This is a genomic window from Synechococcus sp. BA-124 BA4 (genome assembly GCF_034931165.1).
The window spans coordinates 1-41,188 of the sequence record NZ_JAYGIA010000003.1 but is presented as its reverse complement, the minus strand read 5'-3'; the positions used below and the strand labels follow the sequence as shown (position 1 = coordinate 41,188).

The 41,188-nt window shown below is 68.4% G+C and carries 43 protein-coding genes and 1 tRNA gene; 26 read left to right on the top strand and 18 right to left on the bottom strand.

Annotated elements, in window-relative coordinates:
• The 4 genes from VB734_RS00660 to folD all read right to left on the bottom strand — a co-directional run.
• A partial coding sequence (locus VB734_RS00660) for an AAA family ATPase (RefSeq protein ID WP_323242858.1) occupies window positions 1–708 on the bottom strand: 708 nt, incomplete at its 3' end.
• On the bottom strand, window positions 684–1,199 hold the full coding sequence (locus VB734_RS00655; RefSeq protein WP_197164608.1) for a divergent PAP2 family protein: 516 nt from the start codon (window positions 1,197–1,199) through the stop codon (window positions 684–686). The genes VB734_RS00655 and VB734_RS00660, both read right to left, overlap by 25 nt.
• Window positions 1,196–2,098: a geranylgeranyl diphosphate synthase CrtE gene (crtE, locus tag VB734_RS00650; RefSeq protein ID WP_322781510.1), complete on the bottom strand. Its 903-nt coding sequence runs from the start codon at window positions 2,096–2,098 to the stop codon at window positions 1,196–1,198. Before crtE ends, VB734_RS00655 begins: the two co-directional genes overlap by 4 nt.
• A 52-nt stretch (window positions 2,099–2,150) precedes the next feature.
• Window positions 2,151–3,053, bottom strand: a complete 903-nt coding sequence (folD, locus tag VB734_RS00645) for a bifunctional methylenetetrahydrofolate dehydrogenase/methenyltetrahydrofolate cyclohydrolase FolD (protein WP_322781511.1) — start codon at window positions 3,051–3,053, stop codon at window positions 2,151–2,153.
• An 82-nt stretch (window positions 3,054–3,135) separates the two neighbouring features.
• Here folD and VB734_RS00640 point away from each other — a divergent pair, with 82 nt between their 5' ends.
• A complete protein-coding gene (locus VB734_RS00640; protein WP_323242857.1) occupies window positions 3,136–5,223 on the top strand; it encodes an HDIG domain-containing metalloprotein in 2,088 nt (695 codons plus the stop codon).
• An 11-nt stretch (window positions 5,224–5,234) separates the two neighbouring features.
• Here VB734_RS00640 and VB734_RS00635 read toward each other — a convergent pair whose 3' ends face one another.
• Complete coding sequence (locus VB734_RS00635) at window positions 5,235–5,456, bottom strand: chlorophyll a/b-binding protein (protein ID WP_322781513.1); 222 nt, start codon at window positions 5,454–5,456, stop codon at window positions 5,235–5,237.
• Between the two features lie 174 nt (window positions 5,457–5,630).
• On the opposite strand from VB734_RS00635, the gene VB734_RS00630 reads away from it, so the two are divergent.
• Window positions 5,631–6,776, top strand: a complete 1,146-nt coding sequence (locus tag VB734_RS00630; protein WP_197164618.1) for a sirohydrochlorin chelatase — start codon at window positions 5,631–5,633, stop codon at window positions 6,774–6,776.
• 316 nt (window positions 6,777–7,092) lie between these two features.
• Complete coding sequence (locus VB734_RS00625; RefSeq protein WP_197166935.1) at window positions 7,093–7,326, top strand: DUF2811 domain-containing protein; 234 nt, start codon at window positions 7,093–7,095, stop codon at window positions 7,324–7,326.
• A 178-nt stretch (window positions 7,327–7,504) separates the two neighbouring features.
• On the opposite strand, the gene VB734_RS00620 is transcribed toward VB734_RS00625, so the two are convergent.
• The 6 genes from VB734_RS00620 to VB734_RS00595 all read right to left on the bottom strand — a co-directional run bounded on the left by VB734_RS00620 (window position 7,505) and on the right by VB734_RS00595 (window position 12,037).
• On the bottom strand, window positions 7,505–9,184 hold the full coding sequence (locus VB734_RS00620) for a GMC family oxidoreductase (RefSeq protein WP_322781514.1): 1,680 nt from the start codon (window positions 9,182–9,184) through the stop codon (window positions 7,505–7,507).
• A 106-nt stretch (window positions 9,185–9,290) separates the two neighbouring features.
• Window positions 9,291–9,367: transfer RNA gene (locus tag VB734_RS00615), tRNA-Met, on the bottom strand.
• A gap of 51 nt (window positions 9,368–9,418) precedes the next feature.
• Window positions 9,419–10,402 (bottom strand): asparaginase, encoded by a 984-nt coding sequence (locus VB734_RS00610; RefSeq protein WP_197164622.1) that lies wholly within the window; start codon window positions 10,400–10,402, stop codon window positions 9,419–9,421.
• A gap of 31 nt (window positions 10,403–10,433) precedes the next feature.
• Window positions 10,434–10,937: a CGLD27 family protein gene (locus VB734_RS00605; RefSeq protein ID WP_197164624.1), complete on the bottom strand. Its 504-nt coding sequence runs from the start codon at window positions 10,935–10,937 to the stop codon at window positions 10,434–10,436.
• Window positions 10,938–11,001: 64 nt separating this feature from the next.
• Window positions 11,002–11,409 carry a ribosome silencing factor gene (gene rsfS / locus VB734_RS00600; protein ID WP_197164632.1) on the bottom strand — a complete coding sequence of 136 codons (408 nt, stop codon included), beginning with the start codon at window positions 11,407–11,409 and terminating at the stop codon, window positions 11,002–11,004.
• On the bottom strand, window positions 11,402–12,037 hold the full coding sequence (locus VB734_RS00595; RefSeq protein ID WP_197164634.1) for a DUF3318 domain-containing protein: 636 nt from the start codon (window positions 12,035–12,037) through the stop codon (window positions 11,402–11,404). The genes rsfS and VB734_RS00595 overlap by 8 nt, the downstream gene beginning before the upstream one ends.
• 117 nt (window positions 12,038–12,154) lie before the next feature.
• Here VB734_RS00595 and carB point away from each other — a divergent pair, with 117 nt between their 5' ends.
• Together carB and VB734_RS00585 are read left to right on the top strand one after the other, a co-directional pair.
• The gene (gene carB / locus VB734_RS00590; protein WP_322781515.1) at window positions 12,155–15,475 is read left to right on the top strand and encodes a carbamoyl-phosphate synthase large subunit; all 3,321 of its coding nucleotides are present in this window, start codon (window positions 12,155–12,157) and stop codon (window positions 15,473–15,475) included.
• 28 nt (window positions 15,476–15,503) lie between these two features.
• Entirely contained in the window at window positions 15,504–16,229 is a 726-nt protein-coding gene (locus VB734_RS00585; RefSeq protein ID WP_322781516.1) for a DUF3386 domain-containing protein, read from the top strand.
• A gap of 9 nt (window positions 16,230–16,238) precedes the next feature.
• On the opposite strand, the gene VB734_RS00580 is transcribed toward VB734_RS00585, so the two are convergent.
• Genes VB734_RS00580 through VB734_RS00570 form a run of 3 tightly spaced genes read right to left on the bottom strand, consistent with a single transcriptional unit; the run spans window position 16,239 to window position 18,664 of the window.
• Window positions 16,239–16,469: a DUF6447 family protein gene (locus VB734_RS00580; protein WP_006170799.1), complete on the bottom strand. Its 231-nt coding sequence runs from the start codon at window positions 16,467–16,469 to the stop codon at window positions 16,239–16,241.
• Window positions 16,470–16,496: 27 nt separating this feature from the next.
• The gene (locus VB734_RS00575; protein ID WP_156776544.1) at window positions 16,497–16,865 is read right to left on the bottom strand and encodes a hypothetical protein; all 369 of its coding nucleotides are present in this window, start codon (window positions 16,863–16,865) and stop codon (window positions 16,497–16,499) included.
• A gap of 59 nt (window positions 16,866–16,924) precedes the next feature.
• A complete protein-coding gene (locus VB734_RS00570; RefSeq protein WP_197164646.1) occupies window positions 16,925–18,664 on the bottom strand; it encodes an ABC transporter ATP-binding protein in 1,740 nt (579 codons plus the stop codon).
• A 38-nt stretch (window positions 18,665–18,702) separates the two neighbouring features.
• Here VB734_RS00570 and VB734_RS00565 point away from each other — a divergent pair, with 38 nt between their 5' ends.
• Both VB734_RS00565 and tpiA read left to right on the top strand, forming a co-directional pair.
• Complete coding sequence (locus tag VB734_RS00565) at window positions 18,703–18,888, top strand: RNA-binding S4 domain-containing protein (RefSeq protein ID WP_197164648.1); 186 nt, start codon at window positions 18,703–18,705, stop codon at window positions 18,886–18,888.
• Between the two features lie 32 nt (window positions 18,889–18,920).
• A complete protein-coding gene (tpiA, locus tag VB734_RS00560; RefSeq protein WP_197164650.1) occupies window positions 18,921–19,661 on the top strand; it encodes a triose-phosphate isomerase in 741 nt (246 codons plus the stop codon).
• A 15-nt stretch (window positions 19,662–19,676) separates the two neighbouring features.
• Here tpiA and VB734_RS00555 read toward each other — a convergent pair whose 3' ends face one another.
• Window positions 19,677–21,203, bottom strand: coding sequence for an FAD-linked oxidase C-terminal domain-containing protein (locus VB734_RS00555; protein ID WP_197164652.1), 1,527 nt, complete (start codon window positions 21,201–21,203; stop codon window positions 19,677–19,679).
• A 275-nt stretch (window positions 21,204–21,478) separates the two neighbouring features.
• Between VB734_RS00555 and hemL the strand changes: the two genes are divergently transcribed.
• The 7 genes from hemL to VB734_RS00520 are packed head-to-tail and all read left to right on the top strand — an operon-like array spanning window position 21,479 to window position 28,499.
• The gene (hemL, locus tag VB734_RS00550) at window positions 21,479–22,795 is read left to right on the top strand and encodes a glutamate-1-semialdehyde 2,1-aminomutase (protein ID WP_197164654.1); all 1,317 of its coding nucleotides are present in this window, start codon (window positions 21,479–21,481) and stop codon (window positions 22,793–22,795) included.
• Entirely contained in the window at window positions 22,795–24,012 is a 1,218-nt protein-coding gene (locus tag VB734_RS00545; protein ID WP_322781518.1) for an ABC transporter substrate-binding protein, read from the top strand. Before hemL ends, VB734_RS00545 begins: the two co-directional genes overlap by 1 nt.
• 7 nt (window positions 24,013–24,019) lie before the next feature.
• Complete coding sequence (locus VB734_RS00540; RefSeq protein WP_322781519.1) at window positions 24,020–24,952, top strand: branched-chain amino acid ABC transporter permease; 933 nt, start codon at window positions 24,020–24,022, stop codon at window positions 24,950–24,952.
• Entirely contained in the window at window positions 24,949–25,830 is an 882-nt protein-coding gene (locus VB734_RS00535) for a branched-chain amino acid ABC transporter permease (protein WP_322781520.1), read from the top strand. The genes VB734_RS00540 and VB734_RS00535 overlap by 4 nt, the downstream gene beginning before the upstream one ends.
• Window positions 25,830–26,627 carry an ABC transporter ATP-binding protein gene (locus VB734_RS00530; RefSeq protein ID WP_322781521.1) on the top strand — a complete coding sequence of 266 codons (798 nt, stop codon included), beginning with the start codon at window positions 25,830–25,832 and terminating at the stop codon, window positions 26,625–26,627. Before VB734_RS00535 ends, VB734_RS00530 begins: the two co-directional genes overlap by 1 nt.
• Window positions 26,624–27,370, top strand: a complete 747-nt coding sequence (locus tag VB734_RS00525; protein ID WP_197164662.1) for an ABC transporter ATP-binding protein — start codon at window positions 26,624–26,626, stop codon at window positions 27,368–27,370. The genes VB734_RS00530 and VB734_RS00525 overlap by 4 nt, the downstream gene beginning before the upstream one ends.
• Entirely contained in the window at window positions 27,363–28,499 is a 1,137-nt protein-coding gene (locus VB734_RS00520; RefSeq protein WP_197164664.1) for a calcium:proton antiporter, read from the top strand. The genes VB734_RS00525 and VB734_RS00520 overlap by 8 nt, the downstream gene beginning before the upstream one ends.
• Before the next feature lie 9 nt (window positions 28,500–28,508).
• Here VB734_RS00520 and VB734_RS00515 read toward each other — a convergent pair whose 3' ends face one another.
• Together VB734_RS00515 and VB734_RS00510 are read right to left on the bottom strand one after the other, a co-directional pair.
• Window positions 28,509–28,949, bottom strand: coding sequence for an RrF2 family transcriptional regulator (locus VB734_RS00515; RefSeq protein WP_197164666.1), 441 nt, complete (start codon window positions 28,947–28,949; stop codon window positions 28,509–28,511).
• Between the two features lie 24 nt (window positions 28,950–28,973).
• The gene (locus tag VB734_RS00510; protein ID WP_322781522.1) at window positions 28,974–30,539 is read right to left on the bottom strand and encodes a UbiD family decarboxylase; all 1,566 of its coding nucleotides are present in this window, start codon (window positions 30,537–30,539) and stop codon (window positions 28,974–28,976) included.
• Between the two features lie 53 nt (window positions 30,540–30,592).
• On the opposite strand from VB734_RS00510, the gene VB734_RS00505 reads away from it, so the two are divergent.
• The 5 genes from VB734_RS00505 to sds all read left to right on the top strand — a co-directional run bounded on the left by VB734_RS00505 (window position 30,593) and on the right by sds (window position 35,182).
• Window positions 30,593–31,348 carry a 2-phosphosulfolactate phosphatase family protein gene (locus VB734_RS00505; protein WP_322781523.1) on the top strand — a complete coding sequence of 252 codons (756 nt, stop codon included), beginning with the start codon at window positions 30,593–30,595 and terminating at the stop codon, window positions 31,346–31,348.
• Window positions 31,349–31,429: 81 nt separating this feature from the next.
• Window positions 31,430–32,248 (top strand): carbon-nitrogen hydrolase family protein, encoded by an 819-nt coding sequence (locus tag VB734_RS00500; protein WP_322781524.1) that lies wholly within the window; start codon window positions 31,430–31,432, stop codon window positions 32,246–32,248.
• Between the two features lie 35 nt (window positions 32,249–32,283).
• The gene (locus tag VB734_RS00495) at window positions 32,284–33,357 is read left to right on the top strand and encodes an N-acetylmuramoyl-L-alanine amidase (protein WP_322782663.1); all 1,074 of its coding nucleotides are present in this window, start codon (window positions 32,284–32,286) and stop codon (window positions 33,355–33,357) included.
• Window positions 33,357–34,187 carry a glutamate racemase gene (murI, locus tag VB734_RS00490; RefSeq protein ID WP_197164674.1) on the top strand — a complete coding sequence of 277 codons (831 nt, stop codon included), beginning with the start codon at window positions 33,357–33,359 and terminating at the stop codon, window positions 34,185–34,187. The genes VB734_RS00495 and murI overlap by 1 nt, the downstream gene beginning before the upstream one ends.
• A 23-nt stretch (window positions 34,188–34,210) precedes the next feature.
• A complete protein-coding gene (sds, locus tag VB734_RS00485; protein ID WP_197164676.1) occupies window positions 34,211–35,182 on the top strand; it encodes a solanesyl diphosphate synthase in 972 nt (323 codons plus the stop codon).
• A 10-nt stretch (window positions 35,183–35,192) separates the two neighbouring features.
• Here sds and VB734_RS00480 read toward each other — a convergent pair whose 3' ends face one another.
• A complete protein-coding gene (locus VB734_RS00480; protein ID WP_197164678.1) occupies window positions 35,193–35,624 on the bottom strand; it encodes a DoxX family protein in 432 nt (143 codons plus the stop codon).
• Window positions 35,625–35,711: 87 nt separating this feature from the next.
• Here VB734_RS00480 and VB734_RS00475 point away from each other — a divergent pair, with 87 nt between their 5' ends.
• The 7 genes from VB734_RS00475 to VB734_RS00445 all read left to right on the top strand — a co-directional run.
• Complete coding sequence (locus VB734_RS00475; RefSeq protein ID WP_197164680.1) at window positions 35,712–36,092, top strand: MliC family protein; 381 nt, start codon at window positions 35,712–35,714, stop codon at window positions 36,090–36,092.
• Window positions 36,092–37,063, top strand: coding sequence for a helix-turn-helix transcriptional regulator (locus VB734_RS00470; RefSeq protein WP_322781525.1), 972 nt, complete (start codon window positions 36,092–36,094; stop codon window positions 37,061–37,063). Before VB734_RS00475 ends, VB734_RS00470 begins: the two co-directional genes overlap by 1 nt.
• Before the next feature lie 69 nt (window positions 37,064–37,132).
• Window positions 37,133–37,789: a class I SAM-dependent methyltransferase gene (locus VB734_RS00465; protein WP_197164684.1), complete on the top strand. Its 657-nt coding sequence runs from the start codon at window positions 37,133–37,135 to the stop codon at window positions 37,787–37,789.
• 177 nt (window positions 37,790–37,966) lie between these two features.
• The gene (locus VB734_RS00460) at window positions 37,967–38,752 is read left to right on the top strand and encodes a hypothetical protein (protein ID WP_322781526.1); all 786 of its coding nucleotides are present in this window, start codon (window positions 37,967–37,969) and stop codon (window positions 38,750–38,752) included.
• A 59-nt stretch (window positions 38,753–38,811) separates the two neighbouring features.
• Window positions 38,812–39,726 carry a DMT family transporter gene (locus VB734_RS00455; protein ID WP_322781527.1) on the top strand — a complete coding sequence of 305 codons (915 nt, stop codon included), beginning with the start codon at window positions 38,812–38,814 and terminating at the stop codon, window positions 39,724–39,726.
• A gap of 1 nt (window position 39,727) precedes the next feature.
• Entirely contained in the window at window positions 39,728–40,516 is a 789-nt protein-coding gene (locus tag VB734_RS00450; RefSeq protein ID WP_322781528.1) for an META domain-containing protein, read from the top strand.
• Window positions 40,513–41,188: retropepsin-like aspartic protease (locus VB734_RS00445; RefSeq protein ID WP_323242856.1), on the top strand; the 676-nt coding region annotated here is incomplete at its 3' end. The genes VB734_RS00450 and VB734_RS00445, both read left to right, overlap by 4 nt.

Here is a 41,188-nt window from a genome sequence, read left to right as displayed (position 1 = left end):
CTCCAGCACAGCCACAGTCCCCTGGGGCGTCCGGCGGTGGGGCCCCACCGGGGGCAGACGGCAGGGAAACTGCTCCTGGCGCAGGGCGGTGGCCAGGCGCAGCACGGGGCCCTGGTGGCGAACCACCTCAGTGAGATCGGCGCGGCAGGAGCGCTGCAGCGCGAACACCGGGCTGAGCGCTTCCCCCACCGGCGGCAGCTGGGCCGGATCGCCAACGAACACCAGCCGGGTGCCGTAGGGGTGGGCCCCCTGCAGGCTGAAGCGCAGCAGACTGGGATCCACCATCGAGGCCTCGTCGATCAGCACCAGCCCGAGGTGCTCCAGGGCCAGCGCGGTCTGATCGGTTTCTTCGCAGACCTCCCGCCCCGCCAAGCGGCGCAGCTTCAGGCGCAGAAGCCGATGCAGGGTGGAGGGGTGCCAGGTGGGGCGCAGACCCGCCAGCTCCAGAGCGCCCCGCAGAACTCCGACGGCCTTGTGGGTCGGGGCCACCGCGGTCCAGCAGAGCCCCCTGGCTTCGGCCGCGGCCAGGAAGACCATCGACAGGAACGTCTTGCCTGTGCCGGCATAGCCGCTGAGCACGAAGGGCTCATCCCTGACGGGTCGCGCCAGCCATGCCGTGAAGGTGTCCACCGCACGGCTCTGGGACGGGGTGAGCTCCGGGGGGCCGCCGGGCGCGCTGTCGCTCAGGCCAGAGGCAGCCAACCCCACCCCTGGGCAATCTGCAGCGGCGATCCAGCCAGGGCCAGCCCCGTCAGGGCGATCGCCGGGCCGATCAGACTGCCGGCCAGCACCTCCGAGCGGGTGTGGCCGAGGCTCTCCTTGAGCCGGTCAGGCGGCCCGGGGTTCCAGAGGGAGGCGGGCAGAGCGTTGAGGCGGGCAGCCTGGAGGCCCGCGGCCCGGCGCACCCCGCTGGCGTCGTACATGACGATGAAGGCGATGGTGCAGGCGAAAGCGAAGAGGGGATCGGCAAATCCCAGTTCCCAGCCGATGCCGGCGCAGGCCCCGGTGATCAGAGCCGAGTGGCTGGAGGGCATGCCCCCGGTTTCGAACAACACCGCAGGCCGCCAGCGGCCATGCTCTACCAGCTCCACCAGCAACTTGCCGAGCTGGGCCAGACCGCAGGCGATCAGAGCCCAGGCCAGCACACCGTTGTCGAGCAACTGAATCAGGGGACCATCCGAGAGGGGAGAACCGATCATCGATCCCGGCTCGTGATGTAGTCGGCCAGCGCCAGGAGAGGACGGGCGCTGGCCTCCCAGGGCTGGAGGGCGGCCTTGGCCTCGGCCACCAGGGCATCAGCCCGTTGCCTCGATTCCTGCAGACCCAGCAGCTTGGGATAGGTGGTCTTGTCGGCAGCGAGATCCTTGCCTGCGGTCTTGCCCAGCACCTCACTGCTGGCCGTCACATCCAGGATGTCGTCGATGATCTGAAAGGCCAGGCCGATGCCCCTGGAATAGGTGCGCAGGCCCTGGAGCAGGGGCTCGCTGGCTCCGGCGATCATGGCCCCGGTGAGCACGCAGGCCTGCAGCAGAGCACCGGTCTTGTGCAGATGGATGTACTCCAGGGTGGCGAGGTCCACGTCCTTGCCTTCCGACTCCAGATCGACCACCTGGCCACCCACCAGCCCGGGAGCTCCGGCAGCAAGGGACAGCTCCCCGACCACCTGGAGCAGGCGTTCCGCCGGCACGCCGGGGCTGCGCAGGGCCACCATCTCGAAGGCTCTGGTGAGCAGGGCATCCCCGGCCAGAATCGCCTGGGCATCGCCGAACACCTTGTGGTTGGTGGGACGTCCGCGGCGCAGGTCGTCATTGTCCATGGCGGGGAGATCGTCGTGGATCAACGACATGGTGTGGATCATCTCCAGCGCCACCGCCGTGGGCAGGGCCAGAGCCACCTCTCCGCCGGCCAGTTCACAGGCCGCCAGGCAGAGGATCGGGCGCAGGCGCTTTCCACCCGCCAGCAGCGAATAGCGCATCGCCTCGCGCAGGGACTCGGGCCGCTCGGGACCGAGTGAGGCCTCGAGGGCCTGCTCCACCTGAAGCCGGGCCGACTCCAGGTAGGCGGCGAAATCAAAGTCCGTGCTCACCGCCACGGCCATGGGTACCAGCGCGCTGGCGGGGATTCTCTCAGGCCATCGGCCCAGCGGTGGCTCAGGCCAGCAGATCCGCCAGGGGATGGTCCACACGACCCGGGCCTGGATCCCCCTCCTGCGTCCGCTTCCACCAGCTCACCACGGTGTTCACCAGCAGCATCGTGACTGTCATCGGCCCGACACCACCAGGCACCGGCGTGATGGCGCTGGCCAGCGGCTCCACCTCCTCGAACCGCACATCACCGCAGAGGCTCCCGTTCAGGCGGTGAATGCCCACATCCACCACCACCGCTCCAGGGCTCACATGCTCGGCGCCCACCAGGCGCGGCCGACCGGCAGCCACCACCAGGATCTCCGCCTGCCGGGTGAGGGCCGCCAGCTCACGGGTGCGGGAGTGGGCCACGCTCACCGTGGCATCGGCGGCCTGCAGCATCAGAGCCATCGGCTGGCCCACAAGGATGCTGCGGCCGACCACCACGGCCCGGCGGCCGGCGGGATCGATCCCATGGCGGGCCAGCAGAGCCATCACTCCGGCCGGTGTGCAGCTGCGCGGCCCCGGCTCGCCCTTGAGCAGCCGACCGAGGTTGAGGGTATGCAGCCCATCGGCGTCCTTGGCCGGATCAACCGCCGCCAGCAGCGGAGCTTCATCCAGCCCGGCCGGCAGGGGCAGTTGCAGGAGGATGCCATCCACCGCCGGGTCCCGGTTGAGTGCCGTGATCAGAGCCAGCAGCTCCTCCGGAGTGGAGTCGGCGCCCCGGTGCTCCACCAGGCTGTGGATGCCCACCCGGTCGCAGGCCCTGGCCTTGTTGGCCACGTAAACCCCACTGGCGGGATCATCCCCCACCCGAAGCACCGCCAGACCCGGAGGGCGGCCGGCCCGCTCCAACCGCTCGCTGATGACGGCGCGCAGGCGGGTCTCCAGCTCCGCCGCGAGCTGGCGGCCGTCGAGGCGAAGGGCCATCGGTTCATGGTTGCGGACAGCTCCAGCATGCAGCGGAGCGCGTGCAGGCGCCCTGGCTAGCGTTTGGCTTCAAGCAACGGTGATGGTGCTGCGACGGGGTCGCCTCAAGAACATCTGGCGTCGGCTGCTGCGGCAGGAAAGCCCATGCCAGGCCCTCTGCTCCTGGCGACGCCTCGACTGGGCCGCGATTCTTCTGGCCTGTGCGCTGGTGGCCATGATTTCCAGCTGGCCGTGGCTGGTGGAGCCGAGTCTGCGGCCGGGGATCGCCGCGCCGATCAGCGTCACCGCCCCTGAGGACGCCACCGTCATCAACAGCGAAGCCCTGGAGCAACGCCGTTCCCAGCTGGGGACCCGCACCCATGTGCAGGTCGTGGATCTGGAGGCCAACCAGATGCTGCAGGAGCGGCTGGAGCGTCAGCTGCAGGAACTGGACCAGGTGTCGCGCAGCAGCCAGACCAGGGTGGGACCGCTCAACCTCAGCCCCCAGGAGCGGGCCTGGCTGGTGGGCCGCGACCCCAAGGATCTGAACAACTGGAAGCTGGCGCTGCGCAAGGCCCAGCAGCGCATGCTCAGCCAGGGGATCGTGGGCAACCTCGCCAAGCGCCAGCTGGAGCTGGCGGCCCGGCTCCAGCTCTCGCCGATGGAGGAGCCGGGACTGAGCCTGGGGAGCCGCCTGCTGGCCACGAACCTGCAGGGGCGGACCAACCTGCGCACCGACCCGCTGATGAGCCAGCAGCTGATCGAGGAGCTGCTCAATCAGCAGGGCATCCCCCGAATCGTGGTCAAGAAAGGTGATCTGATCGCACGCCAGGGGGAACCGATCAGCCCCCAGGCCTACGACGTGCTCGATTATTTCGGCCTGGTGAACCGCCGGCCGCTGCTGTGGACCTGGTTGGGGTACTTCAGCGAAGCCCTGGTCGGCTGCGTGGTGATGGTCCTGATCCTGCGCCGCTGGCGCTGCAGCCTCGAGCCCCGTCATGCCCTCCTGGCACTGGCGATGCTGGCGGTGGTGCAGGGCTTCAAACTCTGGCTGGGCAACGCCGCCAGCCCCCTGGCGCTGCTGGTACCCCCAACGCTGCTGCTGGCCCAGGCCCTGGGAACGCCGGCCGGCCTGGGCTGGCTGGCGGTGGCCAGCCTGCTCTGGCCCCAGCCTCTGGATGACTTCAGCGGAGTACGCCTGCTCGTGGCGGCCCTGGTGGCCGTGGCGGCGGCTGTGCTGGCCGGACGTCAGCGCAGCCGGGCTCAGCTGGTGCAGCTGGCGATCCTGCTGCCGGTCGGAGCACTGGCGCTCCAGTGGCTCGTGCTGCAGAGCGTGGCCCTCTGGCATGGACGCACCCGGGTGCCCCCGAGCGGCACCGAACTGGCCGCCGAGGCCCTGCTCATGGGGGGCCTGCTGATGGGGGGCCTGCTTCTCGGCCCGCTGGTGGAGAGCTTCTTCGGGCTGCTGACGCGTGCCCGCCTGCTGGAGATGGCCGATCTGGAGCGGCCGCTGCTGCGGCGGTTGTCCACGGAGGCCCCTGGCACCTTCGAGCACACCCTGATGATCTGCGGACTCGCTGAGGAGGGAGCCCGGGCGATCGGCGCCGACGTGGACCTGATCCGCACGGGATCGCTCTACCACGATGTGGGCAAACTGCATGCGCCCCAGTGGTTCATCGAGAACCAGTCCGAGGGGCCCAACCCCCACGACGAGCTCAACGATCCGTTCGGCAGCGCCAGGGTCCTCCAGGCCCATGTGGATGAAGGGCTCAAGCTGGCCCGGAAGTACCGGCTGCCCCGCCCCCTGGAGGACTTCATTCCCGAGCACCAGGGCACCCTGCGGATGGGCTACTTCTTTCATCAGGCGCGTGAACTCGATCCCTCCACACCCGAAGCCGCCTTTCGCTACCGGGGCCCCACCCCCCAGAGCCGGGAAACGGGGATCCTCATGCTTGCCGATGGCTGCGAAGCGGCCCTGCGCTCCCTGCCGCCAGGCACCTCGGAGCAGGAGGCCGCGGCCATGGTCCGACGCCTGATCGACGCCAGGCGACTCGACGGACAGCTGCGCGACAGCGGCATCAGCCTGGGCGAACTGGAACTGGTGATCCGCGCCTTCGTGAAGGTGTGGCGGCGCATGCGCCATCGGCGCATTCCCTACCCGATTCCCCCACGCAAGGCCTACAGCGCCTGAGGCTGTTCAGTTCAGCCCTGGGAGAGCAGGGTGCCCAGGCCGATCTGATGCAGGATCCCCTGGCCTGTGAGAGCTTCGGTGAGCACACCGATCACGAAGCCGAGCATGGCGGCACGGCCATTGATGAGCTCGACGCGGCGGAGCTGTTCTTCGTGGATCTGGGCCGCGGCGGCACTCTCGTACCAGGTCTGGCCAGGAGCGGAACCGGAACGGGCAGGGGAGGTGGTGGTCATGGAGCGCGACGCGAACCTGAATTAATGCAACAGTACCTTACGAAGCATTGACAGATCTGCTGTCGAGCCTTACTGGTCAGAGACCGCCTTGGGGTTGTCCCCCTGCCCATCCCTCCGAAGCGCCCGGTGCGCGCCAGGGGGGGAGCGATAGGGTCCCCCAAGGCAGGATGGCCCATGGTTTCTTCTCCAGCACAACCCCTGACGGCCCTCGGCCCCCACGGCAAGCTCGGCGTGATGGTCTGCGGTCATGGCAGTCGCAACCGCCTGGCCGTTGGCGAGTTCGCTCAGCTGGCGGAGGGGCTGCGCGCCCGTCTGCCGGGCGTGCCCGTCGACTACGGCTACCTCGAATTCGCCCGCCCGATCCTGCGGGATGGCCTGGACAATCTGCGCTCCCAGGGGGTGGAGCACGTGCTGGCGGTACCGGGAATGCTGTTCGCGGCCGGCCATGCCAAGAACGACATCCCCTCGGTTCTCAACACCTATGCGGCAGAAACCGGTCTGCGCATCGACTACGGCCGGGAACTGGGGATCGACCGCAAGATGATCCAGGCTGCCGCCGCCCGGATCAGCGCCTGCCTGGAGCAGGCCGGCACCTCCGTTCCGCTGCACGACACCCTGCTGGTGGTGGTGGGACGAGGTTCGTCTGATCCCGATGCCAATTCCAACGTCAGCAAGGTGACGCGGATGCTGGTGGAGGGCATGGGCTTCGGCTGGGGGGAGACCCTGTATTCCGGGGTCACCTTCCCACTGGTGGAGCCTGGCCTGCGCCATGCGCTCAAGCTGGGCTTCCGCCGCATCGTCGTCTTCCCCTATTTCCTCTTCTCGGGCGTGCTGGTGAGCAGGATCCAGCAGCACAGCCAGCGGGTGGCGGCGGATCATCCCGAGATCGAGTTCCTCTCGGCCAGCTACCTGGGGGACCACCCCCTGGTGCTTGACACCTTCCGCGAACGGGTCGAGGAGGTGATCCGGGGGGACACGCAGATGAACTGTTCCCTGTGCAAATACAGGGACCAGGTGCTGGGCTTCGAGAGCGAGGTGGGGTCTCCCCAGCGCAGCCACCACCACCACGTGGAAGGCCTGGTGGAGAGCTGCACACTCTGCGAGCGCGAATGCACCGGCGCCTGCCAGCCGGACGGGGTGCCGATCCCCATGGGCCACAGCCACGGCCACGGCGACCACAGCCACAGCCATGGTCCCGGCCACGCGCACACCCACGCGCCCTATCCCCAGGCGGACCATCCCCTCGGTCCGCGCAGCCTCGGCCCGGCCGGCTCACCTGTCTCGATCCCAGCCGAGTCGCAGGAGACACGGTTGGCATAAGCCCTGCTCATGCATCAGCGATTTCCCCAGGTTGATGGGGTTTTCCCCAGGTCGGAAGGGGTTTTTCCACAGGTTATGGGGCCTAACCGTCCGCCACGGCGTTGGGCCTGGGGATTCCGCCCTTCCCCAGGCCCGGAACTTGACAGCCCGCCGCCATCCCTTTGCACACCCTGTCCGGGTCCTCGCCAAGGGGTGCAAGACCGCTCAAGGGCTGGCTGTCTCAGCCTTGGGCCGGGTGAATCCGACGCCGCACGGCCGCTTTGACGCCACACCCCTCTCCGTGGCTTTCTGGGTCCATCCAAGTGGATCCATGCCCATGCATCACGATGGCCAAGAGACCCGGGGCAGCGCTGACATCAGCCTGGAAGCAGAGATCCCCGAAGACCTCTTCAACGGCATGCACGAGTTCATGCTCAGCCACCCCCACTGGGATCAGTACCGCCTGATCACCTCCGCCCTGGCCGGCTTCCTGTTCCAGAACGGTTGCAGCGACCGCTGCGTGACCCAGCACTACCTCGATGGTCTGTTCATGAAGGCCGGCTCCAGTTGAGGGTCGGCAGAGCGGCGCGAGACAACGGCCAGAAAACGCCAAAAAAAAAGCGGAAGCTGCCGCTCCCGCCGTTTCTCCCTTGCCCGACCCGTTGAAAGGTCGCCCGCAGATTGTGCGGCCTGCGATCCAGCCAGGTTGTGGTCATTGACACCAGTTGCCCACGCTGGTGTGCAGCCGCTCACATCCCCGAGCGGCCCAGATCGGCCGCCGCCCGCTCGCAGGCCCGCCAGGTGATCGCCATTTCGGTCAGGGTCGGGCTCTGCCAGCCGGCACTGGGCCAGCAGGACCCATCAGTCACGAGCAGGTTCGGGGCCTGCCAGTGGCGGTTCCAGGAATCGAGCACCCCGTTCTCCGGGATTGCGGCCATGCGGGCGCCGCCCAGCTCATGGATGTAGTAGCCGGGAGGGGCCGCCGTGGGGGCAAGGGCCACACCACGGCGGACCAGGGGTTCAGCCAGGGGGAACAGGAACAGGTCCTGGAGGGGGTGGATCTCCCCGCCGCCGGCCGCCACCACCTCCTGCATCCGCTGCTGCATGTGGGTGACCATCCGGTGTTCGTTCTCCCCCCAGTGGCAGTCGATGTGGGCGGCCGGCAGCCCCCAGGCATCTCTGACGGAGGAACTGAGCGTGAGCCGGTTCGCAGACCGGGGCAGCACCTCGCCGTGGCCGATCAGAAACCCCACCGCCTCGTGGGGATGGCGCTTGAACGGTGCGGGTGGATCGAAACGCTGCACTCCCACCCAGAGGCCGTAGCCACGCAGAAAGGGGAGATCACCGGGGCCCTCGAGGTTCACCGTGTTGGGGATGAAGGCACTGCCAGCCCCGGAGAGCTCAGCCGCCTCAGCCGGTGGCGGCTGATCGGGCAGCGCGAAGAAGCGGCTGCTGGAGATGTGATCCATCAGGTACCGCCCCAGGCAGCCCGAGTCATCGGGCAGGCCCCGGCTCTGGTGCGACTCGCCGGAGTGAAGCAGGATCCTCACGCTCTCGAGGGTGGAGGCACAGAGCACCACCAGCCGGCCCCGGGCACGGTGGCGAACGCCTCCGAGGCGATCGACAAAGACGACTCCCTCGGCGAGGCCGTCACCGCCGATCTCCACATGGCTCACCACCGCATCGCTGCGCAGGCACACCCGGCCACTGGCAAGGGCACGGGCCAGGGCACCGCCCTGGGAGCAGGAGCGGGGCCAGGGACTGCTGGCCGAGCGCCGCTGCAGCCGGAAGCCTCGCGAGTGAATCAGGGGCAGGCCCAGCTCGCGGGCGATCGCCCCGCCCAGGTGCTCCTCCGCGGGAGTGAATGGCAGGGGAGGCAGGTACTGGCCGTCGGGGAGCTGGGACAGACCGTCGCACTGGCCGTGCACCCCGAGCATCCGCTCGAGCCTGTCGTAGTAGGGGGCGAGATCCTCCCCCGCGATCGGCCAGGGCAGGCCATGGCCATCCCGCTCGGCCGCCTTGAACTCATGGTCGGAGAGGCGCAGGGTGATGCCGCCCCAGGTGAGGCTCTTGCCCCCCACCTGCCGTCCCCGGCTCCACAGGAATGGCCGCTTCTCGGGAGTGGTGTAGGGGTTCCTGATCTCATCGACGTAGAGATCGGGGTTGGCCTTCCAGTAGCCCGGGTGCTGGCTCTGCAGCTTCTGGCGGCCGCTGCTGAGGTTGGCCAGCCGGCGCAGGCTGTTGACTGGCTCCCGGCCGAAGGCCCTCGCGGGGCTCAGATCGGGGCCCGCCTCCAGCACCAGCACGCGCAGGCCCGCCTCCGCCAGCACCATCGCGGCCACTCCACCTGTGGCACCCGAACCCACAACCACCGCGTCGTAGGTGAGGACTGGATCGAAGCGGGGAGATGCGGCAAGGCCAGACGACATCCGAGGGCTTCCCAGCCGGCAGCACAGGCCGAAGCTAGGGCAGGGCTGGAAGGGGGGAGCGCCATCAAAAAGCCCGGGCATCTGGAGATGACCGGGCTTCGTGATGTGGTGGCGGGGAGGAGATTTGAACTCCTGACCTTCGGGTTATGAGCCCGACGAGCTACCAGACTGCTCTACCCCGCGGCGCCTGTTGGAGACTACCAGCCCAAGGTGCCCGTCAGCAAACCGCAGACCTCAGGTGGTCGCGGCATCGAAGCGCAACTCGCCACTCACCGCCAGCTCGAGCCCCTCTCCAGGCACCAGGAACTGGCGCTTGAGGTCCTCAAGGGTGATCGGGGTGAGCCAGTCGAGCTGCTCGAGCAGGTGCAGAGCCACCGCGTGCTTGGCCCGGCTGGCTCCGTCCTCCACCTTGATCGCCAGTCCCAGACCCTCGCCGACGCGGCTGAGGCACTGGATGCCCTCGGCACCACCCTTGCTGATCACCATGCCGTGACCCCGGGCCATCAGCTCGGTGTCGAAGCGCCCTTCACCGGCCACCAGCTCCGGGTGGGCGAGCATCGCCCGGCTGAGCCGCTCCAGATCCGCGTGCTCGGAGGAGCCGAGGTGGGCGAAGAGCAGAGCCATCTGGGCCAGCGGCAGCTGCAGGGTGGGGGCACCGCAGTCGTCGCGGGCGGTGACCAGCTCAGCCCCCGGCAGCCCCAGCAGTTCCCCGACCCTGCGCAGCATCTGCTGCTGCAGCGGATGGTCCACATGCAGATAGCTCTCCAGGGGCCAGTGCAGACGCCGGCAGGTGGTGAGAAAGGCCGCGTGCTTGCCGGAGCAGTTGTGCTGAAGCGGACTGTCGGCTCCTGCCGGGGTGGGGCATTGCAGCTGTTCAGCTTCGATGTCGGCGCTCCAGAGCAGCTTGAAGGCCTCGCGGGCGTGGGCGGCGGTGCCGGCATGGGAGGCGCAGGCGATGGCCAGTCCGCGGTCGCCGCTGCCGGTCTGATCGGCGGCGCCGCTGCTCACAAAAACCATGGCCTGGAAAGGCTTCAGCGCCGAGCGTATGAAGCTGAGCCGCTGGGGGTCGCCGGCGCGCATCAGCACCCGGCCGCGCTTGTCGCAGACCGCCGCATGGACGCGATGGAGCGACTCCGCGATGCCGTTGCGCAGCAGACGCACCTCCAGGGGAGGCACCCCGGGGCGCTGAGGGCTGCCGAAGCTGGAGGACAGGGTCATCGGGGAGGGAAAGAGACCGCGGGTGGAACGCTCAGAGAGCCTGGCAGAGGCCGGCACCCCCCAGCAGCAGCAGCAGGGCGAGGCTGAGGGCCTGGCGCAGCCGGACCAGCACCGGCCTCACCTGATGGCGGGCCACCAGCAGATCCTGCTGACGCCAGGCCAGGGGCTTCTCCCACACCTGGCCGTCGTACCAGCCCGATTCCTCGTACTCCACCCGCTCGGAGATCAGGCGACGGTTGACGTAGGACCAGCCCAGCCACTGCCGGGTCAGCAACAGCAGGGACGGCAGCACCGCCGCCACCGCCGCCGTGGCGGCCAGCTGCAGGGGATCGTGACGCAGGGGCCAGCTGCCGGAGCTGATCAGGACGGTGAGCGGAAGAGCCAGACACCAGCTGATCAGCAGAGGCCGCCACAGGCCGGCGTTGGTGAGCGCAGGCCAGGCGAAGAACCAGGAGCTGCAGAGCTGGCGGTATTCCTCGAGAGGGCGCTGCTCCGGCGGCACCGGGCAGGGACTCTCCGAGCAGGCCTGATCCATGGCAGTCAGAGGAAAGTCACCGGGAGGTCGCTGAGCTGGTGGCGAGCAGTCCCCGAGGGACGACTCATTGGGGCAGGGCTGGTTGTGAGCTTAGGAATGGCTCATGGTCACCGTGCCCCCAGAAGGATTCCAGGTCGTAATAGCGACGCTCAGCCGGGGTGAGCACATGCACGATCAGTTCGCCGTAATCGAGCAGAACCCAGCGTCCTTCGCTCTGGCCCTCCGTGCGCAGGGGGAGCCGGCCGGCCTCGCTTTCAAGCCGATCCTCCACGGACCGGGCGATGGCCCGCACCTGCACATCGGAGAGGCCGGAGCAGATCACGAACCAGTCGGCCAGGGACGAGACCTCCTCCACCCGGATGAGGCGAATGTCGACGGCCTTACGGTCGTCACAGGCCTCGGCGGCGAGCAGGGCCAGTGCGCGGCTGTCACCGGAGGACACCAGGGCTGGGCTGGGGGCTGACTCAGCCATAGACGTTCTCACTGGTCACAGACTGACGGCTTCCCTGTTGCTGGGCCATTTCAGCTCTGGCTCGGCCCGCACTCTTGCGCAGCGCCTCGAGGCGGTCCTCGTAGAAGGAGCGACGACGCTTCTTGCGGGTCTGCTCCAGCAGTTCCTTGAGGGCGCCACCCAGGCTCTTGTAGGCGTTGGGGAGGCTGTAGCCGAAACGGCAGGCCAGGGAGATGGCCCGCTCATCGGCGGCGATGGCGTCCTGCAGACGCTTCTCGTTGTTGTTCTTGAGGTAGAGGCGATAGCCGGCGAAGCCGGAGAGACCCAGGGCCATCATCAGCAGCAGCCCGTCCTGCACCCAGAGCTCGCCGATGGCGCCACCGAGGCCGATGGCCAGGGCTGCCATCTCCCAGCCGTCGCGGGGAACGGCATCGTTCTGGATCCGCCCCACCTCATGCCAGAAGAGCAGGTTGCGGTGGTCGAGAGCGAAGGGCTCCCACTTGAGCAGGTCCACCTGGATCTCCACCTCATCGCGGCCGATCTCCTCGATCGTGATCAGGGGGGGATCGGCGGAGGCAGCCGCTTCCACAAACACCCAGCTCTGCATCTCCGGAGGGAGGAGCCCCTTCAGGCGCTGGAGTTCGCTCATGGAGCCACATTCGCTGATCACAAGATCCTCACGTTAGCGAGGACACAGCGCTTCACCGTCCGGGTCGGTGGTGGGGCCGTGAGAGGCTGGCGAGGTTTGGCAGTTCAAGCGCCGCCCATGCCCCGCCGGTCGGATCTGCATCGCATCCTTCTGCTGGGCTCGGGACCGATCGTGATCGGCCAGGCCTGCGAATTCGACTATTCGGGAACCCAGGCCTGCAAGGCCCTCCGCGACGAGGGATACGAGGTGGTGCTGGTGAATTCCAACCCGGCCTCGATCATGACCGATCCGGACATGGCGGATCGCACCTACATCGAGCCTCTCACCCCCGACGTGGTGAGACAGGTGATCGAACTGGAGCGCCCCGATGCCCTGCTGCCCACCATGGGCGGCCAGACGGCCCTCAACCTGGCGGTGGCCCTGGCGGAGGACGGCACCCTCGAGCGCTTCGGTGTGGAGCTGATCGGAGCCAATCTCCAGGCGATCCGGAAGGCCGAGGACCGGCGCCTGTTCAAGGAGGCCATGGAGCGGATCGGGGTGGCCGTGTGCCCGTCCGGCATCGCCTCCTCGCTGGAGGAAGCCGAACGCGTGGGTGAAGAGATCGGCACCTACCCCCGCATCATCCGGCCGGCCTTCACCCTGGGAGGTTCCGGCGGCGGCATCGCCTACAACCCCGAGGAATTCCAGGCCTTCTGCAAGAGCGGCCTGGAGGCCAGCCCGGTCAGCCAGATCCTGATCGAGCAGTCGCTGATCGGCTGGAAGGAATTCGAGCTGGAGGTGATGCGTGATCTCGCCGACAACGTGGTGATCATCTGCAGCATCGAGAACCTCGACCCGATGGGGGTGCACACGGGCGACTCGATCACCGTGGCGCCAGCCCAGACTCTCACCGACCGGGAGTACCAGCGCCTGCGGGACCAGTCGATCGCGATCATCCGCGAGATCGGCGTGGAGACCGGCGGCAGCAACATCCAGTTCGCGATCAACCCCGCCAACGGCGACGTGGTGGTGATCGAGATGAACCCGAGGGTGAGCCGATCGTCGGCGCTGGCGTCCAAGGCCACCGGCTTCCCGATCGCCAAGATCGCGGCACGCCTGGCCGTGGGCTACACCCTCGACGAGATTCTCAACGACATCACCGGCAAGACGCCCGCCTGCTTCGAGCCCACGATCGACTACGTGGTGACCAAGATCCCCCGCTTCGCCTTCGAGAAGTTCCAGGGTTCACCGGCGGTGCTCACCACGTCGATGAAATCGGTGGGCGAGGCGATGGCGATCGGCCGTTGCTTCGAGGAGTCGTTCCAGAAGGCCCTGCGCTCGCTGGAAACAGGCCATGCCGGCTGGGGCTGTGACCGCCCCGACAAGCCCCTGGAGCCCACCGACCTCGAGCGGATGCTGCGCACCCCCTCACCCGATCGGATCTTCGCGGTGCGCGCCGCCATGGTGGCGGGCCGCAGCGACGAGGAGATCCACCAGCTCAGCGCCATCGATCCGTGGTTCCTCGCCAAGCTCCGGCAGCTGATCGAGGCCGAGGAGCGGCTGCTGCGGGGACGGACTCTCGAGCAACTCTCGGCGGCGGATCTGCTGGAGCTGAAGCAACTCGGCTTCTCCGACCGTCAGATCGCCTGGGCCAGCGGTGGCGACGAACTGAGTGTCCGCCGCTACCGCCAGGCTCTCGGGGTGAGCGCGGTGTTCAAGACGGTGGACACCTGCGCAGCGGAATTCGCGTCCACCACCCCTTACCACTACGCCACCTACGAACGGCCCCTGGAGCGCCTCGACGAGGCAGGCCAGGCGATCCGCCTGGCTCCGGAGGATGAGGTGCGCCCGGAAACCCGCCGCAAGGTGATGATCCTCGGCGGCGGGCCCAACCGCATCGGTCAGGGCATCGAGTTCGACTACTGCTGCTGCCACGCGTCGTTCGCCCTGCGGGCCGACGGCTTCGCCACGGTGATGGTGAACAGCAACCCGGAAACGGTGTCGACGGATTACGACACCAGTGACCGGCTCTATTTCGAGCCTCTCACCCTCGAAGACGTGCTCAACGTGATCGAGGCGGAGAAACCCGAGGGGGTGATCGTGCAGTTCGGCGGCCAGACTCCACTCAAGCTCGCCCTGCCCCTGCTGCGCTGGCTGGCCACGCCGGACGGTGCCGCCACCGGCACCCGCCTCTGGGGCACGTCCCCGGAATCGATCGATCAGGCCGAGGACCGGGAGCAGTTCGAAGCGATCCTGCGCCGCCTCGACATCCGTCAGCCCCGCAACGGCCTGGCCCGCAGCGAGGCGGAGGCCCGCGCCGTGGCCGAGCGGGTGGGCTATCCGGTGGTGGTGCGGCCCAGCTATGTGCTCGGTGGTCGTGCCATGGAGGTGGTCTTCGACGAGGAGGAACTCAACCGCTACATGGTGGAGGCCGTGCAGGTGGAACCCGATCACCCGGTGCTGGTCGACCAGTACCTGGAGAACGCCATCGAGGTGGACGTCGATGCCCTGGCCGATCGTCAGGGCCAGGTGGTGATCGGCGGCCTGATGGAGCACATCGAACCGGCCGGCATCCATTCCGGCGATTCGGCCTGCACCCTGCCGGCGGTGTCGCTCTCCGAGCAGGCGCTGGCCACGATCCGCCAGTGGACCCGGGACCTGGCCCTGGCCCTGGAGGTGACCGGCCTCATCAACCTCCAGTTCGCCGTCCAGCCAGACCCCATCGCGGGGGATCGGGTGTTCATCATCGAGGCCAACCCGCGCGCCTCCCGCACGGTGCCCTTCGTGGCCAAGGCCACCGGCGTGCCCCTGGCCAAGCTGGCCAGCCTGCTGATGGCCGGCCACACCCTCGGCGAACTGGGCCTCACCAGCGAGCCGGTCCCGCCACTGCAGAACGTCAAGGAGGCGGTGCTGCCCTTCAAGCGCTTCCCCGGAGCCGACACCCTGCTCGGCCCGGAGATGCGATCCACCGGCGAAGTGATGGGCAGCGGGGCCAGCTTCGGCATGGCCTACGCCAAGGCCGAGATCGCGGCTGGTGAAGCCCTGCCCGGCACGGGCACGGTGTTCCTCTCCACCCACGACCGCGACAAGCCCTCCCTGGTACCGGTGGCCCGGCGGCTCTCGGAGCTGGGCCTGGACCTGATCGCCACCAGCGGCACCGCCAGGGTGCTCCAGGAGGCGGGCCTGGAGGTGGAGTCGATCCTGAAGGTGCATGAAGGCCGGCCCAACATCGAGGACGCGATCCGATCCGGCCGGATCCAGCTGATCGTGAACACTCCCATCGGCCGTCAGGCCACCCACGACGACAAGTACCTGCGCCGGGCCGCCCTCGACTACGCCGTGCCCACGGTGACCACCCTGGCCGGAGCGCGGGCGGCCGTGGAGGCGATCGCCACACTGCAGCATCAGGAGCTCACTGTGACGGCCCTTCAGGACATCCACCCGGTTCCGGCTCGTTAGGGTTGATGCCCCTCGGGCCTCCCGTCCCTTGACCAGCACTGCCATCCCGACCAGCGCCGGAGCCACCGGCGCCGTTGAGGCCGCCGTCGCCCCCGGCAGCGACATCCGCGAGCTGTTCCGCGCGGCCTACGAGAACCGCTACACCTGGGATCCGGGCTTTGCCGGGTACCGCGGCCGCTGCGTCTGGGAACAGGACGGACGACGGGTGGAGGGCACCTTCACGGTGGGCGCCGACCTCAAGGCCAGCGTGGAGGGCATCGAGGACGAGGCGATCAGCAAAGCCATCGGTTCCCAGCTCTGGGAGGTGTGCATCCACAGGGTGCGCCGCAGCTTCGAGCAGACCCACGGCGCCAACACCTTCACCGCCGGCGACACCGACGCCGTGGGACTCGAGGTGATCGTGGGCGGAAAGAACGCCGGCGACCGCTACCGCATCAAGGATTCGGTGGTCACGATGGTGCACCGGCAGATCCACGGCACCGTGGTCACGATCTTCACCGGCAGCACCACCGACACCGGAGCGGGCTACCTCAGCCGCACCTACACCAGCCAGTACAGCGATCCGGCCAGCGGCGAGGCCCGTAGCGGCATGAGCTCCTTCACCGACACCTTCGTGCCCCTGTCCGGTGAGGGCCCCTGGGTGCTGAGTGAGCGGGTGATCAGCAGCGAAGACCCTGAAGCACCGGAAACCCCGAACCTGCAGACCTTCCGCTTCGAATCCCTCGAGGCCCTGGAGCCCCCCATGGCCGGGTGAAGCACAGGTTCAGACCCCGTCCGGCAGGGCGGGGATCGACTTGAGCCGTTCGTTCAGCTGAAAGGCCATCGACTGGCGCCCGACGGCCAGCACCTTGAGGGTGTCCTCATAGAGCCGCAGCTGGGCGTCGGCCACCTGCATACCCCGCACGAGTTCCTTGACGTCGTCGGGGAGAGCATTGAGTTCGTAGCGCTTGCCCTCGAAGGTGAGAACGGGGGGTTGGTTGGGAGAGGCCGTCAAGGTCACCACTGTGTCGTCGGGGGCAGGTTAAGCCGCTCCCGGCGGGCTCTCGGCGCCTGGAGCGGCCAGGGATGTGCCGGCCGGCGGCAGCTTGGCCGGGGCCGGGCGGCGGATCCGTTTGAAGAAGAACATCAGCAGCGGGCCCACCTGGGCCGCCTCGACCATTTCCCAGCCCTCCTTGCCGAGCAGGTTCATGAAGAACTGCAGCTGCTCCGCCGGGTGACGAGGGGTCTGGGAGGCGCCGTAGAACTCGGGAAACTCCCGGGCGATGAATTCCGGACTGAGAATCCCCTGCAGCTTCTGACTGGCGGCCTGGGGATCGGGCGGTTGGGGTGGGGAGGTGTTCTCCACATTGATGTGGATGACCCGGTACTCCCACTGAGGCATTTCAGCCATGGTCGCTCGTGCGTGGAACTGAACGGCGGAACCTGGGGTGTGGCATCAACGCGGACGGCTCAGGCCGCCACCCGGATCAACTGACGGTCGCACAGCTCGCGGTAGCGGCCGGGTCTTGCCATCAGCTGATCATGGCTGCCGCGCTCGATGATGCCTCCTCCCTCCAGCACCAGGATCTGGTCGGCCCCCTGCACAGTGGAGAGGCGGTGGGCGATCACCAGGACGGTGCGGCCGGCCATCGCCTGCTTCAGGCCCCGCTGCACCGCCTCCTCCGCCTCCGCATCGAGTGCGCTGGTGGCCTCATCCAGCAGCAGCACCGCGGGATCACCGAGCACCGCCCTGGCGATGGCGATGCGCTGGAGCTGGCCACCGGAGAAATTGCTGCCCCGCTCCTCGATGCGGGAGTGATAGCCCTCGGGGAGGGCTTCGATGAAGCCGGCCGCATTGGCCAGACGCGCCGCCTGATGCACCTGCTCGTCGCTGGCGGGACGACCGAAGCGGATCGCCTCGGCCACGCTGCCCGAGAACACACGGCTCTGCTGGGGCACCAGGGCCACAGCCCGGCGCAGGTCGGCGGCCCGCAGGCCCGCGAGGTCCTGACCATCGAGCAGCACCCGCCCTCTCTGGGCGGTGTTGAAGCGCAACAGCAACGAAAACAGGGTGCTCTTGCCCGCACCCGAAGGGCCCACCAGGGCCACCAGCTGTCCGGGCTCCGCGCTCAGATCGAGATCCCTCAGCACCGGCTGTTCCGGTTCGTAGCCAAACCAGACATGCTCCAGGCGCAGGGCTCCACGCACCGGCCCGAGGGGCTGCGCCCCGGGGCTGTCGGGGATCTCCATCGGCTCACGCTCGATCTCGCGCAGGCGGTTGAGGGACGCCTGCCCCTGCTGGAACTCGTTGTAGTTGGTGGTCAGGTGTGAGATCGGATCGATCAGCATCAGCAGGGCAGCCACATAGGAGCTGAACCCCTGGCTGTCGAGTCCTCCGGCCTGGATGCGTGCCGCCCCGATCAGCAGCACGGAGAGGATGCCGGCCGCTTCGATGAAGCCCACCACCGGATGTTGCAGGGCCAGCAGACGCAGGGTGCGGTACCGGGCGCGCCGGTGCAGATCGATTTCCTGCTCGAAGCGGTCCTGCAGCCAGGCTTCCGCCGCGAAGGCCCGCACCAGGGGCAGTCCACCGATGGCTTCGGCCAGCAGCCCCGCCAGGTCGCTCACCTGCTTCTGGCTGCGCTCCGCCGCCCCCATCACCCGGGCGCCGAAACCGCTGACCATCACCGCCACCAAGGGGGCCAGCAGAAGGGTGGCCAGCGACAGCTTCCAGTCCAGGAACACCATGTAGCCGAACACCACCACCAGCTGCAGCAGGCTTGGGGTGGTGTCCTGAATCGTTTTGTAGATCACTTCGCCGACGCGGTCGGCGTCTTCGGTGAGGCGATAGGTGAGATCACCGGCCGAAAGTTTCTCCAGGGCCGAGAACTCCAGCCGCTGGAGACGCGCGAACAACTGACTGCGCAGCGCCTGACTCACCTGCAGCGCCGGGGAGGCCAGCAGGGTGTCCTGGCCGAACTGGGCCAGCTTCTGCACCAGGAACACCGCCAGAGCCAGGGAGATCGCCCGCAGCACCCGGGGGAAATCGCCCGCGCCGATAGCCGGGATCAGCTGGCCTGCCAGAGCGGCGAGCAGTGGCCAGCAGGCCACGAACACAAGCATGCACAGGCCACCGGCCACCAGCCTGCGGCGGTGGGGCTTCAGCAGCGGCAGCAGCCCGCGAAAGCCGGCCGGTGGGGGTGCGAGCATCGGCGAACCTTATCAGTGCCGATTCGGCTCTCCGTCTCTTGCGGCTTGATCAGTTCCTCAAGTTCCAGGGCCTGGTGGCCACCGGCGGTGAAGCCAAGGTGCGTGTGCAGGCTGGAGAGGTCAGGGTCAACGGGTCTGTGGAACGTCGCCGCGGCCGCCAGCTCCTGCCGGGCGACACGGTGGAACTCGAGCGACTGAGACTGGTGGTCCCCTCCGAGACCTAGGTTGTGGGGCAGTTCTGGGCGAGGACGATCCTGTGCGTAAGGCCGTGATTGCAGGGAACTGGAAGATGCACATGACCTGCGCCGAGGCGCGGGCCTATGCCGCCGCTTTCCTGCCCCTTCTGGGAGACCTTCCCAGTGATCGGGAGGTGGTGCTGGCCCCTCCCTTCACCGCCATCGCCGCCCTGAGTGAAGCTCTCGCGGGCAGTCCCGTGAAGATCGCCTCCCAGAATGTGCACTGGGATCACATGGGGGCCTACACGGGCATGATCTCGGCCCCGATGCTGCTGGAACATGGCGTCAGCCACGCGATCGTGGGCCACAGCGAGCCGCGGAAGTACTACAGCGAAACCGACGAACAGATCAATCTGCGGGCCCGTACGGCCCAGAAGTCGGGAATGATCCCGATTCTGTGCGTGGGCGAGAGCGATTCCCAGCGGGAGGCGGGCGAAGCCGAGCGGGTGATCCGTCGACAGGTGGACCAGGGCCTCGAAGGCCTTGACCCCACCCGCCTGGTGGTGGCTTACGAGCCCATCTGGGCGATCGGCACCGGCAAGACCTGCGGAGCCGAAGAAGCCAACCGCCTCTGCGCCCTGATCCGTGGCTGGGTGGGCTACAACGATGTGGTGATCCAGTACGGCGGCTCGGTCAAGGCGGAGAACATCGACCTGCTGATGGCCCAGCCCGACATCGACGGCGTGCTGGTGGGAGGCGCTTCACTGGATCCAGCCGGTTTCGCGCGCATCGCCCGCTACCAGGTGCCCGTGGCAGCCTGACCAGGCTGCGAAGGCTCAGAACACCTCGATCGCTGCGGCCAGGGATTGATCGGAGGTCTCAGCGCCGGCGTCATCAGCGGAGGACACCTGCACGCGCACGCTGCGGGAACGACGGGCTGACTCGCCGCAGCTGCGAGGGGTGGGGAAGAGCTTGCCGGGATTGGCTCGGCCCTCGGGATCGAAGGCCTGGCGCACCAGCTGCATCGTGTCCAGGTCGTCCGGGGAGAACATCCAATCCATGTAGCACCGCTTGTCGGCGCCCACCCCATGCTCACCGGTGATGCTGCCGCCGGCGTCGATGCACAGACGCAGGATGTCGGCGCCGAGGGCCTGAACCCTCTCCTGCACGTCGGTCTGGCCGGCGTCGTAGAGGATCAGCGGGTGCAGGTTGCCGTCACCGGCATGGAAGACATTGGCCACCGGCAGGGCATAGCGGCGGCTGAGTTCCTCGATCGCGGCCAGGACCTGCGGCAGGGCGCTGCGGGGAACAACCCCGTCCTGAACGTAATAGGTGGGGGTGATCCGGCCCACGGCCGCGAAGGCCGACTTGCGCCCCTTCCAGAGCAGGGCGCGATCGGCCTCGGATTCGGCCCGGCGCAAGGTACGGGCGCCGGCCTGACAGCAGAGCTCCATCGCCCTCTCCGCCGCGGCGCTCACCTCCTCCAGGCGGCCGTCGAGCTCGATCAGCAGCACCGCAGCCGCATCGCGGGGGTACTCATCGCAGCCGAAGAGGTCGTCGACGGCATTGATCGTGAAGTTGTCCATGATCTCCATCCCCGCCGGCAGCACCCCCGCTTCGGTGACGCGGCGCACCGCCTCACCGGCCGCTTCCATCGAGGGGAAATCCGCCAGCAGCACCTGCACCGTCTGGGGCTGTGGCAGCAGCCGCAGGGTGATGGCGGTGGCAATGCCGAGGGTGCCCTCGCTGCCGATGAAAACTCCGCGCAGATCCAGGCCGGGCATTTCCGCCAGGCTTCCACCCAGGCGGGTGATGCGGCCATCCGGGAGCACCACCTCCAGCTCCAGCACGTGATTGCTGGTGACGCCGTACTTGAGGCAGTGCACTCCACCGGCGTTCTCGGCCACGTTGCCGCCGATGCTGCAGACCACCTGGCTGGAGGGGTCGGGGGCGTAGTAGAAGCCATCGCCGGCCACGGCACGGGTGACCCAGCTGTTGATCACCCCCGGCTGAACGGTGATGCGCTGGTTCTCCAGATCCACGGCCAGGACAGAACGCATGCGGCTGGTCACCACCAGCAGCGACTCCTGTTCGGCCACGGCACCGCCCGAGAGGCCAGTGCCGCTGCCTCGGGCCACGAAAGGAATCCCCTCCTCATGGCAGAGGCGCAGAACCGCCGCCACCTGGTCAGTGGTTTCAGGCAGCACCACCAGGGGCGGCTCATGCCGCTGCAGGGTGAGGCCATCGCTGTCGTAGGTGAGCAGCTCCGGGCGACGGGCCACCACTGCCCTGGAGGGCAGCAACTGACGCAGACGCCGCTCGATCCGGCCCCAGGGCAGGGTCAGGGCAGGCGGCTTGGCCAAGGGGTCAGCCAACAACAACGGGCAGCTCCGTGACGATAGCGAGCATGGCGGGTGAGCACCTCCCAGGAGCTCCGGGCCGGAAAGACTCGTTGCGAAATCTTGCGCAAACAACGTCTGATGGGGGGTCCGCGGAGACGATCCGCTGGCATGGTTGGTGCTTCTGCTGACGGGAACGGCAGCCCGTTGGGCGAAGATGCACCATGGTCAGGTGGTGCCAGGGCTCTCCTCAGGGTCGGCCCAGCCCCTTACCCCCTTCAACGTTCGCGGATCACGCCTTGACTTCGGCCCCTGTTTCGGTTCCTGCCCTGAACACCTCCCGTTCCCAGGACCTCTTCAGTGCCGCAAAGACCCTGATGCCCGGTGGGGTCAGTTCACCGGTGCGGGCCTTCCGCTCGGTGGGCGGTGACCCAATCGTCTTCGACAGGGTCAAGGGCGCCTATGCCTGGGACGTGGACGGCAACCGCTACATCGATTACATCGGCAGCTGGGGGCCGGCGATCTGCGGTCATGCCCACCCGGAAGTGATCGCCGCCCTGCATGAGGCTCTCGACAAGGGCACCAGCTTCGGCGCCCCCTGCGCCCTGGAGAACACCCTGGCGGAGATGGTGATCGAGGCGGTCCCCAGCGTCGAGATGGTCCGCTTCGTGAATTCGGGCACCGAGGCCTGCATGTCGGTGCTGCGGCTGATGCGGGCCTTCACCGGCCGCGACAAGCTGATCAAGTTCGAGGGCTGCTACCACGGCCACGCCGACATGTTCCTGGTGAAGGCCGGCTCGGGCGTGGCCACGCTCGGACTGCCCGATTCCCCTGGAGTCCCCCGCACCACCACCACCAACACGCTCACCGCCCCCTACAACGACCTGGAGGCGGTGAAACAGCTCTTCGCCGACAACCCCGGCGAAATCGCCGGGGTGATCCTCGAGCCCGTGGTGGGCAACGCCGGCTTCATCACACCCGAACCGGGATTCCTCGAGGGTCTGCGCGAACTGACCACCGAGCACGGCGCCCTGCTCACCTTCGATGAGGTGATGACGGGCTTCCGCATCAGCTACGGCGGCGCCCAGGCCCGCTTCGGCATCACCCCCGATCTCACCACCCTGGGCAAGGTGATCGGCGGCGGCCTGCCGGTGGGCGCCTATGGCGGCAGGGCCGACATCATGGCGATGGTGGCCCCGGCCGGGCCGATGTACCAGGCCGGCACCCTCAGCGGCAATCCTCTGGCGATGACCGCCGGCATCAAGACCCTGGAACTGCTGAAACAGCCCGGCACCTACGAACGGCTGGAGACGATCACCAAACGCCTCAGCGACGGCATCCAAGCGGCGGGTGCCGAGGCCGGCCTTCCGATCTGCGGCGGCTCGATCAGCGCCATGTTCGGCTTCTTCCTCTGCGAGGGGCCCGTGCGCAACTTCGAGGAAGCCAAGGCCACCGACAGCCAGCGCTTCGGTCGGCTGCACCGGGCCATGCTCGAGCGCGGGATCTACCTGGCCCCCAGTGCCTTCGAGGCCGGATTCACCTCCCTGGCCCACAGCGACGCCGACATCGAAGCCACCCTCCGGGCCTTCCGCGACTGCTTCGCCGCCATCGCCTGATGCAGGCAGGCCAGCGTTTCCGGATCGCGGCCGTCCTGGGGGCCGCTCTTTCCCTGGGGACCGCACTGGCGGCCTGCGGACCCCGCGCCGAAGACCAGCCGCTGCAGCTCAAGGGAGGCATCCCCGTCGGGGCGGTGCTCTCGCTCACCAGCAACGCCAATGCCTACGGGCAGGATCAGCAGATCGGCCTCAAGCTCGCTCAGGCCTGGTTCCAGCAACGCCAGGGGGCCAACCCTCAGGGCGCCCTGCCGCTGAACCTGCGCCTCGAGGACGGCGGCGGCGATGAGGCCACCGCCAGCCAGGCCTTCAATCTGCTGATCGACGCTGGGATGGTGGCCCTGATCGGTCCGACCCTCTCGCAGCAGGCCTTCGCGGCCGACCCGATCGCCCAGCGCCGCGGCGTGCCGGTGGTGGCGCCCTCCAACACCGCCAGCGGCATTCCCCAGATCGGTGGCTTCATCAGCCGGGTGTCGGCCCCCAGCACCGAGATTGCACCCCTGTCCATCGCCAAGGCTCTGGAGCTGACCCCCTCGATCCGTCGGGCGGCGGTGTTCTATGCCCAGGACGACGCTTACAGCACCTCCGAGACCGCCATCTTCCAGAAGGCGCTCACCGACAAGGGGCTCAAGCCCGTGACGGTGCAGCGCACCCAGCTCAATGACCAGGATTTTCAGAACCAGATCACCGCCGCCCTGCGTGAGACGCCCGATCTGATCGTGATCTCGGCCCAGGCGGTGGATGGCGGCAACCTGATCCGTCAGCTGCGCGAGCTGGGTTACAGGGGCACGATCGTGGTGGGCAACGGCATGAACACTCCGAACATCTATCCGATCTGCCAGGCCTACTGCGACGGCATCCTGATCGCCCAGGCCTACAGCCCGGAGCTCGACACGGCCGTGAACCGCGACTTCGTGGCCCTGTATCAGAAGGCCAAGGGCGGGGCCATCCCTCCCCAGCTCACGGCCCAGGCCTTCACGGCTTACCAGGTGGTGGCTGAAGCGCTGCAGCGGCTGAACCAACGCCAACCGCTGACCAGGGTTCCCCTGGGGGAGGCGCGCAAGGCGCTGATGGCCGAACTGCTCGCCGGCCGCTACGACACCCCTCTGGGTGAGATCAGCTTCAGCCCCGATGGCGAGGTGGTGCAACAGAGTTTCCACGTGGCCCAGGTGCGGATGCAACCCGGCGGACGAAGCGGCCGTTTCGCGCTGCTGCCCTGAGCCCAGCGTGGTTCATCTCCTGCAGATTCTGATCAACGGACTGGCCTCTGGTTCGGTCTATGCCCTTTTCGCCCTCGGCTACACCCTGGTGTTCTCGGTGCTGGGGGTGATCAACTTCGCCCATGGGGCGGTGTTCACGATCGGGGGGTACCTCACCTACCTGCTGATCGGTGGTGCGGTGGGGGCCAATGGGCTGTTGGCGGGCTGGCAACTGCCCGTTGCCCTGCCGTTCTGGCTGGCCCTGGCCGTGGCCGGAGCCGGCTCCGCCCTGGTGGGCCTGGGGGTGGAGGCGGTGGCCTTCCGCCCCCTGCGCCAGCGCAACGCCGAGCCGTTGCTCTACCTGATCTCCAGCCTGGGGGCCGGGGTTGTGCTCGTGAACCTGGTGCAGCTGCTGATGGGAGCTGAGAGCTACTCGATACCGGCCTCCACCCTGGCGGCCCTGCCACCGGCGCTGAACCTGGGCGGCGCCCAGATCCGCACCGTGCAGCTGCTCCTGCTGCTGGTGGCCGCCCTGTTACTGGTCCTGCTCACGATCTGGCTGGAGGGCAGCCGCAACGGCAAGGCCCTCCAGGCGGTGGCGGAAGATCCCATCACCTCCCGCCTGCTCGGCATCGATTCCGGCGCCATGATCCGCCTGGCCTTCGCGCTGAGCGGAGTCCTGGCGGGGGTGGCCGGCGGGCTGGTGGGGCTGAGCGTGAGCATCGCCGGGCCCTACTTCGGCATCGGCTACGGGCTCAAGGGTCTGGGCGTGCTGGTGCTGGGCGGGCTCGGCAGCGTGCCTGGAGCGGTGCTGGGCGGCCTGATCGTGGGGCTGGCCGAGGCACTGGTGCCCTCGGAGCTCTCCGGCTACAAGGACGGGGTGGCCTTTGCGATCCTGTTTCTGGTGCTGCTGCTCAGGCCCCAGGGACTGCTCGGCAAACCTCTGGCGAACAAGGTGTGAGCGATCTCTCCCTGCTGGTGCAGATGGGTTTCGGCGCCCTGCTGGCCCTCTCTGTCTACCTGCCCCTGCGCTGCGGTCAGCTCTCCCTCGCCACACCGGGCTTCTATGTCATCGGCGGCTACGTGGCCGCCCTGCTCTCCACCCGCTGGCCGGCCCTCTCGGGTGATGGGGGGGGCTATCCCCTCACGTCCCTGGCCCTGGAGCTGCTGCTGGCGGCCCTGGTGGCGGCCGCTGTGGCCCTGCTGCTGGGCCGACCTGTGCTGCAGCTGCGCGGCATCTATCTGGCCATCGCCACCATCGCCCTGGTGGAGATCCTGCGGGTGCTGAACCTCAACCTGGACTGGAGCGGCGGCGCCGTGGGGATCTTCGGCATTCCCCAGCCCTTCGCAGGTCCGGGGGGCTATGCCCTGGCCACCGGGATCCTGCTGGCACTGGTCTGCTGGCTCTGTGCCCGTCTGGAGGCCATGCGGCTGGGACGGGCCATGGCGGCCATCCGCGATGACGAGCTGGCGGCCCGCTGCATGGGGATCCCCACGGCCGACGTGAAACTCACCGCCTTCGTGCTCAGTGCCGTGATCGCCGCCCTCACCGGTGTCCTGGCCGCCCACTTCCTCAACACGTGGAACGCCCGTCAGGGCAGCTTCGATGCCAGCGTCACCACCCTGGCGTTCGTGGTCTTCGGGGGCTCGCGGATCTGGCTCGGGCCGGTGCTGGGGGGCCTGGTGATCACGGCCCTGCCCGAACTGCTGCGGCCGGTGGGGGATCTGCGCCTGATCCTCTTCGGCCTGGTGATCCTGGTGGGGCCGATCCTCTTTCCCCAGGGCCTGGTCACCCCGGAGCGCTTCGCCAGGCTCCGGGACGCTCTGCGACGACCCTGATGCCGACCGCCTCAGCCCAAGGAACGGCTGCAGCTCCCCTGCTGGTCCTGGAGGAGGTGAGCTGCCGCTTCGGCGGCCTGCTCGCCCTGGATCGGGTGTCCCTTCAGGTGCAGCCGGGAGAGATCTTCGGACTGATCGGTCCCAATGGAGCCGGCAAGACCACCCTGTTCAACCTGATCTCCGGGGTGGGAAGGCCCACGGCCGGGTCGATCCGCTGGGGTGGTGAAGCGATCGACGGCCTGCCGCCCGACCGGATCAACCGTCTGGGGATCGGCCGCACCTTCCAGAACCTGCGCCTGTTCCAGCGGCTGAGCTGCCTGGAGAATGTGCTGATCGGTCTGCACCACAGCGCGGGCTCCCCACTGCACGCCGCCCTGCTGGGGGGACGACCGTTTCGTCAGCACCAGGGGGAGTTGCGCCAACAGGCGCTGGAGCTGCTGGCGCTGGTGGATCTCGACACCACTGCCGGCCGGCCGGCCGGCAGCCTGGCCTATGGGTCGCAACGGCGGCTGGAGATCGCCCGCGCCCTGGCCACCGCCCCACGGCTGCTGCTGCTGGATGAACCGGCCGCCGGCATGAACCCGATCGAGAAAGAGGAGCTCTCGGTTCTGATCCGCCGCCTGCGCTCTCGCTTCGATCTCAGCGTGCTCGTGATCGAGCACCATGTCCCGTTGATGATGCGCCTCTGCGACCGGCTGGCCGTGCTGAACTTCGGCCGGCGGATCGCCCTGGGCACCCCTGAGCGCGTGCGCCACGACCCGGCGGTGATCGAGGCCTATCTGGGGGTGAGCCCATGAGCTCCAGCACCGCCCCGCCGCTGCTGGCCCTGAGGGATATCTCGGTGCGCTACGGAGCGATCAGCGCCCTCAGTGGCGTCGATCTGCACATCCACGACGGGGAACTGGTGGCCCTGCTGGGTTCCAACGGTGCCGGCAAGAGCACCACCCTGCGGGCGATCTCGCAGCTGGTGAAGCCGGAGACGGGACGGATCGACTGGCAGGGCCGCTCTCTGGCCAGGACCGCCACCGAGGGAACGGTGCGGCTCGGGATCGGTCACTGCCCGGAAGGGCGCCGGGTGCTGGCCCGCCAGACGGTGGCCGTGAATCTTGAGCTCGGGGCCTACCTGCGCCGCGATCGGCGCGGGATCGAGCTGGATCTTCAGCGCTGCTACGAGCGCTTCCCCCGCCTGCGGGAGCGCCGCGCGCAACTGGCCGGCAGCCTCTCCGGCGGAGAGCAGCAGATGCTGGCGATCGCCCGCTCGCTGATGGGGCGTCCGCGGCTGCTGCTGCTGGATGAACCCAGCCTGGGGCTGGCACCGATGCTGGTGGCCGAGGTGATGGCGATCCTGCAGCAGCTTCATCGCGAGGGACTCACGATCCTGCTGGTGGAGCAGAACGCCCAGGCGGCCCTGGCCATCGCTGACCGGGGCGTGGTGCTCCAGGCCGGCCGCGTCAGCCTCAGCGGCAGCGCCGCCGAACTCCTGGCCCACGAGGATCTCAGGACCTCCTATCTCGGAGCCGAGGAGCCGGGTGATGGCTGATCTGATCCGGCGGCTGCTGATCAGCCGCTGGAGCCTGCTGCTGCCCTTCACCCTGCTGACGCTGCTCTCCGTTCCCTTTCCCGCCCTGGAGCGGATCCCGGTGCTGCTGAGCTTCGGGCTCCACGGGCTTGGCCTGGTGCCCCTGGGGCGAATGATCGCCGTGCTGGTGGAAGCCCTGGCCCAGCGACTGGGAAACCGGCTCGGCGGTCTGGTGGGAGTGGCTCTGGGCAACCTGGTGGAGCTTGTGGTCTCGTTCACCGCCCTCAACAGCGGCCTCTACCCCCTGGTGGTCACCAGCCTGGCGGGCGCGGTGATCACCAACTGCCTGCTGGTGCTCGGGCTCAGCACACTGGTGGCCAGCCGCCGCGTGATCGCGGTGCCGATCCACGCTCACAGCACGCAGCTGCAGACCCAGCAGCTGCTGATCAGCACCATTCTGCTGTCGGTGCCTTCGATCTTCCTGCTTCATCAGGGGGAGGGAATCTCCGCGGGCTCGGACCGCTTCGAAGGCTTCGCCCTCTATTCAGCCCTGGTGGCGGCCCTGGTGCTGGGGTACTACCTGCTCTCCTTCGTCTATCAACTCGGCACCCACCGTCGGTTGTTTGCCGGAGTCGAGGCAAGTCGTGGACTTCAGATGGTCAGCGCGCTTGGCCGGCATCGGGCCTCGCTGGCCACGATCCTGGTGCTGATCGCCCTGGTCAGTCTCCTGCTGGTGGGGGTATCGAAGGCCCTTGTGAGCTCCCTGGAGCAACTGGTGGCCCAGCTCGATCTGAATCCCCTGTTCGTGGGACTGGTGCTGCTGCCCCTGTTCGGCTGCTTCGCGGAAGCCGTTGTGGCCATCCAGGCGGGCCGCAACGGCAACATGGATCTGGCCATGAGCAGCACGGTGGAATCCAGCCTGCAGCTGCTGCTGTTCGTGCTGCCGGTGCTGGTCCTCTCGGGGCTGGTGATGGCGCGCTATCTGCATCTGGCCTTCCCACCGGTGGCCCTGGCCTGCCTGGGCTGCACGGTGCTGATGGTCGACTGGATCAGCAAGGACCGACAGCTCAGCTGGTACGAGGGCCTGCAGCTTCTGCTCCTCTATGCCAGCTTCGCGATCGGGGCCCTGCTGCTGCCGGCCGCCCCTTGAGCAGGGCCTTCAGCCCAGCATCAGGCCCCCCTCCTGGCGGAGGCACTCCTGGGTGCTGCGCAGGTCGTAGAGCAACTCCTCGAGGCTGAGCCGGGCCAGCTCCCGCTCCAGCGCCTGCTGCAGCCGCCGCTCCAGGGCCAGGGCCACCTGCTCCCCCGCCTGCTCGGGGGAGGGCGCGACAGCCGAAGCCTGGGAGGGATCCGACTCCACCGCCCGCAGCACCTCCAGCAGGGGAATGGCGGCGGCGGCACGCCGAAGCCTGTAGCCGCCATGACGACCCCGGCGGGCCTCCACCAGGTCAGCCCGGCGCAGCTGCAGCAGCACCTGCTCCAGCATCGGCTCGGGAATCGCCTGGCAGGCGGCCAGATCAGGCCCCGAGCGCCAGCTCTCGGGCTCCAGTGCCAGTTCCAGCAACGCCTGGATCGCCTGGAGTCCCCGGCGTTTGAGCATCACGGCCTGGGAGGGAGCATCGGGCTAAGCGCGCGGGACGGCCAGCCGCTCGAGCACGTGTTCGAGCGTGTAACCGAACAGCACCGGATCGGGATCACGGGCATCGATGTCCGCGAGGCCCAGTTCAGCCCAGCGCCGATCCACCCTGGCCTCCTGCTCCGCCGTGCGCCGCAGGGGTTCGCCCCAGTCGTGGCGCTTCTCGGGACCGATCTTGGTGGTGGCATCGATCGCCAGACGGCCACCGAGCCCGAGCCGCTCGCTGGCGAAATCCAGGGTGTCGAAGGGGGTGTCCTCGAGCACGAACAGATCCCGCTGGGGATCCACCTGGGCGCTGATCGCCCAGATCACCTGGCGTGGATCGCGGATGCTGATCGTCTTGTCGACCACCACCACGAACTTGGTGTAAGTGAACTGGGGGAGAGCACTCCAGAAGGCCATCGCCGCGCGCCTGGCCTGGCCCGGATAGGCCTTGTCGATGGCAATCACCGCCAGCTTGTAGCTGAGGCCCTCCATCGGCAGGAAGAAATCGACGATCTCCGGCACCTGCTGGCGCAGGATCGGCGTGTACATCCGGTTGAGGGCGATCGCCAGCATCGCTTCCTCCTTGGGCGGGCGGCCGCTGAAGGTGGTGAGAAAGACCGGATCGCGCCGCTGGGTGACGCAGTGGAAGCGCACCAGGGGGGAATCCTCCAGGCCGCCGTAGAAGCCCATGTGATCCCCGAAGGGGCCATCCGGGAGAACCTCGCCCGGAGCGATCGTGCCCTCCAGCACCACCTCGCTGTGGCTGGGCACCTCCAGGTTGAGCGTCTTGCACTTCGCCAGGCGCACCCCCTCCCCGGCATAGATGCCGGCGAACAACCACTCGCTCAGCTGCACGGGAATCGGGGTGGCGGCGGCCATCACCAGCAGGGGGTGCACGCCGATCGCCACCGCCACCTCCAGCGGCTTGCCCAGGGCCGCTGCCTTGCGCAGGTGGCGAGCCCCGCCGCGCACACTCAGCCAGTGCACGGTCATCGTGTTCGCTGACTGGCGCTGCAGGCGGTACACGCCCACGTTGGGCACCCCCGTTTCCGGGTCCTTGGTGATCACCAGGCCGAGGGTGACCACGCCGCCGGCATCACCAGGCCAGGGGCGCAGCAGCGGCAGGGCATCGAGATTCACCTGCTCGCCCTTGAACACCTGCTGGTGGCAGGGAGGAAGCAGGTCGAGGTCGGGGCGGGCCTTGACGACATCCCAGAGCACCCCGCCGAAGCGGGCCGCTTCCCGCAGGCCCTTGGGGGGGCGCGGTTGCTGCAGCAGGGCGAGCCGCTCGCCCAGGTCTTCGAGCTGCTCGGCCCGCTCCAGGCCCATGCTCCAGACCACCCGCTCCACCGTGCCCAGCAGGTTGACCGCCACCGGCATGGAGCTGCCGATCACGTTCTCGAACAGCAGTCCAGGTCCACCGCGGGCCAGCACCCGGTCAGCGATGGCGGCCAGCTCCAGATCGGGATCCACCGGAGCGGTGATCCGCCGCAGCTGACCACGTTGCTCGAGCAGCGCCAGAAAGCCCCGCAGGTCTCGGGTGGTGCTCCGCGGCAACACTGCCTGCATCGGTTCAGATCCGTTGCTGCCTACTGTGGCGCACCCTCCTCACCCGCCGTGCCGTGCTGATCCAGACCTTCCACACCTCCGAATGCGTGCCGGAAGCGGGGAGTGCCGAAGGCGGCAGACCCGATGCGGCTGTGGTGATCGATGTGCTGCGGGCCACCACCACCATGGCCTGGGCGCTGGAGAACGGCGCCGAGGCGATCCAGGCCTTTGCCGACCTTGAGGCCCTCAAAGCCAGTGCCGCCGCCTGGCCCCCCGAGCGACGTCTCACCGCCGGTGAGCGCGGCGGGGCCCGGGTGGAGGGCTTCGACCTGGGCAACTCGCCGCTGGGGGTGACCCCTGAGCTGGTGGCGGGCAAGCGCATCTTCATGAGCACCACCAATGGAACCCGCTCCCTCGACCGGGTGCGGGATCTGCCCCTGCTTCTCACCGCCTGCCTGCCGAACCGCACGGCAGTGGCCATACGGCTGATCGAGCGGGAGGTTGAGAACGTCTGGATCGTGGGCAGCGGCTGGGAGGGGGCCTATTCGCTGGAGGACAGCCTGGCGGCGGGCGCCGTGGGGGCCGCGTTGCTCGAGCTGGCACCGGCCGCGGGGATCAACGTGGTGGCGGGGAACGACGAGATGGTGGCGGCCCTGGCCCTCTGGCAGCAGTGGCGGCACGACCCCGAGGGCTGCCTGCGCACCGCCAGCCATGGCCAACGCCTGGAGAGGCTCGGCAACCACGATGCCGACTTCCAGTGCTGTGCCGCGCTCGACACCCTCACGATCGTGCCGATGCAGGCCGAACCCGGAGTGCTCAAAGCCAGCTGAGGCCAGCCCATGAGGGGGCCGCCCTGGCCGCCCCCCGACGGACCTCCCCCTAAAGTTCCGCCGACCTGGCACTTCCCTCCGGTGACGAGCTTTCTGGCTGCCGCGGTGCAACTCACCAGCACACCCGATCCGGACGCCAACTTCGCCGCCGCCGAAGAGCAGATCGAGCTCGCCACCCGGCGCGGCGCCGAGCTGGTGGGACTTCCTGAGAATTTCGCCTTCATGGGCGACGACAACCGCCGCCTGGAGCTGGCCCCCAGTCTGGCGGACCGCTGCAGCCGCTTCCTGGTCACGATGGCTCGGCGCTACCAGGTGACACTCCTCGGCGGAGGCTTCCCCGTGCCCGCCGGCGAGCGGGTCACCTACAACCGGGCGGAACTGGTGGGTCGTGACGGCCAGCTGCTGGCCCGCTACGACAAGATCCACCTCTTCGATGTGGATCTGCCTGACGGCAACACCTACAGGGAATCGGAAACCGTCCGATCCGGCACCACGCTGCCACCTGTGGTCGATGCTCCCGGCCTCTGCAGGATCGGCCTCTCGATCTGCTACGACGTGCGCTTCCCCGAGCTCTACCGCCACCTGGCCGGTGCCGGCGCTGAGCTGATCATGATTCCGGCAGCCTTCACCGCCTTCACCGGCAAGGACCACTGGCAGGTGTTGCTGCAGGCCCGGGCGATCGAAAACACCTCCTACGTTCTCGCCCCGGCCCAGACGGGACTGCACTACGGACGCCGCCAGAGCCACGGGCACGCTCTGGTGATCGATCCCTGGGGCACGGTCCTGGCCGATGCCGGCATCGGTGTCGGGCTTGCGGTGGCCCCCGTCGACCCGGACCATGGCCGTCGGGTCCGTGCCCAGATGCCCAGCCTCAACCACCGTCGTCCTTCGCTGTTCTGATCCTGAGGAAGTCACGCCTACCCCGTCTCGGCCCGCTGTCCACCGTTCTCCTCGGTGGAGCGCTTCAGGCCACCCTGCTGCTGGCGGCTTTGCCGGCCTGGGCGGCCAGTGCCCTGGCGGCCTGGCGCATCAACAGCGATGGCGTGCTGGAGCTGCGCACGTCTCCGTCGATTTCCCTCCAGGCTTTCTTCGAGGCGGGCCGCGGGAACACCGGGCCAAGGGTATGGGTCGATCTGCCGGGAGCTCCCAGCCGCACCCGCAGCATCCGCGGCAACGGCGTCCTGCGGGAGGTCCGCATCGGCAAGCCGGATCCCAGCACCACCCGACTGGTGCTTGAGTTCCAGCCAGGCACTCAGCTCGATCCCAGACGACTGAGGCTGGTGGGCACGGCCCGGGACCGCTGGAAGCTCGAATTCGAGGGTCTTCCCAATGGAAGCCTGCGCACGATGGGTGAGGGGGATGTGACCGCCGCCTCCGTTCCATGGCGGTCGAATCCGGGCTTCACCCCCGGCTACAGCCGGACTCCCCTCTCCTCGGCCGGACTTCCCGATGTGCCACGCGGGCGCTACCGGGTCGTGATCGATCCGGGCCACGGGGGGCCCGACCCCGGGGCTGTAGGCATCGGCGGACTGCGCGAAACCGATGTGGTGCTCGACATCAGCCTCCAGGTGGCGCGGCTGCTCCAGGCCAAGGGGGTCCAGGTGCTGCTCACCCGCACCTCGGAAATCGACGTGGACCTGCCGCCGCGGGTCTCCCTGGCCAACAGCAGCAGGGCGAATGCCTTCGTGAGCATTCATGCCAACGCCCTCAGCATGGCCCGGCCGGATGTCAACGGGATCGAAACCTTCTACTTCCAGAGCTCGCTCTCCAGAGCTCTGGCGTCCGCCATCCAGTCGGAAGTGCTCGCCGTGTCACCAGGGAGTCCGGATCGGGGGGTACGCACCGGGCGGTTCTTCGTGATCCGCCGCACGGTGATGCCCGCCGCCCTGGTGGAAACCGGGTTCGTCACCGGCGACATCGACTCCCCGCGTCTGGCCACCGCCTCCCACCGTCAGCGACTGGCCCAGGCGATCAGCAGCGGTATTCTCCGTTATCTGGCAGGGGGCTGATGGAGCAGCGAATCGGCCTGCTGGACAGCGGACTGGGCGGGCTGACGGTGTTGCGGCGGATGCTCGAGCATCATCCCGATCTTCCCTTCGTGTACCTGGGCGACACCGCCCGTGTGCCCTACGGCCATCGCTCTCCCAACGAGATCCGCCGGATCGCCGCGGAAGTGGTGGGCTGGTTGCGGGTGCAGAACGTGAATGCGGTGCTGATGGCCTGCAACACCACCAACGCCCTGGCCTTCGACATCGCCGAGGCCGAAGCCGGTGAAGGCATCCCCGTGTTCGGCCTGATCGACTGCGTGGCCAGCCAGCTGCATTGCCGGCGGGTGGGGGTGCTCGCCACTCCCGCCACGGCCGGCAGCGGGGCCTATGGACGGGCCCTGCGCCAGGCCGATCCCTCCTGCCATGTGATCGAGATCGGTTGTCCGGCCTTCGTGCCCCTGATCGAAGACGGCAATTTCGACGATCCACGCCTGCGCGCCGCGGCGATCTCCTACCTGGAGCCGCTGCTGGCGGAGCGGGTGGAGGCGATCGTGCTGGGCTGCACCCATTACCCGCTGCTGGAGGAGCTGCTGCGTGAGCTGCTTCCGCCCGAGGTGGTGCTGGTGGATCCGGCCCAGGCGGCGGTGGCTCAGCTGGGTCAACGGCTGGGCAAGGCACCCGTCCATCAGGCCCGCTGCTGTGGCCTGCACCCCAGGGAGGTGCCGGTGGAGCGGGGACGATTCTGCGTCACGGGAGATGCCGAGGCCTTTGCCCTGGCCGCAGCCCCCTGGCTCGGCTGGCAACCCCAGGTGGAGCAGGTCTGCCTGCGTTCGTCGGTGGGAGCCTTCTAGGATCTGCGCACCGGGCGGGAGACATGGCCACCGTTGCAGAGCTGCTCCAGCCGGTCGAGAACGACCTGGAAACCCTGCTGAGCGATCTGCGCAGTCTGATCGGAGCGGGGCATCCCATTCTTCAGGCGGCAGCCGAGCACCTGTTCAGTGCTGGAGGCAAGCGGATCCGCCCCGGCATCGTGCTGCTGCTCTCCCGCGCCCTCTCTCCCGACGGCGAACTCTCCAGCCGCCACAGGCGCCTGGCGGAGATCACCGAGATGATCCACACCGCCTCGCTCGTTCACGACGACGTGGTGGACGAGGCCTCCACCAGGCGCGGTGTGGACACGGTGCACAGCCGTTTCAACAATCGCCTGGCGGTGCTCGCCGGTGATTTCCTCTTTGCCCAGGCCAGCTGGCACCTGGCCAACCTCGACGACCTCGCCGTCGTCAAGCTGCTTTCCCGCGTGATCATGGACCTCGCCGATGGCGAGGTGAGGCAGGGCCTCTACCGCTATGACACCGGCCAGAGCTTCGAGACCTATCTCGACAAGAGCTACTGCAAGACGGCCTCCCTGATCGCCAACAGCGCCAAGGCGTCCGGTGTGCTCAGCGGCCTCGCTGACGACCGCCTCGAAGACCTCTACCGCTTCGGGCGCCAGCTCGGCCTTGCCTTCCAGGTGGTCGATGACATTCTCGACTTCACCGGCAGCGACCAGCAGCTCGGCAAGCCCGCCGCCAGCGATCTGGCCACCGGCTATCTCACGGCTCCGGTGCTCTTTGCTCTTGAGGAACGTCCTGCCCTGGCCGGCCTGATTGAACGGGAACTCTGTGAGCCCGAGGACCTCGCCCAGGCCCTGGCCCTGGTGCGGGGCTGCGAAGCGATCCCCCGCTCCAGGGCCCTGGCCGAAGGGTTTGCCCGCGAGGCCGGTGAAGCCCTTCAGTGGCTCAGCCCCTCCGACTCGCGCACAGCCCTGCTCAGCCTTCCCGACTTCGTGCTCAGCCGGCTCTACTGAGCCGGCTCTGCTATCGACGGAGCCTCGGCCGCCGCTCGACCGGCGGTTGATTGGCCACCAGCAGCAGACCCGCCACGATCGCCAGATTCTTCAGCAGCTGGATGCGGTCGGCGGTGTCAGCCAGCTCGCTGTGGAAGATGAGGGTGGTGGGCACCAGGAAGACCAGCAGCAACACCGCTCCCAGACGCTGACGCCAGCCCAGGATCAGCAGGGCCGATCCCACCGCCAGCAGCGCGATGGCCAGCACCAGCAGCAGAGGGGCCAGAGGCAGGCCTCGGGCCGCGATCGTGCCGGCCACCGCGCCGAAGTTGGTCAGCTTGCCGACGAGGGCATGCACGAACACCAGGGCGAGCAGCACTCGGGCCACCCCCTCAATCCAGGGATTGGCCCGGTGGCGCTGGCCAGAGCGGGAGAGGCGCAGCTGGGGCCTGGAGCTCCTCATCGTGAACCGTGCATGGGGCCTGCAGTCTGCTGGCACCAGATTGGGTCTCGTGATGGCACAGTGCAAGGGCACGTCAGGATCCACGCCATGGTCGGCCTTTCGTTGCTACGAGCCCCGGTGCTGCCGACCCCGGTGGTGCTGTCGACCCTGGGAGCTGGCCTGGGAAGCGTGCTGCTGATCACTCAGGCCGCCATCGCCGAACCAGCGATCCGGGCGGACTATCGCTGCAGCGGCCCTGGAGAAACGCTGCAGGTCACGGCCCTGTTCTTCCCCGAGAACCCGCGGCAGGTGGTGCTGATCGTGGAGGAGCAGGCGGTGCGCCTGCCCCAGGCCCCCTCCGGCAGTGGCGCCCGCTACAGCTCCCTGGGCCAGGAGTTCTGGGTGAAGGGCCGGGAAGCGCGCTGGATCCGCACTCACGCACAAGCGGAACAGCCCCTGACCTGTGCGGTCGTTCCCCAGGGCCGCTGATGCAGCAGAGGCGTCTGACGGCATCGGACCTTCCCTTCATGATGGAGTCCATCGACCGCAACCCCAGCGTGAGCGAGCGCGCGTCCCACCCGGCGGAGCCCTGCGAACCGGCCGACACAGCCGACCCTTCAACCGTGGAGCGTCTACCCATTCTGGTGAGCCTGGGCCGGACGCTCGCTGAAGCCCGGGAAGCCCAGGGCATCCCCCTGGCGGTGCTGGCGGAGCAGAACTACCTCTCCGCCGACCGGCTCGATGCCCTGGAATCTGGCGACCACACGCGGCTGCCCGAGAGGATCTACCTGATTGCCCAGGCCAGACGGGTGGCCACCAGCCTCGGCCTCGACGCCGACCAGCTGACCGAGCCCCTGCTGGAGATCCACCTGCCTGGAGTCAAACGCACGGCCGCACCTTCCTCGGCTCCCGTGGCGAGGGTGAGCCTGGCGGCTCCCGCCATGGCTCCCCGGGACCCCAGCAGCACCGCCCGGCTTGAGCCAGCCCGAAAGCCCCGACGGGTCGGAGTGACCTGGCTGCTGGCAGGCGTTGCCGGCGTGGTGGCCCTCGTGGTGGGCCTGGCCCTGGGGTGGAAGCCAAGCCAGCCCAAGGCCACCACCACGACGCGCCCACCCGCGGGAGCCGAGGCCAGCACAACCATCAGCCCAGCCGGCAAGCCCAGCCAGTCCACCAGTGCCGGCAAGCCCAGCGAGGGAAGCCTTCAGCTCAGCAGCCGTGAACCCAGTTGGCTGGAAGTGCGCAATGGCGAGGACAAGGAGCTGTTCCGGGGTCTGTTCACCGGCACCGGCAATTTTTCTCTGGGGTCAGGACTGAAGGTGCTGGCGGGCCGCCCGGACCTGATCACGGTGACCACCGCCTCTGGCGAGTCCGAGACCCTGGGCACGATCGAGCAGATCAGCTGGCAGCAGTTCTCCAGCAGTGGGGAACGTCAGCCCTCCCAGCGCCGATCCAGCCCCTGAAGCCGCCCGGGAGAGAATGCCACGACCCCCTGGAGCAGTCTGATCGAGCGCATCTGCGAACCCGAACTGATGGATGGGGCCGAGCAGGCCTGGGCCTATGCCGCTGCCGATTTCAATGCCAGCGACCAGGCGATGGTGGACCGCATCGCCCTCTGTTTCGGTTCCCGGCTCGGAGAGCGGATCCTCGATCTGGGCTGCGGCCCCGGCAACATCACCTTCCGGCTGGCGAGCCGCTACCCCTCCAGCCGGGTGGTGGGAGTGGATGGTTCAGGCGCGATGCTGGCCATCGCCCTCGCCCGCCTGGATCAGCGGAGACAGCACCAGCAGGACTCCCCGCCCTGCGGATCCGTGAGCTTCGTGCAGGCGCTGCTCCCCTCGTCCCGGCTGCAGGGGGGCTACGACGCTGTGGTGAGCAACAGCCTGCTGCATCATCTCCACGATCCCCAGGTTCTCTGGAGCACGGTGCGCCAACTGGCGGCCCCCGGGGCCGCGATCTACATCAAGGATCTGCGCCGCCCCCCCGATCAGACCACCCTCGAGCGGCTGGTGGCCACCCATGCGGCGGGGGCCCCTCCCGTGCTCCGGCACGACTACCGCCAGTCCCTCGGGGCTGCCTTCACGGTTCAGGAGGTGCAGGACCAGCTGCGTCAGGCCGGCCTCGGACAGCTGCTGGTGCGGGAAGCCGAGGATCGCTATCTGGAGGTCATGGGCCGGCACCCGGCATGAACCAGCTGCCGGTGAACCTGCTCGTGGATCCACACGGACAGGGGGGGAGGTCACCCTTACTCTTGCCGCACGTTCTGTGCATCACCGAAGCCGTTGCTCAGCTCTCTTCACGCGCGTCCGACTCTCCAACCCCGGAACGCTCTCCTGCTTGGGCTCACGGCACTGCTCCAGGCGCTGATGCTCCCGGCCGCCGTCTTCGCCGAGGAGGAGCAGACCGCCGAGCCCCCCGCACCCTCTCCCTGGAGCGCCACGGTGGAGCTGTACGGCTTCGCACCCCTGCGCACCACCGGCAGCACCACCGTCAAGGGGCTGACCGCCGATGTGGACCTCGATCTTGAGCAGGTGCTGCGCCCGCTGACCATGGCGGCCTACGTCCGGGGCAGCGTCGAGTACAAGCGGCTGGGTCTGCTCACCGACCTGAGCTATGTGTCGGTGCGCGGGGAGGACGCCGTGACATCCCCCACTGGGACCCGGCGACTGAGCGCGAAGCTGAACAACATCCAGGGCATCTACGACGTGGCCCTTCGCTATCGCTTCGGTGACAGGGAGCAGGCCGTTGCCAAGGCCGGCAGCTTCAGCGTGATCCCCTATGCGGGCGTGCGATTCGTCGACATGCGCTACGACCTGAGTGCCCAGTTCGACGGACCGCTTCTGAGCCTCGCCCGCTCCAGGAGCTTCGGTGGCACCGTGACTCAGCCGTTGCTGGGGACGCAGGCCAGTGTGTTCCTCTCGCCGCGCTTGCGCCTGTTCGCCCGGGGTGATGTCGGCGGCTTCGGCGTCAACAACTCCGACGACTATTCCGCCAATGCCCAGGTTGGTCTGGGCTATGCGGTGGGCAACAACACCCAGCTCAATCTCTCCTGGCGCTATCTCCACCTCGGTGGGACCAACGATCAGTCCCCGGAGAATGCCTACGACATCAACCAGAATGGAGTGGAGATGGGGGTGAAATTCTTTTTCTGAGCTGAGCCGAGACAGGCCTTCCAGCCGTGCGGCAGCTGATCCAGGCGAAGAGCTGAATCATGGCCTGGTTACCGCTGCTGCTGTACGTGGTGCTCAAGGGGCTGAACGCCACCGCCCTGAAAGGGCTGCAGGCCTTCGGGGCGTCTCACCCGATCGGTGGCGAGAACCCGATCAGCTTCTGCAACGTCTACTTCGTGGCCCAGGTGATCGTGGGCCTCACGGTGCTGTTGCCCGGACGTCACGAGCTGCCGTTGCTCCTGGCCAGGCTGGACGGGACCGATCGCCGTCTGCTGGTGCTCGACACGGTGCTCGGTCTGATCGTGGGACCCGTGGCCTTCTACTTCGCCCTGGAAGCCCTTTCGGTGATCAGCCAGACCCTGCTGTTCGCCCTGGTGTTGCCGCTGTCGGCACTGCTGGCCAGGCGTCTGCTGGGGGAAACGCTGCCACGGGGCTTCTGGTTGAGCTTCGGGCTGATCGTGCTCGGGCTGCTGCTGCCCCAGCTGGCGATGGCCGGCATGGGTGGCCCGATGGATGAACTGCGGGGGGTGATCTGGGCGCTGGTGGGAGTGGTCGCCTTCGCGGGCGCCGGGGTGAGCGGCCGCGCCATCGCTCAGCGTGGCTGGCCGGCCGCCCTCACGGTTGGGCTCACCACCACGATCTCGGCCCTGGTGTTCGGCGCCCTGGCCCTGATCCTGTTCGGGCCCGCCCATTTCCACCTGCTCAATGCCGCCTGGGTGGTGGGGGTGATCGTCATCTATGGACTCGGGCTGTCCCTGGGCAGTGAACTGGCCCTGCGCCAGGCCTACCGCCACTGGAGTGTGGCCCAGGTGTCGTTGTGGGGATCGCTGACGATCGTGGTGGCGGTGATCAGTGCAGCCCTGGTGCTGGGAGAGGCCATCCACCCCATCACGGTCATCGGGCTGCTTCTGGTGCTGCTGGGCACCAGGATGGGGACGGCCGTTGGTGGTGCTTGAGGTGACCGGACGCAGCGCAGCAGCATCGCTCGCTCTGGCCCTGGGGGCCCTGCTGACCGTCACGGTCAGCCCGCCGCCGGCTTATTCCCGGCCATCGCCCTTGGAGGGGAGTGCCTGGCTGCTGGAGTCGATTCCAGGGCAGCGCGCGGTGCTGCCGCCGGCTCCGACCATGCGGCTGGAGAACGGCCGCATCAGCGGCAGCGACGGCTGCAACCGCTATTCCGCTTCCGTGCTGCTCAGGAGCTCCGTCTTCCGGGTGAGCGGAGAGGGCCCCTCCACCCAGATGGCCTGCCCCGAGAGGCAGATGCGTCAGGCCGAGTCGTTCAGAGCAGCCCTCACGGCGGCCAGGGGCTACAGCCTCCGCAACGGCCAGCTGGAGCTGATGGCGGCCAATGGCACTCCTGTGGCCCGCTTCCGGCCCCAGCCCCAGGAGATCGCCGGAGCCCTCTGGATCGTCACCGGGCTCAACAACGGCAGGCAGGCGGTGGTGAGCACCCTGACCGGGACCACCCTCAGCCTGGAGCTCAGTGCCGGGGGCCGTCTGGAGGGAACAGCCGGATGCAACCGCTACTCCGCAGCGGTGGTGCTCGGCCCGGGAACGATCCAGGTGGGGCCACCGGCGGCGACCCGCAGGATCTGCGTCCGGCCCCGGGGAGTGATGGAGCAGGAGATCCAGTTTCTGAGCGCCCTTGAATCCGCCGACCACTGGCAGATCGAGGCGAACCGGCTGGAGCTGCGACGGCCCGACGGGGCGCTGGCTGTCACCCTTCGCCGCGCCGACGGCCGATGAGCTGGAGGGCCGCGGCGCTGGGGCTGGCTCTGGGACTGGAGCTCGTTGGCCTCCAGCCCGCGGCGGCTTCCCCTGTCTCCATGGCGCCCTGCGCAGCAGCGGCCCTGATTCAGCTGGGTGGGCCGCCCCTGGACTCCGGGCGGATCAGCGGCCAGGTGAACGTCCCCCTGGAGCGGGCCAGCGGCGGTGACACCCCCGTGCTCAGCCTCCGGAGTGAAGGCGGCCCTGTGCGGTTGTTGCTCGACACCGGGGCCTCCACCACCCTGGTGAGCCCCGAGCTGATGCGGCGGCTGAAGCTCGTGGGCCGGCCCGTGGATCCGAAGTCCTTCACGCTCGCCGGGGCCGGAGAAGGCTGCCCGGACCTCAAGCCCGGGCGGGTGAAGCTGCCCGAACTGATGCTCGCCGCTGGCGGCGAACGGCTTCGGCTCAGCGGCCTGGAGGCCCTGGTGCTGCCCGTGGCGGGATTGCCTCCAGGAATCGACGGTGTTCTGGGGGCTCCGCAACTGCGTCAGCAGCCGCTCTGGATCGACCCCCACGGGCAGCGCCTGAGCATCGGCGCCCTGGCCCTTGCCGATGCCGGGCGTTTTCGCCGTAGTGCCAGTGCCGGGACCGCCGCCAGCCTGCCCCTGGTCTGGCGCGAGGGGGTGCCGCTGCTGCCCCTGGCTACACCCC

Excerpts from the sequence above, each read along its gene's own strand:
- VB734_RS00655 (WP_197164608.1), bottom strand. The coding sequence starts at position 1,199 with ATGATCGGTTCTCCCCTCTCGGATGGTCCCCTGATTCAGTTGCTCGAC.
- crtE (WP_322781510.1), bottom strand. The coding sequence starts at position 2,098 with ATGGCCGTGGCGGTGAGCACGGACTTTGATTTCGCCGCCTACCTGGAG.
- folD (WP_322781511.1), bottom strand. The coding sequence starts at position 3,053 with ATGGCCCTTCGCCTCGACGGCCGCCAGCTCGCGGCGGAGCTGGAGACC.
- VB734_RS00640 (WP_323242857.1), top strand. The coding sequence starts at position 3,136 with ATGGTGCTGCGACGGGGTCGCCTCAAGAACATCTGGCGTCGGCTGCTG.
- VB734_RS00635 (WP_322781513.1), bottom strand. The coding sequence starts at position 5,456 with ATGACCACCACCTCCCCTGCCCGTTCCGGTTCCGCTCCTGGCCAGACC.
- VB734_RS00630 (WP_197164618.1), top strand. The coding sequence starts at position 5,631 with ATGGTTTCTTCTCCAGCACAACCCCTGACGGCCCTCGGCCCCCACGGC.
- VB734_RS00625 (WP_197166935.1), top strand. The coding sequence starts at position 7,093 with ATGCATCACGATGGCCAAGAGACCCGGGGCAGCGCTGACATCAGCCTG.
- VB734_RS00620 (WP_322781514.1), bottom strand. The coding sequence starts at position 9,184 with ATGTCGTCTGGCCTTGCCGCATCTCCCCGCTTCGATCCAGTCCTCACC.
- VB734_RS00610 (WP_197164622.1), bottom strand. The coding sequence starts at position 10,402 with ATGACCCTGTCCTCCAGCTTCGGCAGCCCTCAGCGCCCCGGGGTGCCT.
- VB734_RS00605 (WP_197164624.1), bottom strand. The coding sequence starts at position 10,937 with ATGGATCAGGCCTGCTCGGAGAGTCCCTGCCCGGTGCCGCCGGAGCAG.
- rsfS (WP_197164632.1), bottom strand. The coding sequence starts at position 11,409 with ATGGCTGAGTCAGCCCCCAGCCCAGCCCTGGTGTCCTCCGGTGACAGC.
- VB734_RS00595 (WP_197164634.1), bottom strand. The coding sequence starts at position 12,037 with ATGAGCGAACTCCAGCGCCTGAAGGGGCTCCTCCCTCCGGAGATGCAG.
- carB (WP_322781515.1), top strand. The coding sequence starts at position 12,155 with ATGCCCCGCCGGTCGGATCTGCATCGCATCCTTCTGCTGGGCTCGGGA.
- VB734_RS00575 (WP_156776544.1), bottom strand. The coding sequence starts at position 16,865 with ATGGCTGAAATGCCTCAGTGGGAGTACCGGGTCATCCACATCAATGTG.
- VB734_RS00570 (WP_197164646.1), bottom strand. The coding sequence starts at position 18,664 with ATGCTCGCACCCCCACCGGCCGGCTTTCGCGGGCTGCTGCCGCTGCTG.
- VB734_RS00545 (WP_322781518.1), top strand. The coding sequence starts at position 22,795 with ATGCAGGCAGGCCAGCGTTTCCGGATCGCGGCCGTCCTGGGGGCCGCT.
- VB734_RS00530 (WP_322781521.1), top strand. The coding sequence starts at position 25,830 with ATGCCGACCGCCTCAGCCCAAGGAACGGCTGCAGCTCCCCTGCTGGTC.
- VB734_RS00525 (WP_197164662.1), top strand. The coding sequence starts at position 26,624 with ATGAGCTCCAGCACCGCCCCGCCGCTGCTGGCCCTGAGGGATATCTCG.
- VB734_RS00520 (WP_197164664.1), top strand. The coding sequence starts at position 27,363 with ATGGCTGATCTGATCCGGCGGCTGCTGATCAGCCGCTGGAGCCTGCTG.
- VB734_RS00515 (WP_197164666.1), bottom strand. The coding sequence starts at position 28,949 with ATGCTCAAACGCCGGGGACTCCAGGCGATCCAGGCGTTGCTGGAACTG.
- VB734_RS00510 (WP_322781522.1), bottom strand. The coding sequence starts at position 30,539 with ATGCAGGCAGTGTTGCCGCGGAGCACCACCCGAGACCTGCGGGGCTTT.
- murI (WP_197164674.1), top strand. The coding sequence starts at position 33,357 with ATGGAGCAGCGAATCGGCCTGCTGGACAGCGGACTGGGCGGGCTGACG.
- sds (WP_197164676.1), top strand. The coding sequence starts at position 34,211 with ATGGCCACCGTTGCAGAGCTGCTCCAGCCGGTCGAGAACGACCTGGAA.
- VB734_RS00480 (WP_197164678.1), bottom strand. The coding sequence starts at position 35,624 with ATGAGGAGCTCCAGGCCCCAGCTGCGCCTCTCCCGCTCTGGCCAGCGC.
- VB734_RS00475 (WP_197164680.1), top strand. The coding sequence starts at position 35,712 with ATGGTCGGCCTTTCGTTGCTACGAGCCCCGGTGCTGCCGACCCCGGTG.
- VB734_RS00470 (WP_322781525.1), top strand. The coding sequence starts at position 36,092 with ATGCAGCAGAGGCGTCTGACGGCATCGGACCTTCCCTTCATGATGGAG.
- VB734_RS00465 (WP_197164684.1), top strand. The coding sequence starts at position 37,133 with ATGGATGGGGCCGAGCAGGCCTGGGCCTATGCCGCTGCCGATTTCAAT.
- VB734_RS00460 (WP_322781526.1), top strand. The coding sequence starts at position 37,967 with ATGCTCCCGGCCGCCGTCTTCGCCGAGGAGGAGCAGACCGCCGAGCCC.
- VB734_RS00455 (WP_322781527.1), top strand. The coding sequence starts at position 38,812 with ATGGCCTGGTTACCGCTGCTGCTGTACGTGGTGCTCAAGGGGCTGAAC.